Raw genomic sequence first — 55,525 nt, 5'->3', positions numbered from 1 at the left:
AGTTTTTGGCGCCCTCCTGGCAATAATTTAGGCGTGACCTGCGGCATACCCGTCGTGAACGGCTTTTACTCTCGCTCCGGAAGTCCGATTCGCAGAGCGATCTGCTGCATGCGTCCCACGCTGGCCACCGTCTGCAGCGGCACCGGGTCGTCCGGGTTGCTGTCGAACTCCAGGCGCACCACCGCGCGGCCCTGGGTGTACATCAACAGCGTCACCGCCTTGGAGCCGTCGGGTGCGGTCCCCGAGATGACGGTGCCGTTCGAACCCACCGGCACCGGTTGCGGCTGTCCTCCGGTGACCATCGTGCTGACGGCCGCAGAGGCCTGCTTGAGCGTGGCCGAGGCGGTCGCGGCGTCCGGATAGATCAGGATCGTGTCGGCGATCGCCCTGGTGTCGTCGGCGTTGACGAACAACGCACTGGCGCCGGACTGACCGTCGGGATTGACGTTGCTGGACCGCGCGGTGAACGATTCCGGCGGAATGCTGACATCCTCGGCCTGCAGCAGCAGATGGCTGTAGTCGGACGCCTCTGATTTCGACGTCTTCGGCGCTGCGGTCGAGGACGGTGCGGACGGCGTGGCCACCCACGGTGAACTCGGTGAATCAGCGACCGGAGAGCACGCTGCTGCCGTGCCGACGATGGCCGTGGCAAGACCGATGGTGAGCAGGAACTTGGGGCGGGTAATTGTCGTGAGCGACATAGTTACTGTTCAGGGTACGCGTCGTCGCGCTGACGCCGGTTTCCTGCGGTATATGTGGACGATGCCGCTGTATTCGTTCGAGGGCCGTTCGCCCGTGGTTGACCCGAGTGCGTTCGTGGCCCCAACGGCGACGTTGATCGGCAACGTGACCGTCGAGGCGGGCGCCTCGGTGTGGTTCAACACCGTGCTGCGCGGCGACTTCGCCCCGATCGTCGTCCGTGAGGGCGCCAACGTTCAGGACGGGTCGGTGCTGCATGCGCCACCGGGGATCCCGGTCGACATCGGTCCGGGCGCGACGGTTGCCCACATGTGCGTCGTACACGGCGCACACGTGGGCGAGGAGGCCCTGATCGCCAACCACTGCACGGTGCTCGACGGGGCGGTGATCGGGCGACGCAGCCTGATCGCGGCACATTCGCTCGTGGTCGGCGGCACCAAGATCCCCGACGAGGTGTTGGTCACCGGTGCGCCCGCGAAGATCCGGGGACCGATCGCGGGCACCGGCGCACATACCTGGATACAGAGCAACCCGGCGGCGTACCGGGAACTGGCCCAGCGTTACCTGTCGGGCCTCGCCGAGCTCTAGGCGTCAGCGTCCCCTCCGCCGAAACGGCATTCCGGCAGGTCTCTACTCGCATTTCTTCTGCTGGAATGCCATTTCGGCGCGAAGCTAGGTGTCGATCTTCTCGGCGCTCGCGCGGTCCACTTCCCAGAACGCGCGCAGCGCGACCATCTGCCCCTCGTCGTTCACCCGGTAGGTGAACACACCCGGGGTCGTGATCCGGTGCCCGCCCATGGTGGTGACGATGCTGCCGACGTTGGCTTCCTCGTTGCCGCACTGGAACGTGTCGAGAAACTTGAACTCGAGGTTGTCCGTCGGGGCGATGGCCTTGTCCCAGAACGCCGCGATGGCCTCCTTGCCCTGGTGACCCTTGCCTTCGGGATCGAAGAACGAGGGCCCGATGGGATCCTGGACGATCGCGTCGTCGGCGAAATTGTCCAGCCAGGCCTGCTTGTCCCGAGCAGCAACCGCATCCCGCGATCGCTTGCCTGCCAGATGCGCCGGGTGCAAGGGATCGGTGACCCGATTAGATTCAGCCATGTCAGTCCTGCCAGCCGGAGTGGATGTAGGTGTCGGCGAATCGCTTGAGCGAATCCTGCTTCTTCTCCAACGGGGCATCGAAGCCCAGGCCCTCGAGCATCCACGGGATCACGATGTTGTCGGTGATCCCGGCCGCGGCGAGTTCACGGTGTCCGTCGAGGTCGAACTTGTCGATGCACACCGCCTGGAACTCGAAAGGCTCGTCAGCCCGGCCGTATTCGGCCCGCAACTTGTTGAGCGCCGTCACGGTCTCACCCAGCTGTGCACACGTCATCATCGCGCTGGTCCAGCCGTCACCCACCCGCGCCGCGCGCTTGAGGGCGACCGGGGTATGCCCGCCGACGTAGAACGGGACGGGCTCGGACGGCGCCGGGCTCATCTGCAGACGCTCGAAATCGTAGAACTCACCGTGGAACTCGACCATGCCGCCGCCGAGTACGAGCTTGAGTACCTCGATCATCTCGTCGACCCGCGCGCCCCGCTTGGCGAACGGAACCCCACACCACTCGAATTCCTCCGGTGCCCAGCCGATTCCGACGCCGAACCCGAACCGGTTGTTGGTCAGGTTGGCCACGGAACCGACCTGGCGGGCCAGCAGCAGCGGATTGCGCGAGCCGAGCTTCATGACGTTGGTGTAGAACCGCAACGTCGAGGTCGCCGCACCCATCGAGGCCGCCGCGATCAGCGGGTCGACCCAAGGGGTGTCGGCGTTCCACATCCGCGAGCCATCCGGGGTGTACGGATAGTCCGCGGCCTGCTTTTCCATGTAGAACAGCGAGTCCGGCAACGCGACCGAATCGAACCCGACTTCCTCAGCGGTGCGGGCCAATCCGGTCAGATGCTCCAGCGGGCCCATGGCCACGCTGAGCGTGTACTTCATGCGGGTCATGAGGCCGGCTTGTCCGCAGGCTTGTCGCTCGAGACCACCCACATCGAGTAGTACTGCGCGCCACCGCCATAGGCGTGACCCAAGGCTTTGCGGGCACCCTCGACCTGGTGGTCACCGGCCTTGCCCATCACCTGGATCGCCGATTCGGCGAACCGGATCATGCCCGAGGCGCCGATCGGGTTGCTCGAGAGCACCCCGCCGGAGGCGTTGAACGGGATCTTCCCGCCGATGGCCGTCTCGCCCGCCTCGGTGAGCTTCCAGCCCTCGCCCTCGGCAGCAAAACCAAGGTTCTCCAACCACATCGGCTCGAACCAGGAGAACGGCACGTACACCTCGGCCACGTCGATCTCGTCGATCGGGCTGGTGATACCGGCATCGCGCCACAGCGCGGCCGCAGCGTCCCGACCGGCCTGCGGGTTGACCTGGTCGCGACCGGAGTAGGCCAACGGCTCGGTCCGTAGCGCGGTGGCGTGGATCCAGGCCACCGGATGCCCGTCGGCTACGCGAGCGTCGGCTGCTTCCTCATTGCCGATCACCATGGCGGCCGCACCGTCTGACGACGGGCAGGTCTCGTCGAAACGGATCGGGTCCCACAGCATCTGCGAGGCCATCACCTTTTCCAGCGTGATGTCGGGCTGATGCAGGTGAGCCAACGGGTTCTTGGCGCCGTTGAGCCGGTCCTTGACCGCGACCATCGCGCCGATGTGGTTCGGGGCGCCCGAGCGGCGGATGTAGGCCCGCACGTGCGGAGCGAAGTAGCCGCCCGCACCTGCGCCGACCGGCTTGGTGAACGGTACCGGAATGCTCAACGCCCACATGGCATTCGATTCCGACTGCTTTTCCCAGGCCATGGTCAGCACCCGGCGGTACTTGCCGGACTTGACCAGGCTGGCGGCCACGATTGCGGTCGATCCACCCACCGAACCGGCGGTGTGCACCCGGATCAGCGGCTTGTTGGTGGCGCCCGTGGCGTCGGCCATGAACAACTCGGGCATCATCACGCCCTCGAAGAAGTCCGGTGCCTTGCCGACCACGACGGCGTCGATGTCGTCCATCGTCGAGCCGGAATCGGCGAGTGCCCTGTCGATGGCTTCGCGCACCAGGCCGTTCATCGACACGTCGTGACGCTTGGCCACATATTTGGTCTGCCCGGTGCCCAGGACCGCTGCTTTGTTCGCCATTATTTGCCCTCCAGGACCGCGACCAGATTCTGTTGCAGCGCAGCGCCACTGGTGGCGTGCGCGAGCACGCGCCCGGCCGAGCCGGAGAAGATGTGCTGCGCGGCGAAACCGATGCGCTCCAGACCTGCGGAGAACATCGGGTTGGCGGCCAGCGCGCCGCCGGAGGGATTGATCTTGGTGGCATCGCCCAGACCGATCGCCTCGGTGAGGATCAGCTGCTGATGGGTGAACGGGGCGTAGATCTCGGCCACCTCGATCGAGCTGACGTCGCCACCGGTGGCGACCTGCGCCGACGCGGTGGTCGACGTGGAGACGGTCAGGTCACGGGCGCCCAGCACCGGAGTCTCGATGCGGTGCTCGAAACCGGTGATCCAGGCCGGGTTCTCGCGTAGCTCACGGGCCCGGTCGCCTGCGGCCAGCACGATGGCCGAGGCGCCGTCGGTGATCGGAGCGATGTCGTGGCGGCGCAGCGGGTCGGCGAAGAACGGGCGATCCAGCAACTCGGCGACCGACGACGCGGATTCCACCGAGTCCACCCGGTCGGCCACTGCGAACGAGTCCAGGGCCACCTGCGCCATCTGCTCAGCGGTCCACTTGCCGGCGTCCAGGCCGAACCGGGCCTGCAGTCCGGCAGTCGACACCGCATCGGGCCACAGCGGCGCAACGGTGTAGGGGTCGGTCTGCAGAGCCAGCACCCGGCGCAGCACACCTGCCGAGGACTTGCCGAAGCCGTAGACCAGCGCGGTGTCCACCTCGCCGGTGAGGATCTTGATGTAGGCCTCGTACAGCGCCCAGGCCGCGTCCATCTCGACATGCGATTCATTGATCGGCGGCACTGCGCCGATCGAGTCGATCGCCGAGATGAACGAGAAGGCCCGGCCGGCAAGGTAGTCCGAGGATCCGGAGCACCAGAAGCCGATGTCCGTCTGCTGAAGGCCGAGTTCGTCGAAGAGCCGGCCGAAGCAGGGCATCAACATCTCGACGCCGTTGGTGGTGCCATCAGTGCGGCGCACATGCGGAGCATGGGCGAAACCGACGACAGCGACATCACGAAGAGTCATGTAGGGGTTCCCTTTACAGGTGGTGCTTGTAGCTGTCGTAATCGGCGTCGGGCTCACCCGTCGGCCGGAAATGCGAGATGTTGTCGATGCCGAGGCCCCATTCCTCCTGGGGCTTCCATACGGCTTCGACCCTCATCCCCATCCGGACTTCGGACGCGTCGATGTCGGTCACGAGATGCAGGAACGGAATGTCGGCACCGTCGAGCAGCACGTAGGCCGCGACGTACGGCGGCTTGATGCGCTGGCCGGCGAACGGGATGTTGATGATCGCGAACGTGGTGACCGTGCCCTTGTCGACGAGCTCCACGAACTGGTCGAGTTCCTTGCCGGTGGCGGGGTCAGCTTCCTTCGGCGGGAAGTAGACCTTGCCGGTGTCTCCGGTGCGTGCGCCCAGCAGTTTGCCGTCGCGCAGACCCCGGAGGTAGGTGCTCTCCGGCTGAGAAGCCGTGTGTTGGATCTCGATGTTGGACGGGGTGACCTGCATGGTGACCGGATCCCGATCGTCGCTGGCCGGCGGAACCTCTTCAGGTGTCTCGCCAGGGACGAAGTAGGCGATGTCGGTGATCGCACCCACTGGCTCGTCGACCCAGTGCGCGTGCACCCGGGCACCTGAACTGAGCTCGCCTTCTTTCACGTCCACGGCATGCAGCAGCGGCGTATCGGCGCCATCGAGCTTGATCAACGCCCAGGCGAACGGCCGGTCCAGCGGCTGGCCTTCCAGCGGCGTGGGTTGCCAGGTCCAGGACACCACGGTCCCCACACTGGACACGGGAACGACCTCGGTCAGGGCCTCGTAGGTGACCGGGTCATACTCAGCGGGTGGCACGTGCACGCGTCCGTCAGAACCGCGCACGCCGACGATCCGGCGCTCACGCAGGGCAGTGAAGAACTGGCTGAGCAGTGGGCCCACTGAACGGGTGTAGTCAAAAGACAGTTTCAGTGGCGCGGAAAGTGGCGGCTCACGGTGATCTGTCGAGGCCGGGCGGCTTTGGCTGGCTGTCACCCATCGAGTAGAACAGGTTCTAACAATCGTGGCAAGGACACGTGGGAAGGCAATCTAAATGAAGCTGGGTCTGCAACTCGGATACTGGGGCGCGCAGCCGCCGACCAATCACGCCGAACTCATCGCTGCCGCTGAGGCGGAGGGCTTCGACACGGTCTTCACCGCCGAGGCCTGGGGCTCGGATGCCTACACGCCGCTGGCCTGGTGGGGCCGGGAAACCACCCGCATGCGGCTGGGCACCTCGGTCATCCAGATGTCCGCCCGCACCCCCACCGCGTGTGCGATGGCCGCGCTGACGCTGGACCACCTCTCCGGTGGTCGCCACATCCTCGGCCTGGGTGTGTCCGGACCGCAGGTGGTCGAGGGTTGGTATGGCGCCAAGTTCCCGAAGCCGCTGGCCCGCACCCGGGAATACATCGACATCCTGCGTCAGGTCTGGGCGCGCGAGGCTCCGGTGCACAGCGACGGCCCGCACTACCCGCTGCCGTTGACCGGCGAAGGCACCACCGGCCTGGGCAAGAACCTCAAGCCCATCACCCATCCGCTGCGCGCCGACATCCCGGTGATGCTGGGTGCCGAGGGGCCCAAGAACGTCGCGATGGCCGCCGAGATCGCCGACGGCTGGCTGCCCATCTTCTATTCGCCGCGTATCGCCGGCATGTACAACGAGTGGCTCGATGAGGGCTTCGCCCGGCCCGGGGCCCGGCGCACCCGGGAGACCTTCGAGATCTGTGCCACCGCGCAGGTCGTGGTCACCGACGACCGGCCGGCGATCATGGAGCTGATGAAGCCGCACCTCGCGCTGTACATGGGCGGGATGGGGTCTGAGGACACCAACTTCCACGCCGAGGTCTACCGCCGGATGGGGTACGCCGAGGTCGTCGACGATGTGACGAAGCTGTTCCGTAGCGATCGCAAAGATGAAGCCGCCAAGGTCATTCCCGACGAATTGGTCGACGATTCGGCGATCGTCGGTAACCTCGACTACGTCAAGGAGCAGATCAAGGCCTGGGAGGCCTCGGGCGTGACGATGATGGTCGTCGGTGCCCGGTCTGTCGAACAGATCAAGGACCTTGCCGCCTTGGTGTAGACCGCTCTGTAGACACTTCTTGAAATCTGTTTACTGCTGGGTCTAGATTCAGTGGTGTGACTGACGCCACTCCTGTCTCGCAGCACACCGTGCTCGGCACCGTGCTGACGATGCCGGTGCAGATCCGGACCGCCGAACAGCACATGGCGATGTTCTCGGTCGATGCCGACGCCGCGCAGCGCATGATCGACTACAGCGGCCTGCGCGTGTATCGGCATCGACCGCACCGCACGATCGTCGTGCTGATGCTGATGCACTACATCGACGGTGACCTGGGCCCATACCTGGAGTACGGCACCAACGTCATGGTGAACCGCCCCGGATCGGAGGCGTCGGGTCTGCGCGGCCTGGGCTCGGCCGGCGCCTTCGTGCATCACCTCCCGGTCGATGGCGAGTTCACGCTGCAGGCCGGCAGGCAGATCTGGGGCTATCCGAAGGTCCTGGCGGACTTCACCGTCCGCGGTGCGGACAGCGGGGCCGGGGTCCGCGGTGCGGACAATCAGGCTGGGGTCCGCGGTGCGGACAATCAGGCTGGGGTCCGCGGCGACAAGCCCTTCAGCTTCGACGTGAACATCGACGGCAAGCCGGCGGTGGGCATGGACTTCAAACCCGGCCTCCCGGTCCCGTCCCGGTTCACCGCCAAGCCGCAGGTGCAATCCACCTTCTCCCATCTCGACGGCGTCCTGCGCGAAACCGAAGGCGAGATGCGGCTTTCGGGTGTGCGGTACCGCCCGGGGGGCGCCACGGTGCGGCTCGGAGAACACCCGTACGCCAAAGAACTCGCGGCCCTGGGCCTGCCCAAACGGGCGATGTTGTCCAGTTCGGTACGCAATGTGCAGATGAAATTTGCTGACGCCAAGGAGATTCCGTGACCCAGGTACTGCTCAAGTCCGATGTCGACCTCACCAACGGCAATTTCTATGCCGACGGCGGCGCGCGGGAGGCCTACCGATGGATGCGTGCCAACGAGCCCGTGTTCCGCGACCGCAACGGGTTGGCTGCGGCCGCAACGTATGCGGCGGTGATCGACGCCGAACGTAACCCCGAGCTGTTCTCCAACGCCGGCGGAATCCGGCCCGATCAGCCCGGCATGCCCTACATGATCGACATGGACGATCCGGCACATGTGTTGCGCCGCAAGCTGGTCAACTCCGGCTTCACCCGTAAGCGCGTCATGGACAAGGTGCCCTCGATCGTGAACCTGTGCGACACCCTGATCGATGCGGTGTGTGAACGCGGGGAATGCGACTTCGTCCGGGATATCGCCGCGCCTCTGCCGATGGCGGTGATCGGTGACATGCTCGGGGTGTTGCCCACCGAGCGCGAGATGCTGCTGAAGTGGTCGGATGACCTCGTCTGCGGGCTGAGTTCGCATCTCGACGAGACGGCCATCAACATGCTGATGGAGACGTTTGCCGCCTACACCGCGTTCACCATGGAGGTGATCGCCAAGCGCCGCGCCGAGCCGACCGACGACCTGTTCTCGATCCTGGTGAATGCCGAGGTCGAGGGCCAGAAGATGAGCGATGACGAGATCGTCATGGAGACGCTCCTGATCCTCATCGGCGGCGACGAGACCACGCGCCACACTCTCTCGGGCGGGACCGATCAGCTGTTGCGTAGTCGCGATCAGTGGGAACGTCTGGTCGCCGATCAGTCGCTGTTGCCCGGCGCGATCGAGGAGACCCTGCGCTGGACCTCGCCGGTGAAGAACATGTGCCGGACCCTCACGGCCGACACGACCTTCCACGGGACCGATCTGAAGGCCGGCGAGAAGATCATGCTGATGTTCGAGTCGGCCAACTTCGACGAAGCGGTCTTCGAGAATCCTGACGAATTCCGCATCGACCGGAACCCCAACAGTCACTTGGCTTTCGGCTTCGGCACGCACTTCTGTCTGGGGAACCAGCTGGCCCGCCTGGAGCTACGCCTGATGCTCGAACGACTGCTCGAACGACTGCCCGACCTGCGGTTGGCCGACGCCAACCAGTTGCCGTTGCGCCCGGCGAACTTCGTCAGCGGCCCGGAATCGATGCCGGTGGTGTTCACCCCGGTGGCGCCGGTGGGGGCCTAGCGGCAGATCGCGCGAGCGTGGGCTCGGCGTGACTGTGTACTCCTATGCATTGGTTAAGCATCAGCTGTGTAATGCGCTCACAGGTTTCGCATAGGCAGTCTAATTAGATAGTCTCGCGATATCGGGGGATATGACGCGACGACTAGAGGAGTGCACGAGATGGCACGACATTTACCTGGGCGAAGTGTGTTGAGCGGAGTGGTGCTGGGTGGGACGCTCCTGGCCGGGGCCATCGGGTTGGCCGGGCAGGCCAATGCGGCGCCGGCGCAAGGGATCGCGCCGGCGCCGGCGAGCGTGATGTCGGTGGTCCCGGCACCGCAGTTCCCGCCGCCACCACCTCCGCCGCCCCCGTTCTGGGGACCGCCACCGCCGCCGCCATTCTGGGGACCGCCGCCACCGCCTCCGTTCTGGGGACCGCCGCCACCGCCGAGGTGGGGCCCACCACCGCCCCCGCCCCACCGTTGGGGACCGCCTCCGCCCAGGCACTGGCGCTAGCGTTGCCCGAAACTGAGGTCCTGCTCGAAACGTCGAGCAGGGCCTCGGTTTTGCGGCAACGTCTACTTCACCTGGAAGTGGGGCGGCCGCTTCGCCACGAATGCTCCGGTAGCGTCGGCGGTGCCTTTCGCGGGAACCGAGATCGACACGGTGGTGCCGGGTGTGCCCGTGACCACGAATGTGCCGCCCGCGGCCAGAACCTTGGCGCAAATCGAGGCGAAGCCGATGTGGCCATCCTCGATGCTCTGTGCAAGCCGCTCGGGCGGAATGCCGACGCCGTCATCTGCGATGCACATCGCGGCCTGAATGCCGTTGTAGCCCAGGGTGAACCGCAGGTTCTGTGCCTGTGCGTGCTTGATGACGTTCGTGGAGAATTCCCGAGCCGCGCTGTAGATCAGATGATCGGCGTCCGTGCGTAGGTCGTCGGGCCAGCCATCAGCGTCCAACTGGACTGTGAGGTTGGTGCGCGTCGCGATGCCGTCAGCCAGCGAGGTCATCGCCGCCTTGAGGCCGGCCCGGGCCAGAACCTCGGGATGCAGTTCACGGACCACGTCGCGTAGGAGGCGGGAGGACTCCGCCAACGCGAAGTCGACTCGGTCCATCCCGTCGACCGATCCGTCCCTGACCTCTTCCATGTCGCGTCGCGCCACCAGCACGTACTGGAGCGCACCATCGTGCAGACGTTCGGAGAGCGATTGGCGTTCACGCTTTTCCAGGTTGATCACTTCTTCGAGCAGGCGGGTGCGCTCGAGGGCCAGGGCGGTGATGGTCCTGGTCCTGGATTGCTGAATCCACGACAACGCGACCGAACCGGCAGCCAGGCCGAACAGCACGGCGGTCCGCGCCAGAATCGATCCCCAGGGCTCATTGCCGTTGGCGGCCTTGTCAACCCAGCTCACCACGAAGAACGTGACGACTGTAGGGACCGCGATCGTGGCGCTGACGACGGGATCGAGTTGCGCTGCTGCGATCAGCGGGATCAGGAACAGCCCGTGCTGTACCACGTCGGAGGTCCAGGTCTCTGCCGAACTGATCCCGGTTTCCGTCGAAATGATCGCAACCGCAAGGAGATCCACGCACAGCATGAGCAGCGCGACCGATCGCCGGGTTCCGCCGCCCAACCGGTCGGCGGAGCGCAGTGTCCACCAGCTCCACACCGTGACCGCCACGACGTAGCCGACGAAGATCGCGCGGTGCAGCCACAGGTTCGAGTGCGGAGGCTGCGACACCAGGGCGACGCCGATGAACATCGCCATGAGCATCCGCAGGGCGAGTTGCAGTAACAGGCCACGGCGTACCGAGTTATCGGTGGTTGGCGCAGACGCCTCATCGCGTTCAGGCATGCCCGGCTCCCGTCCCGGCAAAGTTGGCACGAGTATAGGGCTGCTCAGTGCCGCAATGAGGACAGTTGGCGGGCGAAATCAGCGATGAGGGCGGTCTGGCCGGCAGCGCGGATCAGCGCATCTGGAACTTGGGTGCGCGCTTCTCCTTGAAGGCCAGCGGGCCTTCCTTGGCGTCGGCGGACAGGAACACCGGGATGCCGTTGGCGGTGTCGGGCTTGAACGCCTCGTTCTCGTGCATGCCCTCGGTCTCGCGGATGGTCTTGAGGATCGCCTGCACGGCCAGCGGGCCGTTGTTGTTGATCACCTCGGCGATCTCCAGGGCCTTGTCCAGCGCGGTGCCATCCGGAACGACATGGCCGATCAGGCCGTACTCGAGCGCCTGAGCGGCGGTGATGTGCCGTCCGGTCAGCAGCATGTCGCACGCGATGGTGTAGGGAATCTGGCGCACCAGGCGCACTGCCGAGCCACCCATCGGGTACAGGCTCCACTTGGCCTCGGAGATGCCGAACTTGGCGCTCTCGCCGGCCACGCGGATATCGGTGCCCTGCAGGATCTCGGTGCCGCCGGCGATGGCCGGGCCCTCGACCGCGGCGATCAGCGGCTTGGTGAGCCGACGGCCCTTGAGCAGGCCGTCGATGCGCGACGGGTCGTAGCTGCCGTCCTTGAACGAGTCGCCCGGCGGTTTCTTGGTGGCGCCCTTGAGGTCCATGCCCGCGCAGAAGTACCCGCCGGCGCCGGTGAGGATGCAGGTGCGGATCTCCGGATCGTTGTCGACGCGGTCCCAGGCCTCGACCATGATCGAGAGCATCTCGGTGGAAAGCGCGTTGCGCGCCTCGGGCCGGTTCAGCGTCAGGATCAGGGTGTGTCCGCGCTGCTCAATGAGGGCGTCGGGTCCTTTTTCGGTATCGCTCACGGGTGTCGGCTCCTATGCATTTTCAACCCAGACTTGTCTCGAAATGTAACACGTTCTAGTTTAGGTTCTGTGGCTCTGAATATTGCCGATCTTGCCGAGCACGCCATCGATGCTGTGCCTGACCGTGTCGCCCTGATCTGTGGCGACGAACAGCTGACCTATGCGCAGTTGGAGGAGAAGGCCAACCGCCTGGCCCACTATCTGATCTCCCAGGGTGTGAAGAAGGACGACAAGGTCGGCCTTTACTGTCGCAACCGCATCGAGATCGTGATCGGGATGCTGGGCATCGTGAAGGCCGGCGCGATCCTGGTCAACGTCAACTTCCGCTACGTCGAGGGCGAGCTGAAGTACCTGTTCGAGAACTCGGACATGGTCGCGTTGATCCACGAGCGTCGTTACGCCGACCGCGTGGCCAACGTGCTGCCCGAGACACCCCTGGTCAAGACCGTCCTCGTCGTTGAGGACGGATCGGACGATGACTACCAGCGGTACGGCGGTGTCGAGTTCTACTCGGCCATCGCCGAGCACTCACCCGAGCGCGACTTCGGCCCGCGCAGCGAAGACGACATCTACCTGCTCTACACGGGCGGCACCACCGGATTCCCCAAGGGCGTCATGTGGCGTCACGAGGACATCTACCGAGTGTTGTTCGGCGGCACCGACTTCGCCACCGGCGAACCGGTCGCCGATGAATACGACCTGTCCAAGCAGGCGGCCGCCAACCCGCCGATGGTCCGGCTGCCCATCCCGCCGATGATCCACGGTGCGACCCAGTCGGCCACCTGGATGGCCCTGTTCACCGGCCACACCGTGGTGCTGATGCCGGAGTTCGACGCCGACGCGGCGTGGCGGATGATCCACGAGCACAAGGTCAATCTGCTCTTCTTCACCGGTGACGCGATGGCCCGTCCGCTGCTCGATGCGCTGTTGGCCCACCAGGACGCGGGGAACGAATACGACCTGTCGTCGCTGTTCCTGCTCGCCAGCACCGCGGCCCTGTTCTCCACGAGCCTCAAGGAAAAGTTCCTTGAGCTGCTGCCCAACCGGATCATCACCGACTCGATCGGCTCCTCGGAGACCGGGTTCGGTGGTACCTCCGTCGTGGCCAAGGGGCAGAGCCACACCGGCGGCCCGCGGGTGACCATCGACAAGAACACCAAGGTGCTCGACGAGGACGGCAACGAGGTCGTCCCGGGTTCGGGCGTGCGCGGCATCATCGCCAAGTGCGGCCACATCCCCGTCGGTTACTTCAAGGACGAGAAGAAGACCGCCGAGACCTTCCGGACCTACAACGGTGTCCGGTACGCCATCCCGGGTGACTACGCCGAGGTCGAGGCCGACGGCAGCGTGACCATGCTGGGCCGCGGCTCGGTGTCGATCAACTCCGGTGGCGAGAAGATCTACCCCGAAGAGGTCGAGGCGGCACTGAAGGGCCACCCCGACGTGTTCGACGCGCTCGTGGTCGGCGTGCCCGACGAGCGCTTCGGTCAGCATGTCGCCGCGGTCGTGCAGGCTCGCGAGGGGTCGCGCCCGACCCTGGCCGAACTCGACACGTTCGTGCGCAGCGAGATCGCCGGATACAAGGTGCCGCGCAGCCTGTGGCTGGTCGACGAGGTCAAGCGTTCGCCCGCGGGCAAGCCGGACTACCGGTGGGCAAAGGACACCACCGAGGAGCGGGCGGCCGACGAGGTGCACGCGAATCATGTTGGAGCGAAGTAGATGAGGACTCGACCGTGAAGACAGAATTGAGCGAAAGATTCGGGGTCGAATACCCGATCTTCGTCTTCACCCCGTCGGAGAAGGTGGCCGCGGCCGTCACCCGGGCCGGCGGTCTGGGTGTGCTGGGCTGCGTGCGGTTCAACGATCCCGACGAGTTGGACAACGTGCTGTCCTGGATGGACGCCAACACCGACGGCAAGCCGTACGGCGTCGACGTGGTGATGCCCAACAAGATCCCGACCGAGGGCAGCGCCGTCGACATCGACAAGCTGATTCCGCAGGCGCATCGGGACTTCGTCGCGAAAACCCTTGCTGATCTTGGTGTTCCGCCGCTGCCCGAGGAGGGCGAGCACAACACCGGTGTGCTGGGCTGGCTGCATTCGGTGGCGCGGAGCCATGTCGAGGTGGCGTTGCGTCATCCGATCAAGCTGATCGCCAACGCGCTGGGGTCCCCGCCCAACGATGTCATCGAGCAGGTCCACGAGGCAGGTGTCCCGGTGGCCGCGCTGGCCGGCAGTGCGAAGCATGCGCTCAGCCACGTCGCCAACGGAGTGGACATTGTGATCGCCCAGGGCCAGGAGGCCGGCGGGCACACCGGTGAGATCGGTTCGGTGGTGTTGTGGCCGGAAATCGTCGACGCGGTCGACGGCAAGGCCGCTGTGCTCGCGGCCGGCGGGATCGGCAGTGGCCGGCAATTGGCCGCGGCGCTGGCGCTGGGTGCTCAGGGTGTGTGGATGGGCTCGGCGTTCCTCACCGCGGCCGAATACGACCTGGGTGTGCGGCGTGAGTCGGGTGCCTCGGTGATCCAGGAGGCGTTGCTGAAGGCCACGTCCGCCGATACCGTGCGCCGAAAGATCTACTCCGGCAAGCCTGCCCGGATCCTGAAGAGCCGCTGGACCGACGCCTGGGACGCACCGGACGCCCCCGATCCGCTGCCGATGCCGCTGCAGAACATCCTGGTCGGCGAGGCGCATCAGCGGATGAGCCTGTCCGATGACCCGACTGCGGTCGCGATGCCGGTGGGCCAGATCGTGGGCCGGATGAACGAGATCCGGCCGGCCGCCGACATCATCGCCGAGCTGGTCAGCGGTTTCGAGGCGGCGACCAAGCGCCTGGACGGTATCGCCGGAAGCTGAGTCTGCGCTCAGCGCACCGAGCCTGCGTCCAGATCGCGACCACTCACGACTTCGCGATCTGCACGCAGGCTCGATGTCGTTGGGATGGGTATGGTCGAGCTGGTGAACGTAGCGGACGCCCTGGCGGCGAACCGGGCCAACTGGGACGACCGGGCCGATGTGCATGTCCGGTCCGAGATGTATGACGTGGCAGGGTTTCTCGCCGATCCCACCGACATTTCCTGGGTGGTGCGGAACGACCTCGAGGTGCTCGCGCCGCACCTGCCGGAAATGGGCGTCAAAGACCGGTCACTGCTGCACTTGCAGTGCCACATCGGCACCGACACCATCTCCTGGGCGCGTCTGGGTGCCCGCGACGTGCACGGCGTCGACCTTTCGCCGAATTCGCTGCGGCACGCGGCCCGGATCGCCGAGGCCGATGGTCGTGACGTCACCTGGGTCGAGGGCGATGCGCGCTTCGCGTCGACGTTGATCCAGCGCCGCTTCGAGATCGTGGTGACCAGTACCGGAACCATCGTGTGGTTGCCCGAGCTGGTCAACTGGGCGCGGTCGATCCATGACCTGCTCGAGCCGGGCGGGGTGTTCATGATCCGCGACGACCATCCGATCCTGAGCGCCCTGGACTATGAGCCGTGGGACATCACCGACGACTACCTCAGTGGTGGGGGAGCCCGAACCTACGACGACGACGGGACGTACACCGAAGACTCGGCAGGGCAGATCCAACATGTGCGCAACCACGAATGGCGCCACGATCTGTCCGAAGTCGTGACGTCGTTGCTGCAAGCCGGGCTCGTCATCGAGGCCCTGGCCGAACTGCCTTACATGGACTGGCAGGCTTTCCCGGCTCTCGTGCCTTGCCCTCAGGGCTGGGCGCTACCGCCCGGGGCGCCGCGGATTCCGCTGAACTTCGCGGTCGTCGCGCGGCGTCCCGAATGAGGAGTTCTAGCGGCCGGGCAGCTTCTGCAGTGCCCTGATCATCGGGGTGAGCGCCTTCTGCCAGACGGTCTGCGAGATCCCCAGCGGCGGATCGAGATTGATCACCCGGGCCGTGGAGACGGTCTGAGACTCGGTGTACTTGAGGATCCCGTCGGCGCCGTGGCGGCGCCCGACGCCGGAGGCCTTCATGCCACCCATGGGGGCCGCGGTGCTGCCGAACGCCAGGGCGTAGCCCTCGTCGACGTTGACCGTGCCGGAATTGACCCGGGCCGCGATCGCCTCGCCCTCGGACTTCGATCCAGCCCAGACGCTGGCGTTCAGGCCGTACTCGGTGTCGTTGGCCTTCTCGACGGCCTCGTCGACCGAATCGACCGGGTAGATCGACACCAGCGGGCCGAATGTCTCGTTGCGCGCGCATTCCATCTCGTCGGTGACGCCGGTCAGCACGGTCGGCTCGAAGAACAGCGGGCCGATGTCGGGGCGCGCGTGGCCGCCGGCAACCACCTTGGCGCCCTTGGCTTTTGCGTCGTCGACATGGCCGGACACGGTCTTGATCTGGTCTTCGGAGATCAGACTGCCCATGTCGGCGGTGAAGTCGTAGGCCGCCGAGAGGTTCATGTTGCGCACCTGCTCGGCGAACTTGGCGGTGAACTCGTCGGCGACGTCCTTCTCGACGTAGATCCGTTCGATCGAGATGCACAGCTGACCGGCATTGGAGAAACAGGCGCGGGTGGCGGCCTTGGCGGCGACCTTGAGGTTGGCGCCCTTGGTGACGATCATCGGGTTCTTGCCGCCGAGCTCGGCAGAGAAGCCGATCAGCCGGCGGCCGCACTGCTCTGCCAGCGCCCGCCCGGTGGCCGTCGAACCGGTGAACATCATGTAGTCGCAGTTCTCGACGATCGCGGTGCCGACCACCGAACCCGGCCCCGGCACCACGGCGAACAGATCACGCGGCAAGCCGGCCTGATACAGCAGCTCGGCATTGGCCAGCGTGCAGTACGGGGTCTGGCTGTCGGGCTTGACCACCACCGCATTGCCGGCCAGCAGGGCCGGGATGGAATCCGAGATCGACAGGGTCATCGGGTAGTTCCACGGCGAGATGACGCCGATGACACCCTTGGGGTGGTGGTTGACCACGGTCTTGACGAACCCGGGCAGCAGACCCTGGACCCGCTTGGTCGAGAGCAACCGGGACGCCTCGCGGGCGTAGTAGCCCGCGTTCAGGATCATGTCGACGATCTCTTCCTGCGCGGCCGAGCGGGCCTTACCGGTCTCGGCCTGAGCCACGTCCATCAGGAAGTCACGATTCTCGGCGAGCAGCGCGCCGAAGCGCTTGATGATGGCGGCGCGTTCCTTGACCGGACGCTTGGCCCACTGGGCCTGTGCGGCCCGGGCTTTGGCGAAGGCGGCGGTGACATCGTCGGCGGTGCCGACCGGGATGGTGGTCAGTTCCTTGCCGGTGAAGACCTCGTCGATCGGCTTGGACTGCCGGGCTCCGACGTCGTCGATGGCGACGAGCGCGCGCAGGCGGGCGAAGTCGGCGGCGGACGGAGCAGGCATCGGGGACTCCCTACTGGCAAGTAACTAACAGTCAGGCTCAACCTACTCGGTACCGGCAGTCCGACAAAGGCCCACCTTGTCCGATCTGTTCACGACTGCGGGCGGTCCAGCGTCCTAACCTGCAGGTATGGCGTTGAACCTGAACTCGGCGGTCATCGAGATCGTCACGAGAGACCTGCCACGAGCCCTGGATTTCTACCGGCTGCTGGGCCTGGCGGTTCCCGAACCGGACGGGCCGCACGTCGAGGTGGCATTGCCCGGCGGAAACCGGCTCGCCTTCGACACCGAGGAGGTGATCGCCGGGATGCACCCCGGCTGGGCACCTCCAACCGCGCCCGGACGGGTGGCCCTGGCTTTCGGGGTTGATGCACCCGCCGACGTCGACGCGCTCTATGCGCGGCTCACCGGCGCGGGGTACCTCGGAACGCTCGAGCCGTTCGACGCGCCGTGGGGGCAGCGCTACGCGACCGTCGAAGACCCCGACGGGACCTCGGTGGACCTGTTCGCCGCACTGGATGACTGACGTAGTTGGTGCAATCCGACGCCCGCCAGCGCGCGGACCTCGCGGTACAGGTGGGGCTGGTCGGAATAGCCTGCCCGCACGGCGACCGCGCTTGAGCTCGCGCCGGTGCCGAGCAGCCCGACCGCGCGACGGAACCGGAGGACGCGGCGCACCGTCGCCGGCCCGTATCCGTAGACCGCGACGCACTGCCGCTGCAGCGTTCGGCTCGACCATCCGGCGTACCGCGCTGTCGCAGTGACCGATTCGCCGGCTGCCAGCCGGCGCGTGACGTCACGAAGCATCGGTAAGGGCCACGGCGTGGTCTCGGTGCGGGGCCGGTGCGATGCCAGCGCTTCGGTGAGCTCGTAGAGTGAACGGCCCTCGTCGATCCGGCAGAGTTCGCGTAGTTCGACCCGCGTATTGCGCAGCTCGTCGGCTGGGACGCCCAGTAGCCGCGGCAGGACTCCGGGACGAAACCGCAATCCCTGCACCGGATCCCGACTGCCTGCAGTGATGAACGCCGTGGTGTCGGGGCCGGCGACGATGATCGTGTCGTCCATCTGGATCAGGTCCATGCAGCCGTCGGGCAGAATCCGGCCGGGTTCTGCCGGGCCGGTGCGTACCCACCGGCATTCGACGAGTTCGCTCAGGCGTGGCGGCGGATCATGTTCGCGGTAGCCCACGTCGCCGACGCTACCCGTGCCGCCATGCGGTTGAATCGGGGAATGACCGGCCGACCACGCGACACGTCGATCGACGAGCGCGTGCTCGCGGTCACCCGCGAGTTGCTGGTCGAAGTGGGCTGGGACGACCTGAGCGTCCGGTTGGTGGCGGTACGGTCCGGGGTGGGCAGGTCCAGCCTGAACCGGCGCTGGGCGTCGAAGGCCGAGCTGGTGCTGCACGCGATCCTCGGCGAATCACCCGACATGTCACCGTTTTCCGGCACCGACCTGGCGGGCTGGATCGACTGGGTGGTGCGTGGCAGTCATCAGCTGTTCAGTCGCCCGGACGTGAGCGAGGCCGTGCCGGGGCTGCTGCTGGCCCTGAGGGAGAACGCCGCGTTGCGTAAGGCGTTGTGGGACGGGTTCAGCGGACCTGCGATCGAGATGTTCGCCGCCAGAGGATACGGGACCGAATCGGACGCGAAGGCTGTGCTTTCCATGGCGGCTGGGGCGGCGTTGTTCACGACCACGGTGGCGACCGACGACGATTCGCCCGAACTGCAGGAGCACCTGGTGCGCCTGCTCAGCCATGCCCTCGGGGTGTCACCGGCCGAATGACGCCAGCATGGCGGCCTGAGGTGAACGCCAGGCCTCGATATCGAGGTCGGTGAGCGTGCTCTTGTCGTCGGTCGGGGTGGCAGCGGTCAGCAGCGTCGCTGCCTCGTAGCTGATCCCGTCACCGAGCGGCAGTACCCCACCGACCAAATCGGACAACCAGCCGATACCGCGGAACAGTCCGCCCGGCACCGGAATCCGGCGGATCCTGTGTCCTCGGCCCTGCTCGAGCACATCGATCATCTCGTTGAACGACACCATCACACCGCCGCAGACATAGCGTCTGGGGCCGAGCCCCGACACCATCAGCCGCTCGTGGACGAGCGCGACGTCGCGCACGTCGATCATCTGCATGCCACCGGTCATCCGCGGTGCCACACCAGCCTTGGCGATCGGTGCCCAGCCGCGCTCGGTGACCCCGGCGGCGGTGAAGAACGCCGGGCCCACCACGCTCGACGGGTAGGTGACCACGACCGGGGCGCCGTCGTCCTGCAACCGTCGGGCCACCCGATCGGCATAGGCCTTGGTCTGGGCGTAGGGGCTGCGGCCCGGCGCGGGTGGGGTGTCGGCGGAGATCACCCCGTTGGGTGGTGGGAACAGTGAGCTGTAGCTGCTGACCGAGACGATGGGGTCGAGCCCGGCCTCGACGGCGCGGTTCAGCACGGCCTCGGTCGCGTGCGCGTTGATCTCCCACATCAGCTGTTCGCGGCGGCGGTCGGTGCCGACGATGCCTGCGGCGTGGATCAGAGCGTCGCAGCCCGAGAGCAGCTTCCCGACGGTTTCCCCGTCGCGGATATCGCCCTCCAGCACCGACATTTCGCCCATGGCGGCTAGGTGTCCGATCACCTCGTCGTCGCCGCAGCCCGGTGCGACCAGTAGGCGGATCCGATGCCCGGCGGCCAGCAGGCCCCGAACGGTGTGGGCCCCGAGATAGCCGGTGCCTCCGGTCACTGCGATGTGCATGATCCGTCTCCCGTTTGCCTGCTACGTTGTTTCGATGCCAATGGTATCGAAACCGTTCACGCCGATGCAGCTGGGGCCGTTGACCCTCAAGAACAGGTTCATCAAGGCCGCGACGTTCGAGGGAGTCATGCCGCGTGGCCAGGTCACCGATGACCTGATCGACTTCCACACCGAGGTGGCCCGCGGCGGCGCGGCGATGACCACGGTTGCCTACTGCGCGATCTCGCCGGGTGGCCGGGTGCATCGCGACACCGTCATCCTCAACACCGACGCGGTGCCTGCGCTGGGGCGACTGACCGACGCGGTGCACCGAGAGGGCGCACTGGTCTGCGCCCAGATCGGACACGCTGGTTTGGTCGCCAACACGCTGTCCAACCGCACACCCTCGCTCGCGCCGAGCACCAGGATCAGTGCGCCGGCAATGGGACTGGTGAAGGCGGCCACAACGGAACAGCTCGACACCGTGGTCGACCAATTCGGCACGGCCGCGCGCAACGCTGTCGAGGCGGGGTTCGACGCCGTCGAGATCCACATGGGTCACGGCTACCTGCTGAGCTCGTTCTTCAGCCCCGGCCTCAACAAACGCCACGACATCTACGGCGGCAGCACCGCCGGACGCGCAGAACTGGCCCGCCGCGTCGCCGAGCGGGTCCGCGGCGAGGTCGGCCATTCCGTCGCGGTGACCGCGAAATTCAACATGGATGACGGTGTGCGCCGCGGCTTCTGGCTCACCGACAGTCTGCCCACGGCGAAATTGCTGCAGGCCGACGGTCATCTGGACGCCCTGCAACTGACCGGTGGCAGCTCGCTGCAGAACCCGATGTACTACTTCCGGGGCGAGGTCCCGATCGACGAGTTCATCGCCTGCCAGCCGAAGGCGGTGGGGCTGGGTCTACGGGTACTCGGCTCGAGGCTGTTCAAGACCTATCCCTTCGAAGAGGCGTACTTCCTGCCGCTGGCTCGGCAGTTCCGCGCGGCACTGACCATGCCGTTGATCCTGCTGGGCGGCGTCAACGAGCTGGCCACCGTGCAGGCGGCCGTGGACGAGGGATTCGAGTTCGTCGCGATGGGTCGGGCACTGCTGCGAGATCCAGCCCTGGTCAACAGGTTTGCCGAGGGCTCGGCGACCGCGGGACTGTGTGTGCACTGCCAGAAATGCATGCCGACGGTGTACATCGGCGGCACCCGCTGCGTGGTGCGTGGCTAGCGGGAGATCGGCCAGACCGGGTCGGCGCAGTCGGTGCCCTCGGCCGTCAACTGCCGCTTGATCACCTTGAACGTCTCGGTGCGTGGCAGCGCATCGCCGATCCGCACATACGACGGCCACTGTTTGGGGCCCAGATCGGACTGCTCGGCCAGGAAGGCGCTGAACTTCTGCGGGTCGAACGGCGTGCCTGCCGTCAGCACCAGCGCAGCCATCACCTGATCACCCACATCGGGGTCGGGGATCGGATACACCGCCACCTCGGCGACATCGGGGTAGCGCAACAGGATTCGTTCGATCGGCGCGGTTCCCAGGTTCTCGCCGTCCACCCGCATCCAGTCGCCGAGCCGTCCGGCGAAGTGCGCATACCCGTCCTCGTCGAGGTAGGCCAGATCGCCCGTGTGGTAGACGCCGCCGGCCATGCGGTCCGCTTCGGCGTCGGGATCGTTGTAGTAGCCGCGGAACCAACCCGCGCCGGTCGGGTTTACCAACTCGCCGACCACCCCGGGCGGGCACGGTTCACCCGTGTCCACATCCACGATCGCCACCTGGTCGGTGAGTGGGCCCAGGGCGCCTTCGGGGGTGTCGGGCGTGCGGGCGATCGCGACACCGCCCTCGCTGGAACCGAACCCGTCGACCACCGTCACGCCGAATCGCTCGGCGAACCGGCTCAGGTCCCGCGGCGCACCCTCGTTGCCGTAGAGGATCCGCAACGGATTGTCCGCGTCGTCCGGCGCAGGTTCGGTGGCCAGGATGTAGGACAGCGGCTTGCCGACGTAGTTGGCATAGGTGGCACCGAAGCGCCGGATGTCCGGCATGAAACCGGATGCGGAGAACTTGCGCCGCAACGCAATCGACGCACCGGCCGCGGCGGCGACGGCCCAGCCCGCCATGATCGCGTTGGAGTGGAACAGCGGCATCGAGAGGTACACGGTGTCGGCCGGACCAAGCTCGAAGCGGTCGGCCAGCATCCGGCCCGGGAACGCCACCTTGTCGTGGGTGACCCGTACCGCCTTGGGATCCCCGCTGGTTCCCGAGGTGAAGATGAGCATGAAAAGGTCGTCGGCCGACAGATCGGCGAACGTCACCGGGGTGTCCCGATACGACGCGAGTTCGGCTGCCCAGTCTTCGGATTCGACGTCGATGAAATCCACCCCGGGCGGGACCGCGTCCGGATTGTCGGCCAGGACGAGCTGACAATCGGCCTTGGCGATGTCGCGGGCCAGCGCCTCGCCGCGGCGGGTCTGGTTGAGCCCGACGGGGACCAGCCCGTCCAGGCCCGCGGCCACCAGCAGGCTGGAGAAAAACGTGGTGTTGCCGAGCAGTGCCCCGACATGCGGGGGTTTGGAGGGGCCCAACCGGGCCCGCAGCGCCGCGGCCAGTTGTGCACCGGCGGCGATGTGGTCGGCCCAGCTGACGAACGAATCCTCTTGGTAGAGGCCACGGTCAGTGACCTGTGCCAGCGGGACCAGCAGCTCGGTGACCGTCGGGCCTGCGGTTGGACCCCCCATCCTTAGACCGGCGTGTCCGCGAGTTCGCGGCCGATGCGCAGCAACTGCCCGGTCGCCCCGCCGAGGTTGAACTCGGTCTGCTTGGCGGCCAGGAAGTACCGGTGCACCGGGTGGTCCATGTCGATACCGACACCGCCGTGCACGTGCACCGCGGTATGCGCGACGCGGTGGCCCGCCTCGGCAGCCCAGAACGCCGCACTGGCGACATCGATGTCGGCGGGCAGATCCTCGGACAGCCGCCACGCCGCCTGGGTCAGTGTCAGGCGCAGGCCCTTCACGTCGATGTAGCCGTCGGCCAGCCGTGACGAGACAGCTTGGAAGCTGCCGATCGGCCGGTCGAACTGCTCGCGCTCGCGGGCGTACTCGGAGGTGAGCTCCAGCGCGCGTTCCAGCACGCCGAGTTGGAACGCGGTGCGGGCCAACGCCGCATGCGTGGTCAGCCAATCGGCGACTTCGGCACCGCCGACGACGCGCGCGGCGTCCACCGTGGTGCCCTCGAGCTCCAGCAGGGCCACGCTGCCCTTGCCGGTGGTGCTGAGCAGGCTGACCGTCACACCGGGATCATCCCCGGACACCAGAAAAACGCTGACTCCGGAATCGGTTTCGGCCGGAACCAGGAACGCGTCGGCGATCGGCCCGTAGTGCACCTGGGTGCGGGTACCGGTGAGTTTGTATCCCGCGTCGTCAGCTTGAGCCTGTACCGGTCCCTGGCCCATTTCGCCGTCCAGGGCGACAGTGAGGATCTTGTTGCCGGACACCGCGGGCGCGGCCCACTGGGTGCGCAGTTCCTCGGATCCGAACGCGGCCAGCGCGCCCGCGCCCAGTACCACCGAGTCCACGTAGGGCACGGCAGCCAGCTGGCGGCCGAGCGCCGTCAGCACGGCGGTCTGCTCGAGCACGCCGAGACCACCGCCGCCCACCGATTCGGGAGCCGCCGCCGACAGCACATCGGCCTCGACCAGCTTGGCCCACAGATTGGCGTCGAACCGCTGCTCGAGCCCGTCGAGCTCACGCTGACGTTCGGGTGTGCACACCGATTCGGTGATCGTGCGCACCAGGCCACCCAGGTCGGTGGCCTCTTCGGTCGTCTTGAAATCCATTGGTGTGCCGTCCTTACCGGTTGACCCTGGGCAGGCCCAAAGCGACCATGCCGATGATGTCACGCTGAATCTCGTTGGTGCCGCCGCCGAAGGTCAGGATCAGCGCCGACCGGTGGAACCGCTCGATGCGGCCACGCAGGAGCGCGCCCTTGCTGTCCGGGCGCAGCGTGGCCGCCGTGCCCAGCACCTCCATCAGCAGGCGGTAGGCCTCGGTGGCCAGCTCGGTGCCGTACACCTTGGCCGCCGACGCATCCGCCGGAGAAGGAGCCTCGTCCTGGGCAGAGGCCAGCTCCCAGTTGATCAGCTTGAGCACCTCTGCCTTGGCGTGCACCCGGGCCAGGTTGAGCTGCACCCACTCCGAGTCGATGACCCGCTTGCCGTGCACGTCCTTGGTGTTCTGGGCCCACTCGCGGACCCCGTCCAGCGCGACGTAGATCGGCTGCGAAGAAACGAGAGCCACCCGCTCATGATTGAGCTGATTGGTCACCAGCTTCCAGCCGGCGTTCTCCTCGCCGACCAGGTTGGTGACCGGGATGCGCACGTCCTGGTAGTAGGTGGCGCTGGTATCCACACCCGACATGGTGTGCACCGGGGTCCAGGAGAAGCCCTCGGCCGTCGTCGGCATGATCAGCATCGAGATGCCGCGGTGCTTCTTGGCCTCGGGATTGGTGCGCACCGCGAGCCAGACGTAGTCGGCGTAGGCGATCAGCGACGTCCACATCTTCTGGCCGTTGACCACGTAGTCGTCACCGTCGCGGACGGCCGTGGTGCGCAGCGCCGCCAGGTCGGTGCCCGCGCCGGGCTCGGAGTAGCCGATGGAGAAGTGCAGCTCACCCGCGGCGATCTTGGGCAGGAAGAACTTCTTCTGCTCATCGGTGCCGAAGTGCATGATCGTCGGCGCGACGCTGTTGATCGTCAGGAACGGCACCGGCGCACCGGCGATCGCGGCCTCGTCGGTGAAGATCAGCGACTCCATGGGCGTACGCGCCTGGCCGCCGTACTCCTCGGGCCAGTTCAGCGTCAGCCAGCCGTCCTTGCCCATCTGCGCGACGGTCTCGCGGTAGATGTTGCCGCGTCCCATCTCGCCTTCGGACGAGCTGAGTGCCTCAACCCGTTCGGGTGTCATCAACTTGGAGAAGTACGCGCGCAACTCGCGGCGCAGCTCCTCCTGCTCGGGGGTGTAACCGATCCGCATTGCGCTGCATCCTCACTGCTTGATAGACCTGCGTTCTCACCTGGTTGTAACACGTTCTAGTCTTAGGATCCAGGCCGGTGCCTGACCGGTATCCGTCAGGTGTGGTCGTATTCTGTGGCTGCACGCACGCAGCCCCGTGTGCGCACACGTCGTGAGGAGGTCGCCATGCGAGTAGAAGTTGACCGTGACCGCTGTGAAGGTAATGCGGTCTGCGTGGGTATTGCCCCCGATTTGTTCGATCTTGACGACGACGACTATGCCGTGGTCAAGTCCGATCCGGTGCCTGCCGACCAGGAGGATCTGGCCGAGCAGTCCATCGCCGAATGCCCCCGTGCAGCCCTGATCCGAAAAGACTAGAGGTATTCATAAATGACCGACGACGCTCAGATCGATCTGTCCGGAAAAGTGGCCGTGGTCACCGGCGCTGCAGCGGGCCTGGGCCGCGCCGAAGCCATCGGCCTGGCCAAGGCCGGGGCGACCGTGGTGGTCAACGACATGGCCGCCGCGCTGGAGGGCTCTGACGTCCTCGACGAGATCGCTGCCGCCGGCGCCAAGGGCGTCGCGGTAGCCGGAGACATCAGTGCGCGCTCGACCGCCGATGAGCTGGTCGCGACCGCCGACGGGCTGGGTGGCCTGGGCATCGTCGTCAACAACGCGGGCATCACCCGCGACCGGATCCTGTTCAACATGAGCGACGAGGAGTGGGACGCGGTCATCGCCGTGCACCTGCGCGGCCACTTCCTGCTGACCCGCAATGCCGCCGTCTACTGGCGCAACAAGGCCAAGGCGGGGGACGGGACGGTCTACGGCCGGATCATCAACACCTCGTCGGAGGCCGGGCTGTCGGGCCCGGTCGGCCAGCCCAACTACGGCGCCGCCAAGGCGGGCATCACTGCCCTGACCGTGTCGGCCGCCCGGGCCCTGGAACGCTTCGGCGTGCGGGCCAACGCGATCGCGCCGCGGGCCCGCACCGCCATGACCGCAGGCGTCTTCGGCGACGCGCCCGACGGGGCCGAAGGGCAGATCGACCCGCTGTCGACCGACCATGTCGTCACGCTGGTACGTTTCCTGGCCGCTCCGGCCTCCGAAGCTGTGAACGCTCAGCTGTTCATCGTCTATGGTCCAACTGTCACGTTGGTCGCGCCGCCCACCGCCGAGAAGCACTTCACTGCAGACTCCGACGCCTGGAACGCCGCAGACCTCAGCGGGACACTGCACGACTACTTTGCTGATCGTGACCGGACGCGTGGATTCTCAGCCACCGAGCTGATGGCTTCACGAGACTGACAGTCTCGTTGGAGGTCGCTCAACGCAACTGAAACGTGTTTCAGTTGATAGTCGGCCTAACATGTCCTGAGCTGGGAAAACCGCTGTTGAAGCTAATATTTTGAATTCTTTGACAGTGCGAACATGTTCTAGTTAATATGATCCGGCTCACTAAGAGCGCACTAAGACCAAGGGGTGGGAGGGCAGCCACGACATGTGGCCGTCAATTTTTCGCTAACGCGAGTTTCCGCAAAATTTCCCCATCCGAAGTACCCCGAGAACGGAGCCCAGGTTGATCGAACAGCTTGCGGTTCCGGCCCGGGCCGTGGGCGGCTTCGTCGAGATGTCCTTGGACACCTTCGCCAAGATGTTCCGTCGACCGTTCCAGTTCAAAGAGTTCCTGGATCAAACCTGGATGATCGCCCGGGTCTCGCTCGTGCCGACCCTGCTGGTCGCCATCCCGTTCACGGTTCTGGTCGCGTTCACGCTCAACATTCTTCTTCGCGAGATCGGTGCGGCCGATCTGTCCGGCGCCGGCACCGCCTTCGGCACCATCACCCAGCTCGGCCCCGTCGTGACGGTGCTGGTGGTGGCCGGTGCAGGTGCCACCGCGATCTGCGCCGACCTCGGCGCCCGCACCATTCGCGAGGAGATCGACGCGATGCGGGTGCTGGGCATCGATCCGATCCAGCGCCTGGTGGTGCCCCGTGTGCTCGCGTCGATGTTCGTCGCGCTGCTGCTCAACGGTTTGGTGTGTGCGATCGGCATCGCCGGCGGCTATGCCTTCTCGGTATTTCTCCAGGGCGTGAACCCCGGAGCTTTCATCAACGGATTGACCGTGCTGACCGGGCTCGGCGAGCTCGTGCTGGCCGAGATCAAGGCACTGCTGTTCGGCGTGGTGGCCGGCCTGGTCGGCTGCTACCGCGGGTTGACCGTCAAAGGAGGCCCGAAGGGTGTCGGTAACGCAGTGAACGAAACGGTGGTCTACGCCTTCATCTGCCTGTTCGTGATCAACGTGATCATGACGGCTATCGGGGTTCGGGTGCTTGTCCGATGAGTTATGACGCCACCCTCCGCTTCCGGCGGCTGTTCCGGGGCGTGCCCAAGACCGTCGACAACATCGGCGAGCAGGCACTGTTCTACGGCGAGACGATGCGGTACCTGCCCAACGCGGTCAACCGCTACCGCAAGGAGACCATCCGCCTGGTAGCCGAGATGACCATGGGCGCAGGCGCGTTGGTGATGATCGGTGGCACCGTCGGTGTCGCGGCCTTCCTCACCCTGGCCTCGGGCGGTGTCATCGCGGTTCAGGGCTACTCGTCGCTGGGCAACATCGGCATCGAGGCCCTGACCGGCTTCCTCTCGGCATTCCTCAACGTGCGCATCGTGGCACCCGTGATCGCCGGCATCGCCCTGGCCGCCACGATCGGCGCAGGCGCCACCGCCCAGCTCGGCGCGATGCGGGTGGCCGAGGAGATCGACGCCGTCGAAGCGATGGCGGTCCACGCGGTGTCCTATCTGGTCTCCACCCGGTTGCTGGCCGGGCTGATCGCGATCGTTCCGCTGTACTCGCTGTCGGTACTCGCCGCGTTCTTCGCAGCACGGTTCACCACCGTGTTCATCAACGGGCAGTCGGCCGGCCTGTACGACCACTACTTCAACACCTTCCTGATACCCAGCGACCTGCTGTGGTCCTTCCTCCAGGCGATCGTGATGGCCATCGCGGTGATGCTGGTGCACACCTATTACGGCTACAACGCCTCCGGCGGGCCGGTCGGCGTGGGTATCGCGGTCGGTCAGGCCGTGCGTACCTCCCTGATCGTGGTCGTCACCATCACCCTGTTCATCTCCCTGGCCGTCTACGGCGCGTCCGGCAACTTCAATCTCTCCGGGTAGGCGGCGATGTCAGACGCAACCTCCAAGCACCGCAGGCATGTGAGGATCGCGGCGGCGATCCTGGCGGCGATCGTGGCCGCCGCGGTGGTGTTCACCTACCTGTCCTACACAGCGGCATTCACGCCGACCGACACCGTCAGCCTGACTGCGCCGCGGGCAGGCCTGGTGATGGAGCGCGACGCCAAGGTGAAGTACCGCGGCATCCAGATCGGCAAGGTCTCCGAGATCGCCTACGCCGGCCACGAGGCGAAGCTGACGCTTGCCATCAAGCGCGGCGAGATGCGCTACATCCCGTCCAACGCCACCGTGCGGATCGCCGGCAACACGATCTTCGGCGCCAAGTCGGTGGAGTTCCTCGCGCCGGACAAGCCGGAAGGCTCGCTTCGGCCGGGCAGCACGGTGGCCGCCAAGGACGTGCAGCTGGAGGTCAACACCCTGTTCCAGACGCTGTCGGATGTGCTCAACAAGATCGACCCGGTCAGCCTGAACGCCACGCTGTCAGCACTCGGTGAGGGCCTGCGGGGCCACGGCGACGATGCGGGTGCGGCCTTGTCGGGCTTGAATTCCTACCTGCAGCAACTGAACCCGAAGTTGCCGACGCTGCAGGAGGACTTCGCCAAGGCCGCGGTGGTCGCCAACATCTACGGCGACGCCGGCCCCGACCTGGCCCGGATCATCGACAACGTGCCCGCGCTGAACAAGACCATCGTGGATGAGAAGACCAACCTCAACGCCACGCTGCTGTCGGCGACCGGGCTGGCCAACAACGGCACCGCCACTCTGGAGCCCGCGGCCGACGACTACATCGCGGCGATCCAGCGGTTGCGTGCACCGCTGAAGGTGGCCGGAGATTATTCGCCGGAATTCGGCTGTCTCCTGCGCGGTGTGTCCATCGGTGTCGACCGGTTCGCCCCGATCATCGGCGGTATCCGGCCCGGCCTGTACGTCAACTCCAACTTCCTGCCCGGGTCCCCGGCGTACACCTATCCGGAGAGCCTGCCGATGGTGAACGCCTCCGGCGGGCCGAACTGCCGCGGACTTCCCGACGTGCCCACCAAGCAGTTCGGCGGCAGCTGGTACCGCGCCCCGTTCGTGGTCACCGACAACGCGTACGTGCCGTTCCAGCCGAACACCGAGGTGCAGTTCGACGCGCCGGCGACCCTGCAGTTCCTGTTCAACGGTGCTTTCGCAGAAAGGGACCGATTCTGATGGCGACCGGCGCAGGTACTGACCGGACCATGCTCAAGGTCGGCATCTTCACTGTGGCGATGCTGTTGGTGGCGGCCATGCTGGTGGTGGTCTTCGGCGAGTTCCGCTTCGCCTCGGCCAACAGCTACCACGCCACGTTCAGCGAGGCGTCGCGGCTGAAGGCCGGGCAGGACGTCCGCATCGCCGGCGTTCCCGTGGGCAAGGTCCACGACGTGAAGCTCAACGACGACAACACCGTCGACGTCGCGTTCGACGTCAACAAGCGGTACCAGCTCTACACCTCGAGCCAGGCCAAGGTGCGCTACCTGAACCTCGTCGGTGATCGTTTCCTGGAGATCACCTCGGGCCCAGGGGAACTGCGCAAGCTGGCGCCCGGCGGGACGATCCCGGCGCAGAACACCCAGCCGGCCCTGGACCTCGACGCGCTGCTGGGCGGATTGCGGCCCGTGCTCAAGGGTCTGGACGGCGCGAAGGTCAACGAGATCTCCAACGCGGTGATCGAGATGCTTCAGGGCCAGGGCGGCGCGTTGGCGAACATGCTGACCAGCACGAGCGCCTTCACCCAGAACCTGGCCGCCCGCGATCAGCTCATCGGCGACGTCATCACCAACCTCAACACCGTGCTGAGCACGGTGGACGAAAAGGGCTCGCAGTTCGACACCAGCGTCGACGAGTTGCAGAAGCTGATCACCGGTCTGTCCGAGGGACGCGATCCGATCGCCGGCGCGATCGCACCCCTGGCCTCGGCCGAGAACGATCTGACCGACATGCTGGAGAAGTCCCGCCGCCCGCTGCAGGGGGTCATCGAGAATGCCCGGCCGCTGGCGCAGCGCATGGACGAGCGGAAGGGCGACATCAACAAGGTCATCGAACCGCTGGCCGAGAACTACCTGCGGCTCAACGCTCTCGGTGCCTATGGCTCGTTCTTCAACATCTTCTACTGCTCGGTTCGGTTGAAGGTCAACGGACCGGCAGGCAGCGACATCCTGATTCCGTTCGGCGGTCCGCCGGACCCATCCAAGGGGAGGTGTGCGCCGACCAATGGCTAGTTCGCGCGAGTCGAATCCCGTGCGCACCGGGATCCTCGGCATCTTTGTGGTGGCATGCCTGGTGCTGGTGTCATTCGGTTACACCGGCCTGCCGTTCTTCCCGCAGGGCAAGCAGTTCGAGGCCTACTTCAGTGATGCCGGTGGGATCTCTCCGGGCAACGACGTCAACATCTCGGGCATCACGGTCGGGAAGGTCACCGACATCGCCCTGGCCGGCGACTCGGCCAAGGTCAAATTCACCGTGGACCGCAACATCAAAGTCGGCGATCAGTCGCTGGTGGCGATCAAGACCGATACGGTGCTCGGCCAGAAGTCGCTTTCGGTGACCCCGAAGGGCGTAGGTACGTCGACGGTTATCCCCTTGGGACGCACCACGACTCCGTACACGCTGAACACTGCGCTGCAGGACCTCGGGCAGAACGTCAGCGAGTTGGACAAGCCGAAGTTCGAGCAGGCGCTGCAGACACTGACCGATACGTTGCGCGACGCCACCCCGCAGTTGCGCGGTGCCCTGGACGGCGTCACGAATCTGTCCCGCACCATCAACAAGCGGGACGAGGCCCTGGAGGGGCTGTTGACCCACGCCAAGCGGGTGTCGGATCTCCTGGCCAACCGCGCCGGGCAGGTCAACCAGCTGCTGAACGACGGCAATCAGCTGTTCGCCGCGCTCGATGAGCGCCGGCAGGCGCTGAGTAACCTGATCGCCGGCATCGACGATGTGTCGCACCAGCTTTCGGGATTCGTCGCGGACAACCGCAAGGAATTCAAACCGGCGCTGGAGAAGCTCAATCTGGTGATGGACAACCTGCTGGAACGGCGCGAGCACATCGGTGAGGCGCTCAAGCGGTTGCCGGGATATGCCACCGCGCTCGGCGAGGTGGTCGGTAACGGCCCCGGCTTCAACATCAACCTGTACGGCCTGCCGCCGGCAGCGATGTCCGAGGTACTGCTGGACACCTACTTCCAGCCGGGCAAACTGCCCGACAGCCTGTCCGATATGTTGCGCGGCTACATTTCCGAGCGAGTGATCGTTAGGCCGAAATCGCCATGACCCAACAGAACCCGGCATCCGGCCGCAACCGGTGGATGCGTATCGCACTGGCCGTGGTGCTGCTGGCGGTCCTGGCCGTCGGCGTCTACCAGGTGTGGCCGTCGCGCACCGGCCCCAAGCTCACCGCGTACTTCACCAATGCCGTCGGGTTGTACCCGGGCGACGAGGTGCGGATCGTCGGCGTGCCGGTGGGCACGATCGACTCCATCGAACCGCGGCCCTCGGATGTCAAGATCGAAATGACCCTGGACCGCGGCGTCAAGGTGCCTGCCGATGCCAAGGCGCTGATCCTGTCGCCAAACCTGGTGTCGGCCAGGTTCATTCAGTTGACCCCCGCCTACACGGAAGGCGACGTGATCGCCGACGGCGCGTCGATCGGACTCGACCGCACCGGAGTGCCCGTCGAATGGGACGAGGTCAAGGAGCAACTCACCCAGCTCAGTTCGCAACTCGGACCGCAGGCCAACTCGGTGCAGGGCCCGATCGCGGCGTTCGTCGACCAGGCCGCGACGACGTTCGACGGCAACGGCGACTCGTTCCGCAATGCGCTGCGTGAGTTGTCCCAAACCGCAGGCCGGTTGGGTGATTCGCGGACCGATCTGTTCGGCACGGTGAAGAACCTGCAGATCCTGGTCGACGCGCTGTCCAACAGCAACGAACAGATCGTGCAGTTCACCAATCACGTGGCGTCGGTGTCGCAGGTGCTGGCCGACAGCTCCAGCGGGCTCGACCAGACACTGGGCACGCTCAATCAGGCACTCGGCGACGTCCGCGGATTCCTGAACGAGAACAACGAGGCGCTGATCGCCCAGGTGGGCAAGCTGGCCGACTTCACCCAGATTCTCACCGACCACAGTGACGACATCGAGCAGATCCTCCACGTCACGCCCAACGGCCTGGCGAACTTCTACAACATCTACAACCCGGCGCAGGGCACCGTCGGTGGTCTGTTGTCGCTGCCAAACTTTGCCAACCCGGTGCAGTTCCTGTGCGGTGGCAACTTCGACACCGGCTCGACCCCGGACAACTACAAACGCGCCGAGATCTGCCGGCAGCGAATGGGTCCGGTCCTGCGCCGCATCACGATGAACTACCCACCGGTGTTGTTCCATCCGGTCAACACCATCACCGCCTACAAGGGCCAGATCCAGTACGACACCCCCGAAACCGAAGCGAAGTCGGAGACGCCGGTGCCTTACCTGCAGTGGCAGAACGCACCCGGCGTCACGCCGCCGCAGATCCCGCCGGACGCGACGCTGAGCTCGTTGATCCTGCCGCCGGATGCACCCGCGCCGGCACCTGGAACCGGAGTCGGGCCCGCGCCAGGACCTGCGCCCGCGCCGGGACCCGTGGCCGCGCCCGCACCCGCTGAGGCTGGTGCCGGCGGATGATGAGGGGTAAAGCATTGAGGGGTAAGGCATCCCGCATCGGCAGTCGCACCCTGGCGATCGGCAGTGGCGCCATGCTGCTGGCCGGCTGCCAGTTCGGCGGTCTCAACTCGCTGAACATGCCCGGTACCGCCGGGCACGGGTCCGGCTCCTACACCGTCACGGTGCAGTTGCCCGACGTGGCGACCCTGCCGCAGAACTCGCCGGTGATGGTCGACGACGTCACCGTCGGCAGCGTGTCGGGTGTGGATGCGGTCCAGCGTCAGGACGGCACCTTCTATGCGGCGCTGCAACTGTCGCTGAACGGTGACGTGAAGCTCCCGGCGAATGCCGTTGCGCGCGTTGCCCAGACCTCGCTACTCGGCTCCCAGCACATCGAGCTGTCCGAACCTGTCGATCAACCGGCCGAGGGGCGACTGGCCCAGGGTTCCAACATCTCGCTGTCCCAGACCGACCGTTATCCGACCACCGAGGAAGTGCTCTCCTCGCTGGGCATGGTGGTCAACAAGGGCAATCTCGGTGCGCTGCAAGACATCACCGATGAGGCCTACGCGGCCGTCGCCGGACGGGCCGGAACCTTCGCCGATCTCATCCCGCGGCTGGCCGAGCTGACCGCGTCACTGGACCGGCAGACCAACGACATCATCGCGGCCGCGGACGGGCTGAACCGGTTCGCGTCGATCCTGGCCCGCAGCCAGGACAGCCTGGGCCGCACACTCGACACCCTGCCCGGCGCGCTCAAGGTGCTCAACGACAACCGGTCCAACATCGTCGACGCGTTCACCGCGCTGCGCAGCTTCGCCCAGGTCGGCTCGCGGATCCTGTCGCAGACCAAGGACGATTTTGCGGCCGATCTCAAGGATCTCTATCCGGTGATCAAGGCGTTCAACGACAACGCCGACGACTTCATCAAGGACCTGGAGTTCCTGCCGACCTTCCCGTTCCACTACAAGTATCTGCGCCAGGCGGTGCGAGGCGACTACCTGAACGTCTACGTCACCTTCGACCTGACCCTGCGGCGGTTCGGTGAGTCGATCTTCACGACCGGAGCCTTCGACCCGAACATGCAGCACCTCAACGAGGTGATCAATCCGCCGGACTTCCTGACCGGGGCGATGGCCAACTTGTCCGGCCAGGCGGCCGATCCGTTCAAGATCCCGGCCGGAACTGCGACCCAGCACGAGGAGAAGCCGTAGATGATCGACCGGCTCACCCGTATGCAGCTGATGATCTTCGGGGTCGTCACCATCCTCACCGTGGGTGCCATCTCGCTGTTCTATCTGCACCTGCCCGCTGCGGTGGGTATCGGCACCTACCACGTCAACGCCAACTTCCTGGCCGGTGGCGGGATCTACCAGAACGCCAACGTCACCTACCGTGGCGTCACGGTCGGCCGGGTGGATTCCGTAGGCCTGGCACCCGACGGCGTGGTCGCCAAGATGCAGCTCAACAGCAACACGGCGATACCCGACAACGTCATCGCCACGGTCAAGAGTGTCTCGGCCGTCGGCGAGCAGTACATCGACCTGATCCCGCCGGAGTCACCGTCGACCAACAAGCTGCGCAACGGCGCCACCATCGAGCAGGACAACACCCGGGTCGGCCAGGACATCGCCGGGATGCTGCACGAAGCCGACACACTGGTCAGCAGTATCGGCAACAGCCGGCTGCAGGATCTGCTGCGTGAGACGTTCAAGGCGTTCAACGGGTCGGGGCCCGAACTCGCCCGGTTGATCCAATCCTCACGTCTGCTGATCGACGAGGCCAACGCCAACTACGGCGAGACCACTCAGCTGATCGATCAGGCCGGGCCGTTCCTGGAAGCCCAGATGCGTAGCGGCGACAACATCCGCTCGCTGGCCGACGGGCTGGCCCGGTTCACCGGTGAGGTGAACAAGGCCGATCCGCAGCTGCGCGCCACCCTCAAGACCGTTCCGGGCACCACCGAGGCGGCCAACACCGCATTCAGCGGTATCCGGCCGACCTTCCCGGTGCTGGCGGCGAACCTGGCGAACTTCGGCCGCATCGGGGTGATCTACAGCAAGTCCCTCGAGCAGGCGCTGGTGATCTTCCCGGCACTGATGGCGGCGCTGAGCACGGTCGCCGGCGGGGCACCTGCCGACGAGGGCGCCAAGCTGGACTTCAAGATCGACCTCGGGGACGCGCCGCCCTGCTTGACCGGGTTCGTCCCGCCGACCCAGATCCGATCTCCGGCCGACGAGACGCTGCGTGAGCTGCCGTCCGATCTGTACTGCAAGACCGCACAGAACGACCCGGCGGTGGTGCGTGGTGCGCGCAACTACCCGTGCATGGAGTTCCCCGGAAAGCGGGCGCCCACCATCCAGCTGTGCCGCGATCCCAAGGGCTATGTGCCGGTGGGCAGCAACCCGTGGCGCGGCCCGCCGGTTCCGTACGGCACGCCGATCGAGGACGGGCGTAACATCCTGCCGCCCAACAAGTTCCCGAACATCCCGCCGCAGGTGGATCCGGATCCGGGCCCGCCCGTCGTGCAGTTGCCACCCGGGGTCGAACCCGGCCCGGGCCCCGCGCCGCACGCGCCGTTCCCGCTGCCGGTGCCGCCGAACAAGCCGGGCACACCGCCTCCGCCGTGGCCGTACTTCGCACCGCCGGACCAGATCGTGCCGCCGTACGGCCGGACGCCTCCCGGGGCTCCGGCAGCCCCGGCTCCGGCGCCGGCTCCGGAAGCGCCGTTGCCGGCCGAGGCACCACCTCTGGCCAGCGCACCGATGACGGGCACCTACGATCAGCACAGTGGGGTCTTCGCCGACGCCGACGGAGGCACCGGCGTGTACGCAGCCGGCGCCGACAAACTGGCGCCAGCGGAGACCTGGGTAGACCTGATGTTGGATCCAAGGCAGGCTTGATGATCGAAGAAACCGCCTCGAATACGAGGCCGGTCCGTAGGCGCGCGTCAAGGGCGGCCGGCCCGACCGGGGCCGGGACGGCAGGCGAGGTGACCCAGACCGTGCCTTTGGTGGAGCCTTCCACCAAGGCGGCGGCCAGGGCCTCGCAGCCGACACCGCTCAAGGCGCCGCCCCGGCGGCGCGCCCACCGCACCCTGGTGGCCCTGGTGGCAGCACTGACTTTGGGTCTGGGGACCGCTGCGCTGGGTGCGCTGGCCTATGTCATGCGCGATCAGCAACATGCGGTCGATGCCCTGCAGGCCCGCGACGAGAGCTTCGTCGACACCGGCAAGCAGACCGTGATCAACATGTTCAGCTACACCCAGGACACGATCGACGAAAGCGTCAACCGCTTCATCGACGGCACCAGCGGCCCCCTGCGCGACATGATGAGCCAGGGCAACAACGCCGACAACCTCAAGGCGTTGTTCCGCGACACCAACGCCAGCTCGGAGGCTGTGATCAACGGCGCGGCGCTGGAGAAGGTCGACGAGATCGCCCGGAATGCCTCGGTACTGGTGGCGGTGCGTGTCACGGTCACCGACGTGGACGGCGTCAATTCGCCGACTCGCCCGTACCGGCTGCGGGTGATCGTGCACGAGGACGACAACGGGCACATGACCGGATACGACCTCAAGTACCCCGACGGCGGAAACTGATGCGCTCTAAACTCACTGCCCTCCTGATCGGCCTGTTGACGACGGCCTTCGTCGGGTTGGCCGCCGTAGGTGGCTCGCTGTACTGGAACCGCGTGGCGCAGCAGGGTCAGGAGACGGCCAGGACCGAACTCCCTGCGCTGGCCGCCGAACAGATCCCGAAAGTGTTCGGTTACGACTATCAGACCGTCGAGCGCAGCCTGATGGAGACGTACCCGCTGCTCGCCCCGGACTTCCGGCAGCAGTTCGAGAAGGACGCCACCGCCAAGGTGATCCCCGAGGCACGCAAGCGTCAGCTGGTGGTGCAGATCAGCGTCGTCGGCATCGGTGTCATGACGGCGCAGCGTGATTCGGGGTCCGTCATGGTGTACATGAACCGCACCGTGACCGACCAGTCCCGCCAACCGCTCTATGACGGCAGCCGACTGAAGGTCGATTACCGCAAGATCGGCGGGAACTGGCTGATCAACGCGATCAACCCGATCTAGTCACCTGACCCGAAGCGGGCCGGCGCTCAAGGAATTCGCGCGCCGGCCGGCGCTCAGGCTGAATTCGCGCTTCCGAGCGCGGCTAAAAACGCGCGCGCCCAACGGTCCACATCATGCGCCAGCACCTGGCGGCGCAGCGCACGCATCCGGCGCCTGCCCTCCTCGGGGCTCTGCTCCAGCGCCGCCTCGATGGCATCCTTGACGCCTTCGAGATCGTGCGGGTTGGTCAGGTAGGCCTGACGCAGCTCGGCCGCCGCCCCGGTGAACTCCGACAGCACCAACGCGCCGCCGAGGTCACTGCGGCACGCCACGTACTCCTTGGCCACCAGGTTCATGCCGTCGCGTAGCGGGGTGACCAGCATGACGTCGGCTGCGACGAAGAACGCGATGAGCTCATCGCGTGGCACCGGCCGGTGCAGGTAGTGCACCAGCGGATGCCCCACCTCACCGTATTCACCGTTGATGTGGCCGACCTGCCGCTCGATGTCCTCGCGCATCGCGATATAGCTCTCGACCCGCTCGCGGCTCGGTGTGGCCAGCTGGATCAGAACGGTGTCGTCGCGTTTGATCCGGTCCTCTTCGAGCAGTTCGGTGAAGGCTCGCAGCCGGACGTCGATGCCCTTGGTGTAGTCGAGCCGGTCGACGCCGAGCAGGATCTTGCGCGGATTGCCGAGCTCAGCGCGAATCTGCCGGGCGCGTTGGCGCACCGATCGGTTGCGGGCCTTGGCGTCCAGATCAGCCGAATCTATCGAGATGGGGAAAGCGCCGACCTTGACCGTGCGGAACCCGTAGGAGACCTCACCGAAGCGCGAGCGGACCCCGATCGATGCGCGTGAGGTATTGGCGCCGACCAGGCGGCGGGCCAGGACCAGGAAGTTCTGTGCGCCCCCGGCCAGGTGGAATCCGACCAGGTCGGCTCCGAGCAGGCCCTCGACGATCTCGGTGCGCCACGGCATCTGCATGAACAGTTCGACGGGCGGGAACGGGATGTGGAGGAAGAAGCCGATGGTGAGGTCGGGACGCAGCATGCGCAGCATCTTGGGGACGAGCTGCAGCTGATAATCCTGGATCCAGACCGTCGCGCCGTGGGCCGCTGCCCGGGCCGTGGCCTCGGCGAAACGCCGGTTCACGTCGACGTAGCTGTCCCACCACTTGCGGTGGTACACGGGCTTGACGATGAGGTCGTGGTAGAGCGGCCACAGGGTGGCGTTCGAGAACCCCTCGTAGTAATCCGCGACGTCCTGCGCGGACAGCTCCACCGGGTAGAGCTGCAGGTCCTCCTCGACGATCGGCTCCTCGCCGCTGTCGGGGACACCCGCCCAGCCGATCCACGCGCCGCGGCGTTTACGCAGCAGCGGCTCCAGCGCGGTGACAAGGCCGCCGGGACTGCGCTTCCAGGTCGTGCTGCCATCCGGCAACCGCTCCATGTCGATGGGCAGCCGGTTGGCGACCACGACGAAGTCGGAGTTACCGGAGGCGGCCGGCGGGCCGGCCTCCGGACTCATTACGCCTCGGTCTTCGAGGGCCCAATGCCGAGCATCGACAGGAACATGCGGCACTCGTCGGCGTCGGTGGCGTAGGTCGCTACGACGCGGCGAGCCTGGCTGGCGGTGCTGTCGGCGAGGGGTTCGACGTCGTCGATGTCGGCGGTATCAGTTTTCGCAGGCATGACATAACTGTAGGCGACCCGGAGAGCCCGGGTCGCCGCATGCCATCAGCCGATGGAACCGTGCACGGTCGGGCTGCTGCCGACGGTCGACTCCGGCACCGGCTGGGGTCCCTCGGACTGCTGCTCTTCGGCCAGGCCGATGCATTCGCCGGTGTTGGCGCCGGTGCAGGGGATGGAGCCGCCGCCACCGGGCTCGTTCACGGCCGGCAGGTTGGGGTTGCCCGCGATGCTGCTGAAGTTGCCGGGGGAGTTCGGCACGGTGTGCGGGACGCACATGTTGGTGTAGAGGTCTTCCTCTTCGCCCGTCGGGCAGGCGATCGCCGGGCCGGCGGACACGGGTACGGAGAACGCGGCGATCGCCGGGGCGGCGGCCGCAGCGACTGCAAATCCGCCGGCAAAGATCAGACGTCGCATCGAGATCGGGAAGGTCGCCATCGTCACGCTTTCTCTAGTTATTCGATTGTTCGTTGCAGGGATTCTAAGGAAGCTGGGAAAAATCTGCACTGCTTCTATGCGGTAGCTGGCAACCCTCGGAAGTGCTAAGGGCTGGCGCTGATGGTCGAGCGCGGAATGGGTTGCGGTCCCTCGGCCTCGTCTTCCTCGGCCAGGCCGATGCACTCGCCGGCGTTGTGGCCGGTGCACGGGATGGCGCCGCCTCCGCCGGGCAGGTCCACCGCAGGCATGTCCGGATTGCCGGGGATGCCGCTGAACGGGGACGGTGAATTCGGCACCAGGTACGGGGTGCAGGTCGTCGTGTAGACGTCCTCCTCCTCGCCGGAGGTGCAGGTTGCTTGTGCGACCGGCGCGCCGAGCCACAGGAGCAGCGCACAGCCGACGCCGGACAGTACGGCGGGCACGACAACTGATTTCACCTCAGCAGTCTAGGACTGCTGAGGGTTTACTGTGCGGTGTCTGGAGCCGTGCTGTGTCAGCCGATGGAACCGTGCACGGTCGGGCTGCTGCCGACCGTCGACTGCGGAACCGGCTGGGGTCCCTCGGACTGCTGCTCTTCGGCCAGGCCGATGCACTCACCCGAGTTCGCGCCGGTGCACGGGATGGCACCGCCCCCGCCGGGCATGTTCACGGCGGGCAGGTTGGGGTTGCCTGCGACGCTGCTGAAGTTGCCGGGGGAGTTCGGCACGATGTCGGGTACGCACACGTTGGTGAACGTGTCCTCGGTTTCGCCGTTGGGGCACGAGGCCAGCGACTGGGAGGGCATCGACAGCACCGTCAGGGCAGGGGCCGCGGCGATGGCTGCGGCGATGCCGGCCGCGACGACGAAACGGCGGGGGCCGGCCGGGAAGCCGGACGGGAAGATAGCCATTGGCGTGCTTTCTCTTCAGGGCCTGAAAAGGTTTGCTGGTTACCCGGCCTCGGTGATCCGACCACGGTGATCCGTGAAGTCGTCTTGCATTGGATATTTTACGCTCTACAAGGGGAAATGGCTGTCACTGCGATTGTGGTGCAGTCATGCCGAACCACGTGCTGTGAAGCTGCTGAACAGTAGCTGTGATCCCGGTGTGAGCCGGGTTACGTGATACACGTAATGTGCAGTTCGTAACTTACTTACCTTGACTAAGAGGTGGTCCGATATGGCCGATCCCGATGAGGCAACGCCTCAGGTCGAATACGAGACACTCGATGACGGGCGCATCGCCAGGATCTGGCTGAACCGTCCGAATGCGCAGAACGCCCAGTCGCGGACCCTGCTGGTGCAACTCGACGAGGCATTCGGCCGGGCCGAGGCCGACGATGCAGTCCGTGTGGTGATCCTGGCCGCGCGTGGCAAGAACTTCTCGGCCGGCCATGACCTCGGTTCCGAAGAGGCGTTGGCCGAGCGCGCGCCCGGGCCGACTCAGCACCCGACGTTCCGGTCCCACGGTGCCACCGCCGCCGGCGTCACTGAGCGAACCTACCTGCAGGAGTGGCACTTCTACTTCGAGAACACCCGGCGGTGGCGTGATCTGCGCAAGATCACCATCGCCCAGGTGCAGGGCAACGCGATCTCGGCGGCACTGATGCTGATCTGGGCCTGCGACCTGATCGTGGCCGCCGACGACGCCAAGTTCAGCGACGTCGTCGGGGTTCGCATGGGGATGCCGGGCGTCGAGTACTACGCCCACCCGTGGGAGTTCGGCGCCCGCAAGGCCAAAGAGCTACTGCTGACCGGTGATTCGATCGACGCCGATGAGGCGTACCGGTTGGGCATGGTGTCCAAGGTCTTCGCACGCGACGAACTCGAAGACAAGACACTGGAATTCGCCCGCCGCATCGCCGAGCGGCCGACGATGGCGGCCCTGTTGGTCAAGGACTCCGTCAATGCGGCCAGCGACGCGATGGGCTTCACCGAGGCGCTGCGTCATGCGTTCCACATTCACGAACTGGGGCACGCGCACTGGGCGTCGGTGAACGAGAACCGCTGGCCGGTGGGAATGCCGCCCGATGTTCCCGACTGGCGGACCTTGGGGGCCCCGAAACCGGCCCGGCGAGATACACCATAAGGATGACGCAAATGGAACTGTCGTTGAAGGATCGCACGTACCTGGTCACCGGAGGCGGCAGCGGAATCGGCAAGGGTGCCGCGGCGGCCATCGTCGCCGCCGGTGGCAACGCCCTGTTGATCGGGCGCAATGCCGACAAGCTGAGTGCGGCTGCGGACGAATTGAACGCAGGAGTCGCTGGTGGTGAGGTGCGCTACGAACCCGCCGATGTCACCAACGAGGACGAGGTCCGCCGTGCGGTCGACGCCGCCACTGCCTGGCACGGCCGACTGCACGGTGTGGTGCACAGTGCCGGTGGGTCGCTGACCATCGGTCCGATCACCCAGATCGATTCCGAATTGTGGCGCCAGACCGTCGATCTGAATGTCAACGGGACGATGTACCTGATCAAGCACGCGGGTCGGGAAATGGTCCGCGGCGGTGGCGGGTCGTTCGTCGGCATCTCGTCGATCGCGTCGACCAACACCCACCGCTGGTTCGGTGCTTACGGTGTGAGCAAGGCGGCGTTCGACCATCTGATCAAGCTGGCCGCCGACGAACTCGGACCGTCCTCGGTGCGGTTCAACAGCATCCGGCCCGGTTTGACCCGCACCGAGATGGTCGGCCCGGTTTTCGAGCTGCCGGCCGCCAGTGAGGACTACAAGGCCTGCACGCCGATGCCGCGGTTCGGTGAGGTCGAGGACATCGCCAACCTGGCGGCATTCCTGCTCAGCGACGCCGCGGGCTGGATCACCGGTCAGTCCATCGGTGTCGACGGTGGGCACAGCCTGCGCCGCGGACCCGACATCTCGGCGATGCTGGAGCCGCTGTACGGCGCCGACGGCCTGCGCGGGGTCGTCGCCGAGTAGCGAGTCAGGCCGGAGGTTTTCCTCCGGCCTCCCACGCGCTCAGCGCGCCCACTGCGGACCAGTCCAGCTCGCCGCCGCCGGTCGCCAGCAGGGTCAGGAAGCGATCGCGCAACAAGCTCGCGACGGGCAGGGGCACCTGTAGTTCCTCGCCCGCACTCAGTGCGAGTTTGACGTCCTTGAGTCCGAGTGGGGCGGCGAAACCGGCCGGGCTGAACTCCTCGCGGGCCAGCAACCCGCCATAGGTGCGGTACACCGGCGCGTCGAACAGCGTCGATGTCAGCAACTCCAGGTACTGCTGTTTGTCCACTCCGGCCTTGCCCACCAGTGCCATTGCCTCACCGAGGGATTCGATCACCGAGGCGATGAGGAAGTTGCCGCTGATCTTCACCAGGTTCGCGGCACGGGGTTCCTCGCCCAGCACAAAAGTGCGTTGCCCGATCGCATCGAAAATCGGCGACACCGTCTCGACGGTGGCCGGGGCGCCCGCCGCCACCACGTACAACTTGGCAGCTGCGGCGGCTTCCGGACGTCCGAACACCGGTGCAGCGACGAAACCCTGCCCGGCATCGGCATGGGCCGCGGTGAGACGGTCGGCCAGGGCGACACTGACGGTCGACGACGCGACGTGAATGGCGCCGCCGGGCAGGTGGGCAAGGATGCCGCGGTCCCCGAACGTGACGGCCTCCACCGCGGTGTCGTTGGAAAGCATGGTGAGGACGACGTCGCCATGACACGCATCCGCCACCGATGCCGCGGGCAATGCCCCCTGGGCAGCCAACGCGGTCACCTTGTCGGGGGAGCGGTTGTACACCGTGACCTTGTGCCCGGCGGTGAGGAGGTTCGCGGCCATGGCCGAGCCCATGTTGCCCAGCCCGATGAATCCGATCTTCATGTCTCCACTCTTACCGGCTGACCGGTGAGTTTGGGGACCGGGAGGGGGCATGAGGTTCCCGACGGAAATGCTCCGGATGGGCGGAGCGCCTGTCCTACAGCAGGCAGAAGGCGCACGTCACGTCGGTGCAGAGCGCCAAGGCCGCTGAGACCAGGGCCCGGCGTATCGCGAAAGTTATTGCTGACCTAGAGGCTTGAGCTCGGAGCTGTCCTCGGCGTGGCCGCAAACCCGGTGGACGGCGTTGACGATCCCCTGGTAGCCGGTGCACCGGCAGAAGTTGCCCGACAGTCCCTCGCGGATCTCCTCATCGGTGGGGTCCGGGTTGTCGCGCAGGAGCGCGGTGATCGACGTGACGAATCCCGGCGTGCAGAAGCCACACTGGAGGCCGTGGCACTCCTTGAGGGCGGACTGCACCGGGGACAGCTCGCCGTCCGGGCCGGCGATGCCCTCGACCGTCGTCACGTCCTGGCCGTCGACCTGTACCGCGAACACCAGGCACGATCGGACCGCCTGGCCGTCCAACAGGACCGTGCAGGCACCGCAGGCGCCGTGCTCGCAGCCGAGGTGGGTGCCGGTGAGGCCGCAGTTGTCGCGGAGGAAATCGGCGAGGGTCACCCGGGGCTCGACCACCCCCTGGTAATCACGCCCGTTGACCGAAACCGCGACCGGCAGTTCATGCATTGAGGGCCTCCTCGGCGTGGGTGGTTGCCTGGGTCCAGGCTCTGGACACCATGGCCGCGCCGACCCGGGCCCGGTATGACGCCGAGCCCTGCAGATCGGAAGGAATGTCGGTGAGCTCGGACATCGCCAGCCGGCCGATCTCGTCGGCACTGATGCCACCGATCGGGGTGCCGATCAGGGCCGTTTCGGCCGGGACGGCCCGCAGCGGTGTGGAGCCGAGTCCGAGCAGGCCGATGCCGCAGCGGGTGATCCGGTCGTCCTCGTCGAGATCGAACCCGACGACCGCGCCGGCTATCGCGAAATCGCCATGGCGACGGGCGAATTCGGCAATCCCGAAGCCACTGCGACCCGACGCCACCGGGAAGCGCACCGCGGTCAGGATCTCGTCGGTGGCCAGTGCGGTCTCCCACAGGCCGGTGAAGAACTCCGCGGCTGGGATCTGGCGGACGCCGCGTGCCGAGGTGGCCTCGATGGTCGCGTCGAGTGCCAGTGCGACCGCCGCGTACTCGGCAGCGGGATCGGCATGCGCGATCGCGCCGCCGAGCGTGCCGCGGCTGCGGATCTGGAAGTGCCCGATGTGCGGCGTGGCCAGGGTCAGTAGCGGCACCGAGTCGGCGATCTCGTCGTCGAGTCCGACCATGGCGTGCGGGGTGGCCGCACCGATCCGAACCTCGTTGCCGTGCAGTGTGATGTCGTTGAGTTCCGGCACTCGCGAGATGTCGATCAGGTTCTCGAAGTGCGTCAGGCGCATGGCCAGCATGGGTACCAGGCTCTGGCCGCCGGCGAGGATCTTGGCGTCCTCGCCGAACTCACCGAGCATGGCCACTGCCTCGGTGACGGTGGCGGGCCGGTGATAGGCAAACGGGGCGGGCTTCATGACACCAACCGGAGCAGCGCTGCGTGCAGATCTTCGGTGCTCAGCCCGGTGCTCTTGCGCTTGGTGCGGCCGGCCCGGCCGACCAGGAACCCCAGCACGCCTGCGGCCGCGACCGCCCCGATGGCCGGAGCGAAGCGCTTGGCCATCGGTACCGCCATCACCTTGGCCAGAGCGAGCGCATTGATCGGGGCGGCCTCCTGTGGTGCCTGCGCGGATGTTGCTCCGGCAGAGCTGGTCTCGTCCGAGGGGGTAGCCCCACCGAGTAGTTCGGCTTCGAGGCTCTTCGCGAACTGGTCGATCAGGCTGCCTGCCACATCGGCGAGCACGCCGCGGCCGAACTGGGCGGCCTTGCCGGAGATGGCCAGGTCGGTGGTGACCACCACGAGGGTGGAGTCGGCGCCCTCGTCCTTCAGTTGGGCGGTCACGATGGCCGAGGCGGTGCCGTTGCCGCGGGTCTCCTTGCCGTTGGCCTTGAGCACCACCCGCTGCGCTGCTGCGTCTTTTTCCTGGAAGGTGGCATCACCCTTGTAGGACACCGTGATCGGACCGACCTTGACCTTGACCGCACCCGTGAAATCGTCTCCGTCGACGCTCAGGAGGGTGGCACCGGGCAGGCAGGGGGCGACGCGTTCGACGTCGGTCAGCACCTCCCAGGTTTTCGCCGCCGGTACCGCGACCCGGAATTCGTTGTTGAGCTCCACGATCAGTGATCCCTTCCTGATGGTTTCTGCGAGCCGAGTTCCTGTGCCTGCTCGATCGCTTCGACGATGGCTGCCGGGGTGGCAGGCAAGGTGGTCAAGGTGACGCCGAGCGGGGCCAAGGCGTCGTTGACGGCGTTGATCACCGCGGGGGTCGAGCCGATGGCACCGCCCTCGCCTGCTCCCTTGTAGCCGCCCACGCCGGGGCCGGGGATCTCGACGTGGCCGTACTCGATCGTCGGGACCTCGGTGGCGGTGGGCAGCAGATAGTCGACAAAGGTTGAGGACAACGGGTTTCCGGCGTCGTCATAGGACAACTTCTCCAGCAGTGCCCCGCCGATGCCCTGGACGGTGCCGCCGGCGATCTGGCCCTCGACCACGTTGGGGTTGATCATCGGGCCGACGTCCTCGCTGACGATGTAGCGGGTCAGGGTGACGTGGCCGGTGACGACATCGACCTCGCAGGTGCAGGCGTGGGTGGCGTTCGCCCAGTGGATCGGGGCGGTCGGTGGCGCGGTGTAGCGGGCGGTGGCCTCGAGGTTCGCCGACATGCCCGGCGGCAGCATCTGCGGCTCGTAGTGCGCGCGGTAGGCCAGATCGGCGAAGCTCACGCTCTTTTCGGGATCGTTGCGCGCGACGGCCCGCGACCCGCCGAGCTCGATCTCGGATTCGGAGACCTCCAGCCTGGCGGCGGCCATCGCCACCAGCTGGTTGCGCAGGATCGTGCCGGCCTCGTTGACCGCCCCGGCCGTCATCGGGGCGCTGCGGCTGCCCTGGGTGCCCGCGCCGTACGGCGTCACCGCGGTGTCGCCCTGGATGGTGGCGACATCGTCGATGTCGGCGCCGAGTGCGTCGGCGGTGAGCTGAATGACGGTGGTTTCCAAGCTGTTTCCGGTGGACCCGCCGTTGACGTAGACGTTGATCTTGCCGGTCGGCTCCATCCGGATGGTGCAGCCCTCGCTGGCCAGGTGCCCGGTGGCCGCGCCGGTGGGCTCGATGTAGGCCGAGAAGCCCAGCCCGAGGTACCTGCCCTGGGCCAGTGCCTCGGCCTGCTCCTTGCGGAACCCTTCGTGGTCGAGGATCTTGACCGCCTGCTCGAACGTCTCGATGGGGGCGACGTGGTCATACGGCATACCGTTGGGGTTGAAATACGGCATCTCGTCGCGGCGGAGCAGGTTCTTGCGCCGCAGCTCCACCGGATCCATGTCCATCTTGCGCGCGGCAATGTCGAGAAGTATTTCGCGGGTGAGGGTTTCGTACTGCCACGGGCCGCGGTAGGCGTGCAGGCCGGCGGTGTTGGAGAACACCGTCTTGTAGTTGAAGCTCGCTTTCGGTACCCGGTAAGGGCCCGGGAAGAACATGCCGATGGCCGCGGTGGTCAGCACTGGGTACGGGGTCGGGTAGGAGCCGACGTCCTGGACGAAGTCGATGTCGGCGGCCAGGATGGCGCCGTCGTCGTCGAACGCCATGCGCACGTCGCCGTCGACGTGGCGGGACTGACCCGCCGACATCAGGTTCTCGCGGCGGTCTTCGATCCACTTGAGCGCGGTGCGTACCTTGCGCGCGGCCAGCATGATGCACATGTCCTCGCGCATCGGGACGACCTTCTGGCCGAACCCGCCGCCGGTGTCGCGCATGATGACCCGCACATGCTGGGCCGGGATGCCGAGCAGACGGGCCGCGAAAGCCCGCAACTCGTGCGGGGTCTGGGTGGAGGCCCAGATGGTCAGCTCGCCCGTCGCCTGCGCCCATTCGGTGACCATGCCGCGGCATTCGATCGGCACCGGCACGTGCATCTGCTGGTAGATGTGCTCCTTCACCACATGTGCGGCGGCGCCGAAGACCTCCTCGTCCGGGGGCATGCCGGCCATGCCGCCGGCATTGTTGTCCGGGAAGGCCTCATGGACGGACACGTCGGAGGTCAGCGCCTGGCGGAAGTCGGCGATTGCGGGCAGCGGTTCGTAGTCGACGTCGACCAGATCCACGGCGTCCTCGGCGATGTAGCGGCTTTCGGCGATGACCAGGGCCACCGGATCGCCGACGAACTTCACCTCACCCTCGGCCAGCGGTGGCCTCGGGGTGTCCGGGACGTCCTTGCCCGCGACGGCGTGCCAGGCCTCTTTGACCTCGGGATTCAGATCGGCGGCGGTGAGCACCGCGTGCACACCGGGCAGGGCCAGGGCCGCGGTGGCATCGATGGCGGTGAACTTTGCGTGCGCGTAGGGGCTGCGGACGAAGCAGGCGTGCAGCATGCCGGGGCGCGTGATGTCATCGACGTACGTGCCGCGTCCGGTGAGCAGGCGGGTGTCCTCCACCCGTTCGACCCGTCTGCCGGCATAGCGGGTTGCGACGGTCTCCGGTACGGCTGACGCCATAGGATCGCTCCATTCCGTCGGTTACTTCTGCGCGTAAGTAAAAGGCCGCCGGAGGGCTCCGGGGCCGGATCAAGAGTGCGATTATCGTACATCGGAAAGCGACATGGCTGAAGAAGAGAGTGTCATTTCCGCTCGAAACTAGGGTAGGCGGCTACTCACGACACCGTGTCCGAACCGCGCGAATCTGTATTCGATCGGACAACGGAGGTGGGATGACGATGACCACACAAACTCTGGTTCTGGAACCCTTGAAAGACGCTTCCACCTTCGATGACGTGGTGCGCAATCTGGACCTCGTCATCGACTGGTCGATCCGGGCGGACAGCACGATCGGCTACTTCGCCGCCTTGTACAAACGGGGCACGATCGCCATCCAGCGCGCAGCCCGCGCCGGCGAGTTCACCGATGCGCAGTGGATCGAGCAACTCGACTGCGTGTTCGCGAGGCGGTACTTCGACGCGTTGAACGCCTTTTTCCATCCGCGCTCCCACGACCCGGAGGCGCTGACCCTGCCGTGGGAGATCGCGTTCCTCAACCAACACAACCGCAAAGCGTCGATGCTGCAGCACATGGTCGCCAGCCTGAACGCCCACATCTGCTTCGACCTGGGAATCGCGGTGGTCGACCTCGCCGCGAACCGGCTGCCCGACATCCACGCCGATTTCGAACACGTCAACGAGCTGGTGTCCCTTCAGACGCCGGACATGCTCGACATCGTCCAACGCCGGTCGCCGGGGGTGCGGTGGCTGCGCTGGGCGATCCCCAAGGAAGACCTGTTCATCAAGGACACTCTGACCAAGTTCCGGGAGGGGGCTTGGAACTTCGCGACCAGTCTGGCCGTCTATCCGGAGGCTGCGCACGAGAAACGGGTCCACCAGCTCGCGTGGGCGGCCGGCCTGGGCGCCTTCTATCTGGAGCCGCCGGCGAAATGGCCGCCGATCGCGCTCCTGCTGCGAAGCATCACCACAGGTGAGAACCAAGACGTCGCAGGCAACCTGTGCGCACTTGCCGGCATCACCGAGCAGCCGCACATGTCGGCGCAGTCCAGCGTGCGAAATCTCAGGCGGAGCCACCCAGCACCGCGAGCAGGCCGCGTGCGAGGGCGCCGGTAGTCCCCGGTATCCCGGCCAAGTCGATCTTGATCGGCGGTGTGACGGGTCCCTGACCCAGTCGCCAGCGCAGCTTGTCCCATCGGCGGAACGGCTCCAACGCCCGCGGCTCGTGCAGCGGCCACACCGGGCACCTGGTCGCGGGCGACCCGGTGGCGTCGAGTATCCCGTTGACCGCGCGCCGCGCGGCCTCGTTGGCGGCCTCCATCGTCGCCAAGTCGGTGTAGGTGCGCACGAAATCGGCCGCCAGGAAGAAGTTGGGGAGGGCGGTCACGGCGTCCGGGCGGTCCGCCCACGAGCCCTTGGTGTTGATCAGCAAGGGCTCGTCGTTCTTCGACTTCGGCCGGTTCGGTCCGGTGCCGAACGTGATCGCCGGATCGAGAAAGAAGTCGATGACGTTGGCCTCGGTCAGGGAGCCGTCATCAATGTGGTCGGTGATCTGCTTCCACACCTCGGTACGAATCTCGTCCCGACTGCACACGTTGGCCTGGTACGGGGTGCTCCCCGGTACATCCCAGGCCGAGATGTCCACGGAGAGAATGCCTTCCACCCGGCCATCACCGCGATTCGACCAGTTGAAATTGCGCCAGAACTGCCCTTGGGAGATAGCGGTCAACGACCACTTGGAGTCGATGAAGATGGCGTGGCCGTGGACCAGGGGCTTGTCGACGTCGAGGTAGAACATCGCGCCGTTCATCCAGTCGGTCTTGAGCTTCGATAGGCCGGTGAGTCGCGGCTCGGCGGCGCAGAGCGCGGGCGTCAGCAGCAGCTCAAGGCGCTCCTTGGGCATCGCCGCCACGTAATGGTCGGCCACGATCTGCTCGGTGTGGCCGTCGACGGACATGGACACACCGGTGATCTGTTTTCCGTCACAATCGATCCCGGTGACCTCGTAGCCGTCACACAGGTTCACCCCGAGGCCGGCGAGATGGGTGAGCCACGGATCGATCCAGACGTCACTGGTCGGCCCGTCCAACACCCGGTCCATCTTCCCGTTCGGGCGTACCAGGTCGAACATCAACTGGCACAGGATCAAACCGCCGGTGCGTGCCGAGATCTCGGTGGCCTTCGCCGCCACCAGCGTGCGGGTCATCCCGTTGGCCAGAAACTTCTGAAACTGCGGCGAGCGGTTGGCCGCGCCGATGAAGTCCCACCAACTCGTCTGCTCCCACTGGCCAAAGCGACGCTCGTCGCACGAGGCCAGCAGGGTGAGCAGCCGTTCCACAAACGCCGTCATCTCCTGCGGCGGGATACCCAGTCCCACGCCCAGTTGCCAGATGGCCTTCATGGTGGCCGACAGATCGTCGAGTGCAGACGAGACCTGGGTGGCCACGATGATCTCGTTGGCGCCCATGTGCTGCGCCAGCATCATCTGCGTGGCCGTGACCAGATGGTCGGCGACGGTCTGACTGTTGTGGGGGATTCGCACCATCGTGTCCGGAACATGTCGATAAAACCCTGGAAAGAACCGGAATCCATGTTCGCCCGGCAGATCCTTGCGCCCACCGGTGGCCGTCCCGGGGAACGGCATCGACCGGGCCTTCCCGCCGAACGCTGTATGCCGCTCGTAGACGGTCACGTCGAATCCGCGGTCGGCCAGTTCATGGGCCGCGGTCAACCCGCCAACACCGCCCCCCAGCACCGCGACCTTGGTCATGACAGGAACCGTTCGGCCCGTGCCTGTTCAGGCCAGCCGGCGTTCCCGGGTAGCCGGTTCACCGCGGAGGTCAAACCTTCGCGGTCCCCGTCCCCGAGCAACTCGAAAGAGTCGATCAGACACCGTAATTCGAACAACACCGCATCTTGACGCCGCGCGAAGTCCAACGCATCGGCCAGAGCGGCCCGACGCTGGTCCGGTGGCACGGTATGGGCTCGCAGCCGCATCAGTTCCGCATCGTGAAAGTGCATTCCGGTCTCCTCTGCGAGGCTCAGTGACATTTCCAGCCGTTCGCGTGCCTTGTCCGGCTGACCGGCCGCGATGAGCAATCGGCCGATGACCGCATCGTGAAAGGTCAGATAGACGTTGAGGTGCATGAGTCGTGATCCGTCGACGCCTCTGGCGATCTTCGCGGCGCTGGCCTCCAACGTGGCGGCATCGGCGCCGGCGCGCATCGCCGCCACCGCCTTCACGGTGGCGTACTCGGTGGCGCTGACGAAGCGCCACAGGTCCAAGCCGGAATCCTCGGTGCAGCGACGCATTTCGCCGGAAAGCAAGAGCGCCTCATCGAGTTGGCCGGCCTCCAGACACACCCAGATCTCCTTGAAATAGGTATGTGCCCGGTTGAAGGCGTTCAGCGGGAAACCCAGCTGTTCACAGCGGTGGACCGAGGCGGCCAGGTCGGCCTTTGCTCCCGGCAGATCTCCGGAGATCAGATCGGAAAGAGCCAGGTAGGTGTAGGCACCCGAGATCGGATCCGTGTTGCCGCGCCAGGTGTCGTCCAGTTCGCGGGGATCCGACGGAGACGGGTCGGCGAGCGCGGTCAACAGGTGTTCCCGGGCCACCGTGAAGCTGCCCTCCAGCCAGGTGATGGAACCCATCGAGGAGGCGATCGCCCGATGGAACCATGGCCGCTGCGTCGTGATGCCTGCGGCCATGGAGTCGAGGAGTTCGTGGGCCCGGCGCAGGTCTGCCCGGGGGACGTAGTAGCTGATCAGCGCGGTCAGCGTTGCGAAGATGTCGTCCTGATGTCGTCCGTCGGCGGTCAATTGCAGGCAGCGCTCGAAGTCGGCGGGAGCATCGCCACTCATGCTTCCGTGCGCGGCCCCGATCAGAAATCCGCGCTCCAGGCGCAGTGCGATCTCGACCTCGTCGCGTTGCGGCCCGGCGGCGCACCGGTTCAGCAGTTCAAGTGCATGTGTCAGATATGCGCAGGCTTCCGACGCGGACGCGCGTCGCCGGGCCTGCACACACGCCTTCCGGTACGCGGAGACGGCGTCATGGAAACGCTGCGCTCCCTCGTAATGGCGCGCCACCAGCCGCCAATCGGGTTCCACTCCCGCGGCCTGGTCAACCAGCTCGCGTGCCACCCGGGCGTGCAGGTCACGTTCCAGAGTCGGTGGCGCCAGCTCGCCGGCCACCTCGCGCAGCAGCTCGTGACGGAATCGCCAACGCTCGTCCTCGATCTGGAACACCTGCGCCTCGGCCAGCGCGGCGACCACGGTGTCGGTGTCGACGTCGGAGCCCACCACGGACCGGAGCAACGCGAGGTCACCGCTTCGCCCGATGACGGCTGCGGCCTCGACCACCGGCACCACATCTGGCCGGGTGTGAAGTCGGGCGAACAACGGTTCGTACAGCGCCTCCGGTACCTGCTCGTCGTTGGCTGCGGCATCCAGGCCGGCCACGACGTGCTCGATGTAGAACGGGATCCCATCGCATCGACTGCACACGGCGGCCTTCTGCGCATCCGTCACGGCCGGGTCCAACGCTTCGATCAGCTCGTTGCACTCGTCGGTGCTCAGCGCCGTGAGCTCGAAGAGCTTGACCGGCCAGTCCGGCCTGAGCCACTTGCCCTCGCGTCCGGTGAGCACGATCAGCCGCCGCCCGTCGGCCCCGGTGAGCAAGGCGTCGACCACATCCATGGTGGAGGGGTCGAACCAGTGCATGTCCTCGGCGATGACCAGGCCGGCAGCACCGTTCAGGCATGCCAGCAGGTATCGGAGCACGGTCGCGCCGATGAGCTCATACAGGGTGCGGCCCTCGGCGATCGCGGGTTGGTAGCCGTGTTCTGGTCCCACGCCCAGCACCGGCGCGAGAAACGGAATAGCTGCCGTGGGATCCATTGCGTGCGAACGTAATTCAGACTCCAGGAGACGGATCCGCTCAGCGGCTTCGGTGAGCCGGTCGATGCCACAACGGCGTTCCAGCAGGCGGCGCACCGGATACAGGCCGGCGTCGACGTGTAGCGGGGAGCCCCTCAGCTCGATGACGGTTCCGCCCGATCCCGTGACCAGATCCGCAGCGACCCGGCCCAACCGGGTCTTACCGATGCCCGCTTCGCCACGGAACGCCACGCCGGCACACCTCAACGTGCCGTCTTCGGCCTGCTGCCAGGCGGACTCCAACCAGTCCCGCTCGCGGTGCCGTCCGACCAGAGCAGCGGTGCGGGTCGCTACCGCGGTCGGATAGTCGGACAGCACCCGATGATGGGTCACAGGTTCGTCGACACCTTTGACCGGTGCGGCCGGGCAGGCCGCGAGTTCGAACGTGCCGCCGATCAGAGCCGCCACCGCGTCCGACACGGCGACGGTTCCCGGTGCCGCCAGCGAGGAAATGCGGGCGGCCAGGTTCGCGGCGAAACCGTAGACGTCGTCTTGCGCGGTGTCGAGGTAGACGACTCCACGGTGCACGCCCACCCGCACGTCGATGGTGACGCCGAATCTACGGATTGCCTGTTCGCTGATTCGGGCCACCGCGTGGGTGATCTCCAACCCTGCGGCGACGGCTCGTTTGACATCGTTCTCGTGGGCCTTGGGGTGGCCGAACACGGCCAGCAGTCCGTCGCCCTTGGTCGAGCTGATGTGGCCCTCATAGTGGTTGACCAGGCGGATCGCGTCCTGGCGATACCGGCCGACCAGCGTGCGGTAGGTCTCGGGTTCGACGCGCGTGGACAGCACCGTCGAGTCGACGAGATCGATGAACATCAACGTGAGGCGTCGGATTTCCCCGTGACCGTCGGAGGCGGCGAGTAGATCTTCGGCGTCCGCGTTGCCGCGGTCCACCGCCAGGACCTGCTCGGCCAGGGAGTTCGCGGCAGCGCGGTCGCCGCGATTGCAGGCACGCACAGCCCGATCGAGCAGCTCGTCGATCGATGTCTGGTTCCCGTCGAGGCTCATGTGATCCTCCTGCGCAGACGGGCAAAGCCTATCGCCGCGGTCGCTCACCTCCCAGGCAATTGACGGGATGGCTGAAATGATGCTTGAGCAGGCAATTAAGTGGATGTGGTGCAATTTGTCCGTGCGCATCGCATTCGCTGCCCTGGTTCTGCTTGCCGGTGTCCTCTGGGCCCCACCGGCGTCCGCCCGGCCCGCTGCCGAAGCCGGGCTGGTCGACGTGCGCTCGGTCGTGCCCGACGCGGTGATCGACCTGCGGTACGCAACCAGTGACAACTTCGTCGGCCGGCAGCTCTATCCAGCGGGTGCTCCCTGTCTCGTGCACGAGTCGATGGCCCCCGGCCTTGCCGCGGCGGCGGCCGCCCTGCGGCCCGACAAGCTGGTCTTCTGGGACTGCTACCGGCCACACGAGGTTCAGGTCAGGATGTTCGAGGTGGTGCCCAACCCGAATTGGGTGGCCCGCCCGAGCGCCTATGCCCGCAGTCACGAGGCCGGTCGCTCGGTCGACGTCACGATCGCCCGAGGGGGGTCGCTCGTCGACATGGGCACCGGGTTCGACGACTTCACCCCGCGCAGCCTCGCGTACGCCACCGACGGGGTGAGCCCTGCAGCCCAGGCCAATCGGGCGCGACTGCGCGAGGCCATGAAAGCCGGCGGGCTGAACGTGTACTCGGGGGAGTGGTGGCATTTCGACGGACCCGGCGCGGCCGACCCGCGGCCCTACCTGGATGTTCCGCTGGGATAAGTCCCGGGCCCTGTTCTCCGCGTTTGGAATGTGCCAGCATGGGGAACCGTAACGTTCGTCACGATCCGGTAGGCGTGGAGTCGAAATGAACGTCTTCAGATATTTCCAGGGCGCGGCGCTGATCGCTGCCTGCACCGCCCCGTTCGCACCCATGCCGGCCGCGTCGGCGCAGCCGCCGTGTCCAGATGTCGAGGTGGTGTTCGCTCGCGGCACCTACGAGCCGCCCGGCGTCGGTGGCCCGGGACAGTCCTTCGTCGATGCGCTGCGTGCGCGCACCGGGGAACGTTCGGTCGAGGTGTATCCGGTGAACTACCAGGCCAGTGGAAACTTCGGTGACCGGATCGAGTTCGCCAGAACCGTCGTCGACGGTATCCGCGACGCGTCCGACCATGTCAAGGCGACGGCCAGGGACTGTCCCAAGACGAAGGTGGTGTTGGGCGGCTACTCGCAGGGCGCCGTCGTAGCGGGCTACACCACTGCCGCCACCGTTCCCGACGGGATTCCGGCTGAGTACAAGCAGTACATCCCCGAGCCCATGGCGCCGGAGATTGCCGACCACGTGGCATCGGTGGTGCTGCTGGGCACACCGTCCGACGAGTTCATGCGCGACATCGGCGCGCCGCCGATGGTGATCGGTCAGCGATACAAGGACAAGACGATCGAGCTGTGCGAGCCCGGCGACACGATCTGCGACGGAACGCCGGCCGGGGTTCCCAACTTCGCACACACCGCATATGTACTCAATGGCATGCCCGGTCAGGCCGCCGATTTCACGGTGGGCCGGCTCTGACGGTGCCGAGTTGATAACAATCTGAAACCTCAATGGTTGCAATGTCATCCGTGAGGCCGAGGTCTTTGCTGAGCGCCACTATGTTCACTAGGTGCACCGTCGAACGGCCCTCAAGATCCCGCTGGTAATGGCAGCTGCGGCCGCTCTTCCTCAGGTGCTGGCCCCGCTTTCGGTGATCCCGCGGGCGAGTGCCGCACCCGGTCAGTGGCCGGTGGAGCGAGCCAACGCGTGGTATCAGGCGCAGGGCTGGTTGGTCGGCACCAACTTCATCACCTCGAACGCGATCAACCAGATCGAGATGTTCGGCGCCGGCACCTATGACGCGCGGCGCATCGACAGTGAGCTGCAGGCGTGCCGCCTACTCGGGTTCAACACGGTAAGGGTGTTCCTGCACGATCTGCTGTGGGCGCAGGATCGCGCCGGATTCCAAAGCAGGCTCGCGAATTTCGTCGGGATCGCGGCGCGTCAGGGCATCAAGCCGCTGTTCGTGTTCTTCGATTCGTGCTGGGATCCGAACCCGCAGCTAGACATCCCAGGACCGCAAGTTGTCAAGCGGCCTCGGTGTCCCGGGTGGTGTGACGGTGTGCCCAGGCTTTGTGTTCGTCATAGGTGGTGTGGTGGC

55 protein-coding genes and 1 pseudogene are annotated in these 55,525 nt (G+C 66.3%); 30 read left to right on the top strand and 26 right to left on the bottom strand.

Annotated elements, in window-relative coordinates:
- Window positions 1-65 precede the first annotated feature (65 nt).
- Complete coding sequence (locus AC4ELS_RS26500; protein WP_064884581.1) at window positions 66-701, bottom strand: hypothetical protein; 636 nt, start codon at window positions 699-701, stop codon at window positions 66-68.
- A 61-nt stretch (window positions 702-762) separates the two neighbouring features.
- Between AC4ELS_RS26500 and AC4ELS_RS26495 the strand changes: the two genes are divergently transcribed.
- Window positions 763-1,287, top strand: coding sequence for a gamma carbonic anhydrase family protein (locus AC4ELS_RS26495; RefSeq protein WP_055120744.1), 525 nt, complete (start codon window positions 763-765; stop codon window positions 1,285-1,287).
- An 84-nt stretch (window positions 1,288-1,371) separates the two neighbouring features.
- Here the strand turns inward: AC4ELS_RS26495 and AC4ELS_RS26490 are convergent, their stop codons facing one another.
- The 5 genes from AC4ELS_RS26490 to AC4ELS_RS26470 are packed head-to-tail and all read right to left on the bottom strand — an operon-like array spanning window position 1,372 to window position 5,937.
- On the bottom strand, window positions 1,372-1,803 hold the full coding sequence (locus tag AC4ELS_RS26490; protein WP_448447617.1) for a nuclear transport factor 2 family protein: 432 nt from the start codon (window positions 1,801-1,803) through the stop codon (window positions 1,372-1,374).
- Window position 1,804: 1 nt separating this feature from the next.
- Window positions 1,805-2,683, bottom strand: coding sequence for a TIGR03619 family F420-dependent LLM class oxidoreductase (locus tag AC4ELS_RS26485; protein ID WP_064884915.1), 879 nt, complete (start codon window positions 2,681-2,683; stop codon window positions 1,805-1,807).
- 5 nt (window positions 2,684-2,688) lie between these two features.
- Window positions 2,689-3,873, bottom strand: coding sequence for a thiolase family protein (locus AC4ELS_RS26480; protein ID WP_064884585.1), 1,185 nt, complete (start codon window positions 3,871-3,873; stop codon window positions 2,689-2,691).
- Window positions 3,873-4,934, bottom strand: a complete 1,062-nt coding sequence (locus AC4ELS_RS26475; protein WP_448447613.1) for a thiolase family protein — start codon at window positions 4,932-4,934, stop codon at window positions 3,873-3,875. The genes AC4ELS_RS26480 and AC4ELS_RS26475 overlap by 1 nt, the downstream gene beginning before the upstream one ends.
- Before the next feature lie 13 nt (window positions 4,935-4,947).
- Window positions 4,948-5,937 (bottom strand): Zn-ribbon domain-containing OB-fold protein, encoded by a 990-nt coding sequence (locus tag AC4ELS_RS26470; protein WP_064958831.1) that lies wholly within the window; start codon window positions 5,935-5,937, stop codon window positions 4,948-4,950.
- 58 nt (window positions 5,938-5,995) lie between these two features.
- On the opposite strand from AC4ELS_RS26470, the gene AC4ELS_RS26465 reads away from it, so the two are divergent.
- The 4 genes from AC4ELS_RS26465 (at window position 5,996) to AC4ELS_RS26450 (ending at window position 9,596) form a co-directional block, all read left to right on the top strand.
- Window positions 5,996-7,027 (top strand): LLM class F420-dependent oxidoreductase, encoded by a 1,032-nt coding sequence (locus AC4ELS_RS26465; RefSeq protein WP_499049989.1) that lies wholly within the window; start codon window positions 5,996-5,998, stop codon window positions 7,025-7,027.
- Window positions 7,028-7,137: 110 nt separating this feature from the next.
- A complete protein-coding gene (locus AC4ELS_RS26460) occupies window positions 7,138-7,899 on the top strand; it encodes an acetoacetate decarboxylase family protein (RefSeq protein WP_448447655.1) in 762 nt (253 codons plus the stop codon).
- Window positions 7,896-9,101: a cytochrome P450 gene (locus tag AC4ELS_RS26455; RefSeq protein ID WP_499049986.1), complete on the top strand. Its 1,206-nt coding sequence runs from the start codon at window positions 7,896-7,898 to the stop codon at window positions 9,099-9,101. Before AC4ELS_RS26460 ends, AC4ELS_RS26455 begins: the two co-directional genes overlap by 4 nt.
- A 159-nt stretch (window positions 9,102-9,260) precedes the next feature.
- Window positions 9,261-9,596, top strand: coding sequence for a hypothetical protein (locus AC4ELS_RS26450; protein WP_174554248.1), 336 nt, complete (start codon window positions 9,261-9,263; stop codon window positions 9,594-9,596).
- Between the two features lie 62 nt (window positions 9,597-9,658).
- Here the strand turns inward: AC4ELS_RS26450 and AC4ELS_RS26445 are convergent, their stop codons facing one another.
- Window positions 9,659-10,939, bottom strand: a complete 1,281-nt coding sequence (locus AC4ELS_RS26445; RefSeq protein ID WP_448447609.1) for a sensor histidine kinase — start codon at window positions 10,937-10,939, stop codon at window positions 9,659-9,661.
- Window positions 10,940-11,051: 112 nt separating this feature from the next.
- Window positions 11,052-11,852 (bottom strand): crotonase/enoyl-CoA hydratase family protein, encoded by an 801-nt coding sequence (locus AC4ELS_RS26440; protein WP_064884597.1) that lies wholly within the window; start codon window positions 11,850-11,852, stop codon window positions 11,052-11,054.
- A gap of 69 nt (window positions 11,853-11,921) precedes the next feature.
- On the opposite strand from AC4ELS_RS26440, the gene fadD19 reads away from it, so the two are divergent.
- The 3 genes from fadD19 to AC4ELS_RS26425 all read left to right on the top strand — a co-directional run bounded on the left by fadD19 (window position 11,922) and on the right by AC4ELS_RS26425 (window position 15,646).
- The gene (gene fadD19 / locus AC4ELS_RS26435) at window positions 11,922-13,571 is read left to right on the top strand and encodes a medium/long-chain-fatty-acid--CoA/3-oxocholest-4-en-26-oate--CoA ligase (RefSeq protein WP_526023051.1); all 1,650 of its coding nucleotides are present in this window, start codon (window positions 11,922-11,924) and stop codon (window positions 13,569-13,571) included.
- 14 nt (window positions 13,572-13,585) lie between these two features.
- Window positions 13,586-14,707, top strand: coding sequence for an NAD(P)H-dependent flavin oxidoreductase (locus AC4ELS_RS26430; RefSeq protein ID WP_463792436.1), 1,122 nt, complete (start codon window positions 13,586-13,588; stop codon window positions 14,705-14,707).
- A 102-nt stretch (window positions 14,708-14,809) separates the two neighbouring features.
- Window positions 14,810-15,646 carry a class I SAM-dependent methyltransferase gene (locus tag AC4ELS_RS26425; protein WP_448447605.1) on the top strand — a complete coding sequence of 279 codons (837 nt, stop codon included), beginning with the start codon at window positions 14,810-14,812 and terminating at the stop codon, window positions 15,644-15,646.
- Window positions 15,647-15,652: 6 nt separating this feature from the next.
- Here the strand turns inward: AC4ELS_RS26425 and AC4ELS_RS26420 are convergent, their stop codons facing one another.
- Complete coding sequence (locus AC4ELS_RS26420; protein ID WP_448447603.1) at window positions 15,653-17,206, bottom strand: succinic semialdehyde dehydrogenase; 1,554 nt, start codon at window positions 17,204-17,206, stop codon at window positions 15,653-15,655.
- A 127-nt stretch (window positions 17,207-17,333) separates the two neighbouring features.
- Between AC4ELS_RS26420 and AC4ELS_RS26415 the strand changes: the two genes are divergently transcribed.
- On the top strand, window positions 17,334-17,729 hold the full coding sequence (locus AC4ELS_RS26415; RefSeq protein ID WP_448447601.1) for a VOC family protein: 396 nt from the start codon (window positions 17,334-17,336) through the stop codon (window positions 17,727-17,729).
- On the opposite strand, the gene AC4ELS_RS26410 is transcribed toward AC4ELS_RS26415, so the two are convergent.
- A complete protein-coding gene (locus AC4ELS_RS26410; protein ID WP_448447599.1) occupies window positions 17,666-18,391 on the bottom strand; it encodes a DUF6597 domain-containing transcriptional factor in 726 nt (241 codons plus the stop codon). The genes AC4ELS_RS26415 and AC4ELS_RS26410 overlap by 64 nt on opposite strands.
- 42 nt (window positions 18,392-18,433) lie before the next feature.
- On the opposite strand from AC4ELS_RS26410, the gene AC4ELS_RS26405 reads away from it, so the two are divergent.
- Entirely contained in the window at window positions 18,434-18,988 is a 555-nt protein-coding gene (locus AC4ELS_RS26405; protein ID WP_064884609.1) for a TetR/AcrR family transcriptional regulator, read from the top strand.
- Here AC4ELS_RS26405 and AC4ELS_RS26400 read toward each other — a convergent pair.
- On the bottom strand, window positions 18,974-19,948 hold the full coding sequence (locus AC4ELS_RS26400; RefSeq protein WP_448447597.1) for an NAD-dependent epimerase/dehydratase family protein: 975 nt from the start codon (window positions 19,946-19,948) through the stop codon (window positions 18,974-18,976). The two genes, AC4ELS_RS26405 and AC4ELS_RS26400, sit on opposite strands and share 15 nt — an antisense overlap.
- 40 nt (window positions 19,949-19,988) lie before the next feature.
- Between AC4ELS_RS26400 and AC4ELS_RS26395 the strand changes: the two genes are divergently transcribed.
- A complete protein-coding gene (locus tag AC4ELS_RS26395) occupies window positions 19,989-21,155 on the top strand; it encodes an NADH:flavin oxidoreductase (protein WP_061262997.1) in 1,167 nt (388 codons plus the stop codon).
- Here the strand turns inward: AC4ELS_RS26395 and fadD17 are convergent.
- The 3 genes from fadD17 to AC4ELS_RS26380 are packed head-to-tail and all read right to left on the bottom strand — an operon-like array spanning window position 21,152 to window position 24,958.
- On the bottom strand, window positions 21,152-22,663 hold the full coding sequence (gene fadD17, locus AC4ELS_RS26390) for a long-chain-fatty-acid--CoA ligase FadD17 (RefSeq protein ID WP_448447595.1): 1,512 nt from the start codon (window positions 22,661-22,663) through the stop codon (window positions 21,152-21,154). The two genes, AC4ELS_RS26395 and fadD17, sit on opposite strands and share 4 nt — an antisense overlap.
- A 2-nt stretch (window positions 22,664-22,665) precedes the next feature.
- A complete protein-coding gene (locus AC4ELS_RS26385; RefSeq protein WP_064884616.1) occupies window positions 22,666-23,763 on the bottom strand; it encodes an acyl-CoA dehydrogenase family protein in 1,098 nt (365 codons plus the stop codon).
- Window positions 23,764-23,776: 13 nt separating this feature from the next.
- Complete coding sequence (locus AC4ELS_RS26380) at window positions 23,777-24,958, bottom strand: acyl-CoA dehydrogenase family protein (RefSeq protein WP_065148027.1); 1,182 nt, start codon at window positions 24,956-24,958, stop codon at window positions 23,777-23,779.
- A 165-nt stretch (window positions 24,959-25,123) separates the two neighbouring features.
- Between AC4ELS_RS26380 and AC4ELS_RS26375 the strand changes: the two genes are divergently transcribed.
- The 12 genes from AC4ELS_RS26375 (at window position 25,124) to AC4ELS_RS26320 (ending at window position 36,885) form a co-directional block, all read left to right on the top strand.
- Window positions 25,124-25,315 (top strand): ferredoxin, encoded by a 192-nt coding sequence (locus AC4ELS_RS26375; protein WP_036391771.1) that lies wholly within the window; start codon window positions 25,124-25,126, stop codon window positions 25,313-25,315.
- Between the two features lie 12 nt (window positions 25,316-25,327).
- Window positions 25,328-26,245, top strand: coding sequence for a 3-oxoacyl-ACP reductase (locus AC4ELS_RS26370; protein WP_064884620.1), 918 nt, complete (start codon window positions 25,328-25,330; stop codon window positions 26,243-26,245).
- A 271-nt stretch (window positions 26,246-26,516) separates the two neighbouring features.
- A complete protein-coding gene (locus tag AC4ELS_RS26365) occupies window positions 26,517-27,281 on the top strand; it encodes an MlaE family ABC transporter permease (protein WP_064884622.1) in 765 nt (254 codons plus the stop codon).
- Entirely contained in the window at window positions 27,278-28,120 is an 843-nt protein-coding gene (locus AC4ELS_RS26360) for an ABC transporter permease (RefSeq protein ID WP_064884624.1), read from the top strand. Before AC4ELS_RS26365 ends, AC4ELS_RS26360 begins: the two co-directional genes overlap by 4 nt.
- A gap of 6 nt (window positions 28,121-28,126) precedes the next feature.
- Window positions 28,127-29,329 carry an MCE family protein gene (locus AC4ELS_RS26355; RefSeq protein ID WP_448447590.1) on the top strand — a complete coding sequence of 401 codons (1,203 nt, stop codon included), beginning with the start codon at window positions 28,127-28,129 and terminating at the stop codon, window positions 29,327-29,329.
- The gene (locus AC4ELS_RS26350) at window positions 29,329-30,378 is read left to right on the top strand and encodes an MCE family protein (RefSeq protein ID WP_064884629.1); all 1,050 of its coding nucleotides are present in this window, start codon (window positions 29,329-29,331) and stop codon (window positions 30,376-30,378) included. Before AC4ELS_RS26355 ends, AC4ELS_RS26350 begins: the two co-directional genes overlap by 1 nt.
- A complete protein-coding gene (locus AC4ELS_RS26345; protein ID WP_064884631.1) occupies window positions 30,371-31,429 on the top strand; it encodes a virulence factor Mce family protein in 1,059 nt (352 codons plus the stop codon). Before AC4ELS_RS26350 ends, AC4ELS_RS26345 begins: the two co-directional genes overlap by 8 nt.
- Entirely contained in the window at window positions 31,426-32,820 is a 1,395-nt protein-coding gene (locus AC4ELS_RS26340; RefSeq protein WP_064884633.1) for a virulence factor Mce family protein, read from the top strand. Before AC4ELS_RS26345 ends, AC4ELS_RS26340 begins: the two co-directional genes overlap by 4 nt.
- Complete coding sequence (locus tag AC4ELS_RS26335; protein WP_498888561.1) at window positions 32,817-34,013, top strand: MCE family protein; 1,197 nt, start codon at window positions 32,817-32,819, stop codon at window positions 34,011-34,013. Before AC4ELS_RS26340 ends, AC4ELS_RS26335 begins: the two co-directional genes overlap by 4 nt.
- Window positions 34,014-35,702: an MCE family protein gene (locus tag AC4ELS_RS26330; protein ID WP_448447587.1), complete on the top strand. Its 1,689-nt coding sequence runs from the start codon at window positions 34,014-34,016 to the stop codon at window positions 35,700-35,702.
- Window positions 35,702-36,400 carry an Rv1363c family protein gene (locus AC4ELS_RS26325; RefSeq protein WP_448447585.1) on the top strand — a complete coding sequence of 233 codons (699 nt, stop codon included), beginning with the start codon at window positions 35,702-35,704 and terminating at the stop codon, window positions 36,398-36,400. The genes AC4ELS_RS26330 and AC4ELS_RS26325 overlap by 1 nt, the downstream gene beginning before the upstream one ends.
- Window positions 36,400-36,885, top strand: coding sequence for a mammalian cell entry protein (locus AC4ELS_RS26320; RefSeq protein ID WP_498888564.1), 486 nt, complete (start codon window positions 36,400-36,402; stop codon window positions 36,883-36,885). Before AC4ELS_RS26325 ends, AC4ELS_RS26320 begins: the two co-directional genes overlap by 1 nt.
- Before the next feature lie 53 nt (window positions 36,886-36,938).
- Here the strand turns inward: AC4ELS_RS26320 and AC4ELS_RS26315 are convergent, their stop codons facing one another.
- The 5 genes from AC4ELS_RS26315 to AC4ELS_RS26295 all read right to left on the bottom strand — a co-directional run bounded on the left by AC4ELS_RS26315 (window position 36,939) and on the right by AC4ELS_RS26295 (window position 39,878).
- A complete protein-coding gene (locus tag AC4ELS_RS26315) occupies window positions 36,939-38,390 on the bottom strand; it encodes an alpha,alpha-trehalose-phosphate synthase (UDP-forming) (protein WP_064884642.1) in 1,452 nt (483 codons plus the stop codon).
- Window positions 38,390-38,554, bottom strand: a complete 165-nt coding sequence (locus AC4ELS_RS26310; RefSeq protein WP_110777506.1) for a hypothetical protein — start codon at window positions 38,552-38,554, stop codon at window positions 38,390-38,392. The genes AC4ELS_RS26315 and AC4ELS_RS26310 overlap by 1 nt, the downstream gene beginning before the upstream one ends.
- Before the next feature lie 45 nt (window positions 38,555-38,599).
- Window positions 38,600-38,989: an intersectin-EH binding protein Ibp1 gene (locus AC4ELS_RS26305; protein WP_082941754.1), complete on the bottom strand. Its 390-nt coding sequence runs from the start codon at window positions 38,987-38,989 to the stop codon at window positions 38,600-38,602.
- Window positions 38,990-39,093: 104 nt separating this feature from the next.
- Window positions 39,094-39,411: a hypothetical protein gene (locus AC4ELS_RS26300; protein ID WP_082941755.1), complete on the bottom strand. Its 318-nt coding sequence runs from the start codon at window positions 39,409-39,411 to the stop codon at window positions 39,094-39,096.
- A gap of 71 nt (window positions 39,412-39,482) precedes the next feature.
- On the bottom strand, window positions 39,483-39,878 hold the full coding sequence (locus AC4ELS_RS26295; protein WP_463792454.1) for an intersectin-EH binding protein Ibp1: 396 nt from the start codon (window positions 39,876-39,878) through the stop codon (window positions 39,483-39,485).
- A 268-nt stretch (window positions 39,879-40,146) separates the two neighbouring features.
- Here AC4ELS_RS26295 and AC4ELS_RS26290 point away from each other — a divergent pair, with 268 nt between their 5' ends.
- Together AC4ELS_RS26290 and AC4ELS_RS26285 are read left to right on the top strand one after the other, a co-directional pair.
- Complete coding sequence (locus tag AC4ELS_RS26290; RefSeq protein ID WP_064884648.1) at window positions 40,147-41,055, top strand: enoyl-CoA hydratase; 909 nt, start codon at window positions 40,147-40,149, stop codon at window positions 41,053-41,055.
- A gap of 11 nt (window positions 41,056-41,066) precedes the next feature.
- Complete coding sequence (locus tag AC4ELS_RS26285; RefSeq protein ID WP_064958850.1) at window positions 41,067-41,903, top strand: SDR family oxidoreductase; 837 nt, start codon at window positions 41,067-41,069, stop codon at window positions 41,901-41,903.
- A 4-nt stretch (window positions 41,904-41,907) separates the two neighbouring features.
- Here AC4ELS_RS26285 and AC4ELS_RS26280 read toward each other — a convergent pair whose 3' ends face one another.
- The gene (locus AC4ELS_RS26280) at window positions 41,908-42,846 is read right to left on the bottom strand and encodes an NAD(P)-dependent oxidoreductase (RefSeq protein WP_499049976.1); all 939 of its coding nucleotides are present in this window, start codon (window positions 42,844-42,846) and stop codon (window positions 41,908-41,910) included.
- Window positions 42,847-42,920: 74 nt separating this feature from the next.
- On the opposite strand from AC4ELS_RS26280, the gene AC4ELS_RS26275 reads away from it, so the two are divergent.
- Window positions 42,921-42,992 (top strand): hypothetical protein, encoded by a 72-nt coding sequence (locus AC4ELS_RS26275; RefSeq protein ID WP_236734822.1) that lies wholly within the window; start codon window positions 42,921-42,923, stop codon window positions 42,990-42,992.
- On the opposite strand, the gene AC4ELS_RS26270 is transcribed toward AC4ELS_RS26275, so the two are convergent.
- Genes AC4ELS_RS26270 through AC4ELS_RS26255 form a run of 4 tightly spaced genes read right to left on the bottom strand, consistent with a single transcriptional unit; the run spans window position 42,970 to window position 47,426 of the window.
- Window positions 42,970-43,476 (bottom strand): (2Fe-2S)-binding protein, encoded by a 507-nt coding sequence (locus AC4ELS_RS26270; RefSeq protein WP_064958851.1) that lies wholly within the window; start codon window positions 43,474-43,476, stop codon window positions 42,970-42,972. The genes AC4ELS_RS26275 and AC4ELS_RS26270 overlap by 23 nt on opposite strands.
- Entirely contained in the window at window positions 43,469-44,353 is an 885-nt protein-coding gene (locus tag AC4ELS_RS26265) for an FAD binding domain-containing protein (RefSeq protein WP_064958852.1), read from the bottom strand. The genes AC4ELS_RS26270 and AC4ELS_RS26265 overlap by 8 nt, the downstream gene beginning before the upstream one ends.
- The gene (locus tag AC4ELS_RS26260; protein ID WP_064884656.1) at window positions 44,350-45,054 is read right to left on the bottom strand and encodes an SRPBCC family protein; all 705 of its coding nucleotides are present in this window, start codon (window positions 45,052-45,054) and stop codon (window positions 44,350-44,352) included. The genes AC4ELS_RS26265 and AC4ELS_RS26260 overlap by 4 nt, the downstream gene beginning before the upstream one ends.
- A gap of 2 nt (window positions 45,055-45,056) precedes the next feature.
- Window positions 45,057-47,426: a xanthine dehydrogenase family protein molybdopterin-binding subunit gene (locus tag AC4ELS_RS26255; protein WP_499049972.1), complete on the bottom strand. Its 2,370-nt coding sequence runs from the start codon at window positions 47,424-47,426 to the stop codon at window positions 45,057-45,059.
- 218 nt (window positions 47,427-47,644) lie between these two features.
- On the opposite strand from AC4ELS_RS26255, the gene AC4ELS_RS26250 reads away from it, so the two are divergent.
- Window positions 47,645-48,538, top strand: coding sequence for a DUF5995 family protein (locus tag AC4ELS_RS26250; protein WP_131811660.1), 894 nt, complete (start codon window positions 47,645-47,647; stop codon window positions 48,536-48,538).
- Here AC4ELS_RS26250 and AC4ELS_RS26245 read toward each other — a convergent pair.
- Together AC4ELS_RS26245 and AC4ELS_RS26240 are read right to left on the bottom strand one after the other, a co-directional pair.
- The gene (locus AC4ELS_RS26245) at window positions 48,486-50,192 is read right to left on the bottom strand and encodes a hydroxysqualene dehydroxylase (protein ID WP_064884663.1); all 1,707 of its coding nucleotides are present in this window, start codon (window positions 50,190-50,192) and stop codon (window positions 48,486-48,488) included. The genes AC4ELS_RS26250 and AC4ELS_RS26245 overlap by 53 nt on opposite strands.
- Window positions 50,189-53,371: an ATP-binding protein gene (locus tag AC4ELS_RS26240; RefSeq protein WP_499049968.1), complete on the bottom strand. Its 3,183-nt coding sequence runs from the start codon at window positions 53,369-53,371 to the stop codon at window positions 50,189-50,191. Before AC4ELS_RS26240 ends, AC4ELS_RS26245 begins: the two co-directional genes overlap by 4 nt.
- A 103-nt stretch (window positions 53,372-53,474) precedes the next feature.
- Here AC4ELS_RS26240 and AC4ELS_RS26235 point away from each other — a divergent pair, with 103 nt between their 5' ends.
- From AC4ELS_RS26235 to AC4ELS_RS26225, 3 genes and pseudogenes are all read left to right on the top strand, one after another.
- Window positions 53,475-54,113 carry a M15 family metallopeptidase gene (locus AC4ELS_RS26235; RefSeq protein ID WP_448447647.1) on the top strand — a complete coding sequence of 213 codons (639 nt, stop codon included), beginning with the start codon at window positions 53,475-53,477 and terminating at the stop codon, window positions 54,111-54,113.
- Window positions 54,114-54,198: 85 nt separating this feature from the next.
- On the top strand, window positions 54,199-54,903 hold the full coding sequence (locus AC4ELS_RS26230) for a cutinase family protein (RefSeq protein ID WP_064884667.1): 705 nt from the start codon (window positions 54,199-54,201) through the stop codon (window positions 54,901-54,903).
- 91 nt (window positions 54,904-54,994) lie between these two features.
- A pseudogene (locus AC4ELS_RS26225) lies at window positions 54,995-55,525 on the top strand (hypothetical protein); the annotation flags it as partial.

The sequence above is a fragment of the Mycobacterium shunyiense genome, from assembly GCF_058270035.1.
This window is presented reverse-complemented; position numbering and strand designations above follow the sequence as displayed.

Bases quoted from the DNA above. Each gene is read 5' to 3' on its own strand.
- AC4ELS_RS26500 (WP_064884581.1), bottom strand. From the start codon at position 701: ATGTCGCTCACGACAATTACCCGCCCCAAGTTCCTGCTCACCATCGGT.
- AC4ELS_RS26495 (WP_055120744.1), top strand. From the start codon at position 763: ATGCCGCTGTATTCGTTCGAGGGCCGTTCGCCCGTGGTTGACCCGAGT.
- AC4ELS_RS26490 (WP_448447617.1), bottom strand. From the start codon at position 1,803: ATGGCTGAATCTAATCGGGTCACCGATCCCTTGCACCCGGCGCATCTG.
- AC4ELS_RS26485 (WP_064884915.1), bottom strand. From the start codon at position 2,683: ATGAAGTACACGCTCAGCGTGGCCATGGGCCCGCTGGAGCATCTGACC.
- AC4ELS_RS26480 (WP_064884585.1), bottom strand. From the start codon at position 3,873: ATGGCGAACAAAGCAGCGGTCCTGGGCACCGGGCAGACCAAATATGTG.
- AC4ELS_RS26475 (WP_448447613.1), bottom strand. From the start codon at position 4,934: ATGACTCTTCGTGATGTCGCTGTCGTCGGTTTCGCCCATGCTCCGCAT.
- AC4ELS_RS26465 (WP_499049989.1), top strand. From the start codon at position 5,996: ATGAAGCTGGGTCTGCAACTCGGATACTGGGGCGCGCAGCCGCCGACC.
- AC4ELS_RS26460 (WP_448447655.1), top strand. From the start codon at position 7,138: ATGCCGGTGCAGATCCGGACCGCCGAACAGCACATGGCGATGTTCTCG.
- AC4ELS_RS26450 (WP_174554248.1), top strand. From the start codon at position 9,261: ATGGCACGACATTTACCTGGGCGAAGTGTGTTGAGCGGAGTGGTGCTG.
- AC4ELS_RS26445 (WP_448447609.1), bottom strand. From the start codon at position 10,939: ATGCCTGAACGCGATGAGGCGTCTGCGCCAACCACCGATAACTCGGTA.
- AC4ELS_RS26420 (WP_448447603.1), bottom strand. From the start codon at position 17,206: ATGCCTGCTCCGTCCGCCGCCGACTTCGCCCGCCTGCGCGCGCTCGTC.
- AC4ELS_RS26415 (WP_448447601.1), top strand. From the start codon at position 17,334: ATGGCGTTGAACCTGAACTCGGCGGTCATCGAGATCGTCACGAGAGAC.
- AC4ELS_RS26405 (WP_064884609.1), top strand. From the start codon at position 18,434: ATGACCGGCCGACCACGCGACACGTCGATCGACGAGCGCGTGCTCGCG.
- AC4ELS_RS26400 (WP_448447597.1), bottom strand. From the start codon at position 19,948: ATGCACATCGCAGTGACCGGAGGCACCGGCTATCTCGGGGCCCACACC.
- AC4ELS_RS26395 (WP_061262997.1), top strand. From the start codon at position 19,989: ATGGTATCGAAACCGTTCACGCCGATGCAGCTGGGGCCGTTGACCCTC.
- fadD17 (WP_448447595.1), bottom strand. From the start codon at position 22,663: ATGGGGGGTCCAACCGCAGGCCCGACGGTCACCGAGCTGCTGGTCCCG.
- AC4ELS_RS26385 (WP_064884616.1), bottom strand. From the start codon at position 23,763: ATGGATTTCAAGACGACCGAAGAGGCCACCGACCTGGGTGGCCTGGTG.
- AC4ELS_RS26380 (WP_065148027.1), bottom strand. From the start codon at position 24,958: ATGCGGATCGGTTACACCCCCGAGCAGGAGGAGCTGCGCCGCGAGTTG.
- AC4ELS_RS26375 (WP_036391771.1), top strand. From the start codon at position 25,124: ATGCGAGTAGAAGTTGACCGTGACCGCTGTGAAGGTAATGCGGTCTGC.
- AC4ELS_RS26370 (WP_064884620.1), top strand. From the start codon at position 25,328: ATGACCGACGACGCTCAGATCGATCTGTCCGGAAAAGTGGCCGTGGTC.
- AC4ELS_RS26360 (WP_064884624.1), top strand. From the start codon at position 27,278: ATGAGTTATGACGCCACCCTCCGCTTCCGGCGGCTGTTCCGGGGCGTG.
- AC4ELS_RS26355 (WP_448447590.1), top strand. From the start codon at position 28,127: ATGTCAGACGCAACCTCCAAGCACCGCAGGCATGTGAGGATCGCGGCG.
- AC4ELS_RS26350 (WP_064884629.1), top strand. From the start codon at position 29,329: ATGGCGACCGGCGCAGGTACTGACCGGACCATGCTCAAGGTCGGCATC.
- AC4ELS_RS26345 (WP_064884631.1), top strand. From the start codon at position 30,371: ATGGCTAGTTCGCGCGAGTCGAATCCCGTGCGCACCGGGATCCTCGGC.
- AC4ELS_RS26340 (WP_064884633.1), top strand. From the start codon at position 31,426: ATGACCCAACAGAACCCGGCATCCGGCCGCAACCGGTGGATGCGTATC.
- AC4ELS_RS26335 (WP_498888561.1), top strand. From the start codon at position 32,817: ATGATGAGGGGTAAAGCATTGAGGGGTAAGGCATCCCGCATCGGCAGT.
- AC4ELS_RS26330 (WP_448447587.1), top strand. From the start codon at position 34,014: ATGATCGACCGGCTCACCCGTATGCAGCTGATGATCTTCGGGGTCGTC.
- AC4ELS_RS26325 (WP_448447585.1), top strand. From the start codon at position 35,702: ATGATCGAAGAAACCGCCTCGAATACGAGGCCGGTCCGTAGGCGCGCG.
- AC4ELS_RS26320 (WP_498888564.1), top strand. From the start codon at position 36,400: ATGCGCTCTAAACTCACTGCCCTCCTGATCGGCCTGTTGACGACGGCC.
- AC4ELS_RS26315 (WP_064884642.1), bottom strand. From the start codon at position 38,390: ATGAGTCCGGAGGCCGGCCCGCCGGCCGCCTCCGGTAACTCCGACTTC.
- AC4ELS_RS26310 (WP_110777506.1), bottom strand. From the start codon at position 38,554: ATGCCTGCGAAAACTGATACCGCCGACATCGACGACGTCGAACCCCTC.
- AC4ELS_RS26305 (WP_082941754.1), bottom strand. From the start codon at position 38,989: ATGGCGACCTTCCCGATCTCGATGCGACGTCTGATCTTTGCCGGCGGA.
- AC4ELS_RS26295 (WP_463792454.1), bottom strand. From the start codon at position 39,878: ATGGCTATCTTCCCGTCCGGCTTCCCGGCCGGCCCCCGCCGTTTCGTC.
- AC4ELS_RS26290 (WP_064884648.1), top strand. From the start codon at position 40,147: ATGGCCGATCCCGATGAGGCAACGCCTCAGGTCGAATACGAGACACTC.
- AC4ELS_RS26285 (WP_064958850.1), top strand. From the start codon at position 41,067: ATGGAACTGTCGTTGAAGGATCGCACGTACCTGGTCACCGGAGGCGGC.
- AC4ELS_RS26280 (WP_499049976.1), bottom strand. From the start codon at position 42,846: ATGCCCCCTCCCGGTCCCCAAACTCACCGGTCAGCCGGTAAGAGTGGA.
- AC4ELS_RS26270 (WP_064958851.1), bottom strand. From the start codon at position 43,476: ATGCATGAACTGCCGGTCGCGGTTTCGGTCAACGGGCGTGATTACCAG.
- AC4ELS_RS26265 (WP_064958852.1), bottom strand. From the start codon at position 44,353: ATGAAGCCCGCCCCGTTTGCCTATCACCGGCCCGCCACCGTCACCGAG.
- AC4ELS_RS26255 (WP_499049972.1), bottom strand. From the start codon at position 47,426: ATGGCGTCAGCCGTACCGGAGACCGTCGCAACCCGCTATGCCGGCAGA.
- AC4ELS_RS26250 (WP_131811660.1), top strand. From the start codon at position 47,645: ATGACCACACAAACTCTGGTTCTGGAACCCTTGAAAGACGCTTCCACC.
- AC4ELS_RS26245 (WP_064884663.1), bottom strand. From the start codon at position 50,192: ATGACCAAGGTCGCGGTGCTGGGGGGCGGTGTTGGCGGGTTGACCGCG.
- AC4ELS_RS26240 (WP_499049968.1), bottom strand. From the start codon at position 53,371: ATGAGCCTCGACGGGAACCAGACATCGATCGACGAGCTGCTCGATCGG.
- AC4ELS_RS26235 (WP_448447647.1), top strand. From the start codon at position 53,475: ATGTGGTGCAATTTGTCCGTGCGCATCGCATTCGCTGCCCTGGTTCTG.
- AC4ELS_RS26230 (WP_064884667.1), top strand. From the start codon at position 54,199: ATGAACGTCTTCAGATATTTCCAGGGCGCGGCGCTGATCGCTGCCTGC.